At 39.3% G+C, this 46,326-nt stretch carries 47 protein-coding genes, 1 pseudogene and 6 riboswitches; of the genes and pseudogenes, 6 read left to right on the top strand and 42 right to left on the bottom strand.

The window, feature by feature from the left end:
- The 11 genes from BMZ99_RS18880 to BMZ99_RS18830 form a co-directional block, all read right to left on the bottom strand.
- The coding region (locus BMZ99_RS18880; protein ID WP_139214800.1) for a transposase at nt 1-262 on the bottom strand (262 nt) is incomplete at its 3' end.
- 113 nt (nt 263-375) lie between these two features.
- The gene (locus BMZ99_RS18875) at nt 376-1,932 is read right to left on the bottom strand and encodes a DUF4127 family protein (protein WP_090941086.1); all 1,557 of its coding nucleotides are present in this window, start codon (nt 1,930-1,932) and stop codon (nt 376-378) included.
- Nucleotides 1,925-3,619, bottom strand: coding sequence for a hypothetical protein (locus BMZ99_RS18870; RefSeq protein WP_090941083.1), 1,695 nt, complete (start codon nt 3,617-3,619; stop codon nt 1,925-1,927). The genes BMZ99_RS18875 and BMZ99_RS18870 overlap by 8 nt, the downstream gene beginning before the upstream one ends.
- Nucleotides 3,620-3,642: 23 nt before the next feature.
- Nucleotides 3,643-4,053 (bottom strand): divergent PAP2 family protein, encoded by a 411-nt coding sequence (locus BMZ99_RS18865; RefSeq protein WP_090941080.1) that lies wholly within the window; start codon nt 4,051-4,053, stop codon nt 3,643-3,645.
- A 12-nt stretch (nt 4,054-4,065) separates the two neighbouring features.
- A complete protein-coding gene (locus BMZ99_RS18860) occupies nt 4,066-4,410 on the bottom strand; it encodes an SMR family transporter (RefSeq protein WP_090941077.1) in 345 nt (114 codons plus the stop codon).
- A 37-nt stretch (nt 4,411-4,447) separates the two neighbouring features.
- A complete protein-coding gene (locus BMZ99_RS18855) occupies nt 4,448-5,329 on the bottom strand; it encodes a decaprenyl-phosphate phosphoribosyltransferase (protein WP_245755050.1) in 882 nt (293 codons plus the stop codon).
- A gap of 17 nt (nt 5,330-5,346) precedes the next feature.
- Nucleotides 5,347-6,468, bottom strand: coding sequence for an iron-containing alcohol dehydrogenase (locus BMZ99_RS18850; RefSeq protein ID WP_245755049.1), 1,122 nt, complete (start codon nt 6,466-6,468; stop codon nt 5,347-5,349).
- Nucleotides 6,469-6,762: 294 nt separating this feature from the next.
- Nucleotides 6,763-7,230, bottom strand: a complete 468-nt coding sequence (locus BMZ99_RS18845; protein WP_090941069.1) for a hypothetical protein — start codon at nt 7,228-7,230, stop codon at nt 6,763-6,765.
- A 181-nt stretch (nt 7,231-7,411) separates the two neighbouring features.
- The gene (locus BMZ99_RS18840) at nt 7,412-7,747 is read right to left on the bottom strand and encodes a hypothetical protein (RefSeq protein ID WP_090941066.1); all 336 of its coding nucleotides are present in this window, start codon (nt 7,745-7,747) and stop codon (nt 7,412-7,414) included.
- A gap of 30 nt (nt 7,748-7,777) precedes the next feature.
- Nucleotides 7,778-8,080 (bottom strand): hypothetical protein, encoded by a 303-nt coding sequence (locus BMZ99_RS18835; RefSeq protein WP_090941063.1) that lies wholly within the window; start codon nt 8,078-8,080, stop codon nt 7,778-7,780.
- A gap of 167 nt (nt 8,081-8,247) precedes the next feature.
- Nucleotides 8,248-8,559, bottom strand: a complete 312-nt coding sequence (locus BMZ99_RS18830) for a hypothetical protein (protein ID WP_090941060.1) — start codon at nt 8,557-8,559, stop codon at nt 8,248-8,250.
- 406 nt (nt 8,560-8,965) lie between these two features.
- On the opposite strand from BMZ99_RS18830, the gene BMZ99_RS18825 reads away from it, so the two are divergent.
- Entirely contained in the window at nt 8,966-9,328 is a 363-nt protein-coding gene (locus BMZ99_RS18825; protein ID WP_090941056.1) for a hypothetical protein, read from the top strand.
- Between the two features lie 136 nt (nt 9,329-9,464).
- On the opposite strand, the gene asnB is transcribed toward BMZ99_RS18825, so the two are convergent.
- Nucleotides 9,465-11,309 (bottom strand): asparagine synthase (glutamine-hydrolyzing), encoded by a 1,845-nt coding sequence (asnB, locus tag BMZ99_RS18820; protein ID WP_090941054.1) that lies wholly within the window; start codon nt 11,307-11,309, stop codon nt 9,465-9,467.
- A 185-nt stretch (nt 11,310-11,494) separates the two neighbouring features.
- Here asnB and BMZ99_RS18815 point away from each other — a divergent pair, with 185 nt between their 5' ends.
- Nucleotides 11,495-11,833 (top strand): cupin domain-containing protein, encoded by a 339-nt coding sequence (locus BMZ99_RS18815; RefSeq protein ID WP_090941051.1) that lies wholly within the window; start codon nt 11,495-11,497, stop codon nt 11,831-11,833.
- A gap of 241 nt (nt 11,834-12,074) precedes the next feature.
- The gene (locus BMZ99_RS18810; protein WP_090941048.1) at nt 12,075-12,767 is read left to right on the top strand and encodes a heparan-alpha-glucosaminide N-acetyltransferase; all 693 of its coding nucleotides are present in this window, start codon (nt 12,075-12,077) and stop codon (nt 12,765-12,767) included.
- A gap of 43 nt (nt 12,768-12,810) precedes the next feature.
- On the opposite strand, the gene BMZ99_RS18805 is transcribed toward BMZ99_RS18810, so the two are convergent.
- A complete protein-coding gene (locus BMZ99_RS18805) occupies nt 12,811-13,779 on the bottom strand; it encodes a metal ABC transporter substrate-binding protein (RefSeq protein ID WP_090941045.1) in 969 nt (322 codons plus the stop codon).
- Between the two features lie 222 nt (nt 13,780-14,001).
- Between BMZ99_RS18805 and BMZ99_RS18800 the strand changes: the two genes are divergently transcribed.
- Nucleotides 14,002-15,174, top strand: a complete 1,173-nt coding sequence (locus tag BMZ99_RS18800) for a M20 metallopeptidase family protein (RefSeq protein ID WP_090941042.1) — start codon at nt 14,002-14,004, stop codon at nt 15,172-15,174.
- 60 nt (nt 15,175-15,234) lie between these two features.
- Here BMZ99_RS18800 and BMZ99_RS18795 read toward each other — a convergent pair whose 3' ends face one another.
- The 29 genes from BMZ99_RS18795 to BMZ99_RS26465 form a co-directional block, all read right to left on the bottom strand.
- On the bottom strand, nt 15,235-15,561 hold the full coding sequence (locus tag BMZ99_RS18795; RefSeq protein WP_139214799.1) for a hypothetical protein: 327 nt from the start codon (nt 15,559-15,561) through the stop codon (nt 15,235-15,237).
- 97 nt (nt 15,562-15,658) lie between these two features.
- A riboswitch (guanidine-I (ykkC/yxkD leader) is annotated at nt 15,659-15,754 on the bottom strand.
- 68 nt (nt 15,755-15,822) lie between these two features.
- Entirely contained in the window at nt 15,823-16,563 is a 741-nt protein-coding gene (locus BMZ99_RS18790) for an ABC transporter permease (RefSeq protein WP_090941036.1), read from the bottom strand.
- Complete coding sequence (locus BMZ99_RS18785) at nt 16,563-17,402, bottom strand: ABC transporter ATP-binding protein (protein WP_090941033.1); 840 nt, start codon at nt 17,400-17,402, stop codon at nt 16,563-16,565. Before BMZ99_RS18785 ends, BMZ99_RS18790 begins: the two co-directional genes overlap by 1 nt.
- A gap of 31 nt (nt 17,403-17,433) precedes the next feature.
- Nucleotides 17,434-18,222, bottom strand: coding sequence for an ABC transporter ATP-binding protein (locus BMZ99_RS18780; RefSeq protein ID WP_090941030.1), 789 nt, complete (start codon nt 18,220-18,222; stop codon nt 17,434-17,436).
- A complete protein-coding gene (locus tag BMZ99_RS18775; RefSeq protein ID WP_090941027.1) occupies nt 18,222-19,238 on the bottom strand; it encodes a FecCD family ABC transporter permease in 1,017 nt (338 codons plus the stop codon). The genes BMZ99_RS18780 and BMZ99_RS18775 overlap by 1 nt, the downstream gene beginning before the upstream one ends.
- Nucleotides 19,228-20,154 (bottom strand): ABC transporter substrate-binding protein, encoded by a 927-nt coding sequence (locus tag BMZ99_RS18770; protein WP_245755048.1) that lies wholly within the window; start codon nt 20,152-20,154, stop codon nt 19,228-19,230. The genes BMZ99_RS18775 and BMZ99_RS18770 overlap by 11 nt, the downstream gene beginning before the upstream one ends.
- A gap of 124 nt (nt 20,155-20,278) precedes the next feature.
- Nucleotides 20,279-21,205, bottom strand: coding sequence for a sirohydrochlorin cobaltochelatase (locus BMZ99_RS18765; RefSeq protein ID WP_090941025.1), 927 nt, complete (start codon nt 21,203-21,205; stop codon nt 20,279-20,281).
- A 51-nt stretch (nt 21,206-21,256) separates the two neighbouring features.
- A complete protein-coding gene (cobI, locus tag BMZ99_RS18760) occupies nt 21,257-21,964 on the bottom strand; it encodes a precorrin-2 C(20)-methyltransferase (protein ID WP_090941022.1) in 708 nt (235 codons plus the stop codon).
- A 334-nt stretch (nt 21,965-22,298) separates the two neighbouring features.
- A riboswitch (cobalamin riboswitch) is annotated at nt 22,299-22,481 on the bottom strand.
- A 69-nt stretch (nt 22,482-22,550) separates the two neighbouring features.
- Nucleotides 22,551-23,003: a response regulator gene (locus tag BMZ99_RS18755; RefSeq protein WP_090941019.1), complete on the bottom strand. Its 453-nt coding sequence runs from the start codon at nt 23,001-23,003 to the stop codon at nt 22,551-22,553.
- A 27-nt stretch (nt 23,004-23,030) separates the two neighbouring features.
- The gene (locus BMZ99_RS18750; protein ID WP_090941016.1) at nt 23,031-24,947 is read right to left on the bottom strand and encodes an ATP-binding protein; all 1,917 of its coding nucleotides are present in this window, start codon (nt 24,945-24,947) and stop codon (nt 23,031-23,033) included.
- Nucleotides 24,948-25,146: 199 nt separating this feature from the next.
- Nucleotides 25,147-25,914, bottom strand: a complete 768-nt coding sequence (locus BMZ99_RS18745; protein WP_090941014.1) for an SDR family NAD(P)-dependent oxidoreductase — start codon at nt 25,912-25,914, stop codon at nt 25,147-25,149.
- 122 nt (nt 25,915-26,036) lie between these two features.
- The gene (locus BMZ99_RS18740; protein ID WP_090941010.1) at nt 26,037-26,771 is read right to left on the bottom strand and encodes an energy transducer TonB; all 735 of its coding nucleotides are present in this window, start codon (nt 26,769-26,771) and stop codon (nt 26,037-26,039) included.
- Nucleotides 26,772-26,776: 5 nt separating this feature from the next.
- Nucleotides 26,777-27,187 (bottom strand): ExbD/TolR family protein, encoded by a 411-nt coding sequence (locus BMZ99_RS18735; RefSeq protein ID WP_090941007.1) that lies wholly within the window; start codon nt 27,185-27,187, stop codon nt 26,777-26,779.
- Complete coding sequence (locus BMZ99_RS18730; protein WP_090941004.1) at nt 27,174-27,821, bottom strand: MotA/TolQ/ExbB proton channel family protein; 648 nt, start codon at nt 27,819-27,821, stop codon at nt 27,174-27,176. The genes BMZ99_RS18735 and BMZ99_RS18730 overlap by 14 nt, the downstream gene beginning before the upstream one ends.
- Before the next feature lie 18 nt (nt 27,822-27,839).
- Nucleotides 27,840-27,968, bottom strand: a complete 129-nt coding sequence (locus BMZ99_RS27430) for a hypothetical protein (RefSeq protein WP_281246844.1) — start codon at nt 27,966-27,968, stop codon at nt 27,840-27,842.
- A gap of 66 nt (nt 27,969-28,034) precedes the next feature.
- A complete protein-coding gene (locus tag BMZ99_RS18725) occupies nt 28,035-29,297 on the bottom strand; it encodes an ABC transporter ATP-binding protein (RefSeq protein ID WP_090941001.1) in 1,263 nt (420 codons plus the stop codon).
- A complete protein-coding gene (locus BMZ99_RS18720) occupies nt 29,294-30,361 on the bottom strand; it encodes a FecCD family ABC transporter permease (protein ID WP_090940981.1) in 1,068 nt (355 codons plus the stop codon). The genes BMZ99_RS18725 and BMZ99_RS18720 overlap by 4 nt, the downstream gene beginning before the upstream one ends.
- Nucleotides 30,358-31,308 carry an ABC transporter substrate-binding protein gene (locus BMZ99_RS18715; RefSeq protein ID WP_090940975.1) on the bottom strand — a complete coding sequence of 317 codons (951 nt, stop codon included), beginning with the start codon at nt 31,306-31,308 and terminating at the stop codon, nt 30,358-30,360. The genes BMZ99_RS18720 and BMZ99_RS18715 overlap by 4 nt, the downstream gene beginning before the upstream one ends.
- A gap of 3 nt (nt 31,309-31,311) precedes the next feature.
- Nucleotides 31,312-32,277 carry a sugar phosphate isomerase/epimerase family protein gene (locus BMZ99_RS18710; RefSeq protein WP_090940972.1) on the bottom strand — a complete coding sequence of 322 codons (966 nt, stop codon included), beginning with the start codon at nt 32,275-32,277 and terminating at the stop codon, nt 31,312-31,314.
- A 64-nt stretch (nt 32,278-32,341) separates the two neighbouring features.
- A complete protein-coding gene (locus tag BMZ99_RS18705; protein ID WP_090940970.1) occupies nt 32,342-34,258 on the bottom strand; it encodes a TonB-dependent receptor plug domain-containing protein in 1,917 nt (638 codons plus the stop codon).
- 39 nt (nt 34,259-34,297) lie between these two features.
- A complete protein-coding gene (locus BMZ99_RS18700; protein ID WP_090940967.1) occupies nt 34,298-35,620 on the bottom strand; it encodes a nitrogenase component 1 in 1,323 nt (440 codons plus the stop codon).
- A gap of 189 nt (nt 35,621-35,809) precedes the next feature.
- Nucleotides 35,810-35,992: riboswitch (cobalamin riboswitch) on the bottom strand.
- Nucleotides 35,993-36,066: 74 nt separating this feature from the next.
- Nucleotides 36,067-36,600, bottom strand: coding sequence for a cob(I)yrinic acid a,c-diamide adenosyltransferase (cobO, locus tag BMZ99_RS18695; RefSeq protein WP_090940964.1), 534 nt, complete (start codon nt 36,598-36,600; stop codon nt 36,067-36,069).
- Between the two features lie 73 nt (nt 36,601-36,673).
- Nucleotides 36,674-37,777 carry an adenosylcobinamide amidohydrolase gene (locus BMZ99_RS18690; protein WP_090940960.1) on the bottom strand — a complete coding sequence of 368 codons (1,104 nt, stop codon included), beginning with the start codon at nt 37,775-37,777 and terminating at the stop codon, nt 36,674-36,676.
- Nucleotides 37,778-37,833: 56 nt separating this feature from the next.
- The gene (locus BMZ99_RS18685) at nt 37,834-39,129 is read right to left on the bottom strand and encodes a nitrogenase component 1 (protein WP_090940957.1); all 1,296 of its coding nucleotides are present in this window, start codon (nt 39,127-39,129) and stop codon (nt 37,834-37,836) included.
- The gene (locus tag BMZ99_RS18680; protein WP_090940954.1) at nt 39,122-40,411 is read right to left on the bottom strand and encodes a nitrogenase component 1; all 1,290 of its coding nucleotides are present in this window, start codon (nt 40,409-40,411) and stop codon (nt 39,122-39,124) included. Before BMZ99_RS18680 ends, BMZ99_RS18685 begins: the two co-directional genes overlap by 8 nt.
- Nucleotides 40,412-40,642: 231 nt before the next feature.
- Nucleotides 40,643-41,470 (bottom strand): sirohydrochlorin cobaltochelatase, encoded by an 828-nt coding sequence (locus BMZ99_RS18675; protein ID WP_139214798.1) that lies wholly within the window; start codon nt 41,468-41,470, stop codon nt 40,643-40,645.
- 184 nt (nt 41,471-41,654) lie between these two features.
- Nucleotides 41,655-41,835, bottom strand: a riboswitch (cobalamin riboswitch).
- A 58-nt stretch (nt 41,836-41,893) separates the two neighbouring features.
- Nucleotides 41,894-42,880 (bottom strand): ABC transporter substrate-binding protein, encoded by a 987-nt coding sequence (locus tag BMZ99_RS18670; RefSeq protein WP_245755047.1) that lies wholly within the window; start codon nt 42,878-42,880, stop codon nt 41,894-41,896.
- 17 nt (nt 42,881-42,897) lie between these two features.
- Nucleotides 42,898-43,038 (bottom strand): hypothetical protein, encoded by a 141-nt coding sequence (locus tag BMZ99_RS26470; RefSeq protein ID WP_175490621.1) that lies wholly within the window; start codon nt 43,036-43,038, stop codon nt 42,898-42,900.
- A 6-nt stretch (nt 43,039-43,044) separates the two neighbouring features.
- The gene (locus BMZ99_RS26465) at nt 43,045-43,194 is read right to left on the bottom strand and encodes a hypothetical protein (protein WP_175490620.1); all 150 of its coding nucleotides are present in this window, start codon (nt 43,192-43,194) and stop codon (nt 43,045-43,047) included.
- Nucleotides 43,195-43,396: 202 nt separating this feature from the next.
- A riboswitch (cobalamin riboswitch) is annotated at nt 43,397-43,577 on the bottom strand.
- Between the two features lie 270 nt (nt 43,578-43,847).
- Nucleotides 43,848-44,031: riboswitch (cobalamin riboswitch) on the bottom strand.
- Nucleotides 44,032-44,234: 203 nt separating this feature from the next.
- Between BMZ99_RS26465 and BMZ99_RS18665 the strand changes: the two genes are divergently transcribed.
- Nucleotides 44,235-45,968, top strand: coding sequence for an ABC transporter ATP-binding protein/permease (locus BMZ99_RS18665; protein ID WP_090940948.1), 1,734 nt, complete (start codon nt 44,235-44,237; stop codon nt 45,966-45,968).
- Between the two features lie 125 nt (nt 45,969-46,093).
- Nucleotides 46,094-46,326, top strand: a pseudogene (locus BMZ99_RS18660) (IS5/IS1182 family transposase); the annotation flags it as partial.

The following is a 46,326-nucleotide window of genomic DNA, read 5'->3' as shown; positions in this document are numbered from 1 at the left end:
GTTCTAGTTTACGGCTGGAGTAGATGCCGTTCATGTATCCATACACGAGAACTTTAAACAACCGTTTCGGTGATTTCTCGATTCTCCCCATGCGAGAGTACGCGGCGTACAATTTTCTGTAATCCATCCCTTCCATTACCGCGTTGAGTAAGCGTACCGAATCTTCTGCCGGGATCATTTCGCCAATATCCATGGGCAGAAGAAATAGTTGATAGGTATCCTCGTTTACTGTATAATCTGGTTGTAAATTCTTTTTCGTCATAAATTTGATTTTACAACAAAAAACGGCTTCTGACTCTTGTCAGTTGCCGTTTTTTGTTGCTTTTGGAGGCTGGCTTAATGCGACAGCCCCTTCTTCATTTATGCACTTTACAGCTATTTTGCTTTCACATCTACTTCAAACATGCGATTCCAAGGGAAAGAAACTTCTACTTTTTCCAGCGGAAACTCAGTTAAATTTTGCTGAGCAAAATTTTGTATGCGTTTAGTAACATCTTGGGTAAGGGCTGGGCGCATTTCATTTAATTGTACATTGCTGATTCCTTGAGGAATTAACACTTCATTCATTAGATCACTGCGCACATTGGCTTGATACGCCCAATCATCTAAAAGTCGGACAGCAATTAGATTATTTTTGTCAGCTGCTGTCATGCGCTGCGCGAAAGCAGCTTGTCCAATGGTATAACCAATGGTATTGCTGGCTGTATTCCAGCCAGAATAAGATTCTAACTGAGACGCCAATTTGTTATTGGTCATTTCTTTCATAAAAGCATTATCGGAACCATTAGCAAACGAAATATCTGCCACCGCTACTTTTCGTCCAGCTTGTAAATAGCCTTGAATCTGTTTTACAAAGGCAAGGGTTTCTTTACTGGCTTTTGTTTTATTTGATTCCATGCCGGCTTCTCTAGTCCAGCCATCTATGGGTGTATTGACAGCCAAAATCATATCGGCTGATTTATCCGATAATAAAGGTACAAAACCAGCAGCAAATAAATGATCTCTTACATTTTTTCCAACAGGAGTATCTTCATAAGAAGGAATGGTCTTATTACCAGCACCTTGCGTATAAATTACAGAAACCGTGGGGATGGTGAAGGTCAAATCATTCACGGCTCTCGTCAGCATGAGCATTCCTAACTGATCTGCGCCTGGAAAAGAAGAATATTTGCTGGCAGATAAATCCGCTGCTTCTTTACTTAGCCATCTGGATTCCTGATGGGATCTCGACAGCGGGGAACAATCATCACGACCAATCAACAAGTAATTAAAGAGATTGTCTTTTGCAGCATAAACAAGCTGTAAATTTGCTTTAAAATTCTTTTCACGCCTGTTTACCCAATCTTCCATAATATCCTTCGGAACTTGCGCATTTAATGTTTCTAATTCTTTCTTTTCTTTTTTATTTAACTTTTCCATTTCACTTTTATCTTGAAGAGCATGAATACGGAAAATTGCAGGTCCATAAGTTTCGTAATACGCCGGTTCTACCCCGCCACTGGAAGCATGGGGACTACGCATAATCGTACTGAATACATATATGCGTGCAGAAGGATTCAATTCCTTTAGTTTTTGAAAATTTGCCACTCTTTCCAGCAGCACGTCTTCACTGATTTCATGAGTTCTAGAAGCAACCAATCCTCCATAGATCAGTGCATCGGCTGATACTACGACTCCGTCTGCTTCTTTCGCATGGGCAAAGACCCATTCCCATAGTTGGTCGGGATTTGCACTTCTCGTTCTGGCGGCAAGAGAATCTTCCGGCGGAACGAGAATATCAAATCCACCTTTTTTTACGGTATCAACTACGTATTCATTACTTACAGGGCGATTGTCAAAAGGAACATACATAAGGGTTTGGGCATATCCTGGCACATGGATAAAGAATAGCAGAAGAAAAATTGCTGTCAAAATACTTTTTTTATTATTCATGTTTATCCATCCTTTCTTTTTCAAAAATAGTTGCTAATGATTGTTCTTTCGCTGGAGCAGTTAAATAGTTGTACCTCATGACCTCTATATTCATATCAGCAATATCTGCCGGTGCATCCACAAAAGAAATATTGTTTTGAGCAAATCGCACATAGTTCGAAGTAAACTCGCCAAAACATACATTGATGGGATTACGATACGCAGCAATCTCTTTTAATTCTTGCCTTAGCGCCTGGGTACAGTAATAATTGCCAAGAATATAGGGATAAGAAATTAAGGCCAGATTGATCACAGCCGCTCCTGCTAGAATCCCTCCGAGATAACGAACTGCTTTTTTTTGATTGGACCAAGCAAGGAGTGCAAGGCAAATACAGGCGTACCAAATTTGCGGCACATATCGTGCCCACCAAGATTCCGGATTTATGAGCGCCGATATCATAATGCTCACGACCAAACCTACCCCATAAAATGTATCTTTCTTAAGAGACCCTAATAAGAATAGTAAGATAAGACCACTAAGCACCAGCATACCGCTAAACCAAGGACCAAATCCTCCAATTCGAATATCCGCACCATAAATAAAAGGTCTAAGTTCTTGTGCAGTGACATAAAAAGGAGGTTTTACCACGGGTTCTTCCCTATCAAACTGATTTGTAGCCATAGAGAAATTAGCAACATATAGTTTCTTTATTCCACTCATTTGCAAAAAACCCTTTGGGGAATTACTGGTCATAATATCCATCGACTTGGATCCTGCTCCATATAATGGATAGAAAGGATGCTTGTAGAAAAGACTATTGGTGACATACGGATTATAACCAAGTATGCAAATCCCCGCAACAAAAGCAATAAATGCTGATTTCCCAAGACTCTGATAACTTTCTCGTTTCTTTAGCAGCCATAGCCAACCACCCATTAACCCTATACAGGCAACAGCATATACAATACCGGTAAATTTTACATTTACCAACAAACCAATGCTCATGATAAAACCAGCTAAAACAAATATATCATACTGCCTGATCATTTGATATGATAAAGCCAGTAAACATAATAATAACGATGCCAGCTGTCCATCGATGTAAAAGCTTAAGGATTGATAGATGCTTACCGGATTTAAAGCCAATAGCAAGCTAAAAAATATAGTTTGATTTCTACTGTATCTCTGGCTATTTTGCAGCGCAGAAAATGTTAATAGAAAAGATGCTGTGATTAATATCAAATTAAAGGCTTTACTCTGTTCAATTTGCCCTGTTATTGTATATAAGGCCGCTTCATAAATCCATGGCCCTTTTGCATAGTGATTTAGCAGCATAGCCGATTGAGATTGCTCTTTAGTCAAATATTGCTGAAAAGGATTCCAATGATTAGCCAGCTGTATGACTGCTTCTTGATGATACACTTGTCCATCATAGGAGATATCATAAAACAAACCACTTACCAGCATAAAAAAGTACATTAACACTATGGACAGGCTCCCTATAGTAAGAGTCCATTTCCATTTATTTTCTTTTCTATAAAAAATTCCACTAATAAAAACAAAAATAAGACTACCAGCGGCTGATAGCCATAAATGAATGGGCAGCAAGGGTATGCCTATTCCAAATCCCACAGCTGATAGCGTTAAAATAAAAAACATAAAAGACAATAAGGTTAGCCCTAATATAAAAGAAAAGCTTCCTATCATAGATTTCCTCCCACATGAATCTGTTACATACGGTAAAAAACAAACGCCAATACGAATCCTACTATAAGCCCTCCCAAGACTTCAAAGGGAGTATGACCCTGCCGCTCTCTTAATGGCTTTGCAATTTGATGAGGTCCTATATGCTGATTGATCATCGCAGCCTGTTTTCCTAAAGCCCGTCTGATCCCCATTGCATCAAATATGGTAATCATAAGCACTGCTATGCCCAAACTAAATACTGGCTGATTGATACCTTCTGATAATCCAATAAAAAAAACTGTACTGCTAATGACAGTGGTGTGAGTACTTGGAAATCCCCCATTGCCAATTAAGGTGACAGCCTCTCTTCGAAATCGAATATAATTTACGATAAATTTTACTGTGCCAGCTACAAACCAAGCAATAACAGGCAGTACTGCATATCTATAATCCAATGTAACACCCTCCTAGGATCTAGCGACTAAGATAATACCTGCGATAATAAAGAGCATTCCCCCCATCCTTAGCCAGTTTATTGGTTCATGAAAAATAAAATAGGAGGCAATAAATACTAGAACATAGCCTAAACTTATCATAGGATAAGCATAACTAAGTTCTACTTTTTTCAAAGCCATAATCCATAAAATTGTGCTGATACCATACAAAAATAGTCCTAGCACAATCGGCCATTTGATTTTTTCGAGTATAGTAACACCAGGATTTTGAACCAGTTGCATGGCTCCCAATTTAAAAGCAATTTGCCCTACTGCACCAATGATTACCGAGATAATAATTAATAGTAAATCTTTCATTTACATGCTACCTCACTACTAAATTTCATTAAGATTTTTATTCAAAATAATATAAAATAGACACAACCATAGCAGCAAACAATATAACTGTTCCTAAAATATGACTATCTTCTACCAGTACTTTTTCAGGTCTTCCGCCTTGTCCTTCTATATGAATTAAATAAAGATAGCGAAAAATCCCATACATGACGAGAGGAATGGTCCACATTAGATGAATGGTATGACCTGAAGTAAAGGTAAATAAAGAATAGCTCATAATCGCTGCTGTAGTAACAATACTATTTAATTGATCCAACAATTCAGGAGAATATTGCTCTAACACCTTACGGTGCTCACCTTTATGATGACTGAGCAAATATAGTTCATGCCTGCGTTTGCTGATGGCCAAAAACAAAGCCAATAGCATAGTACAAATTAAAAACCAAGGAGTAAAAGAAACATTAATAGCTAATCCTCCCCCAATGGCCCGCAAAACAAAACCAAAGGCAATCACCATAATATCAATAATCACAATTCGCTTTAACTTCATCGAATACGCTACATTCACCATAAAATATCCCAAAAGTAACAGACTCAGCAAAGGCTCTGCTATAAATGCTGCTGTAAGTGAGCAGCCTAATAAAACACTCCCAAACAGTAATGCCCCCAAAGGATGCAATTTGCCTGAAGCAATGGGACGATGACATTTCTCCGGATGTCTGCTATCGGCTTCCCGATCAAGATAATCGTTTATAATATAAACGCAGCCTGATGTTGTACAAAACAAAATAAAAGCAACAGCTGATTGTACCAGCATATCTACAGATACAGTTTTAATGGAAAAAATCAAAGCAGCAAACACTAACAAATTTTTTGTCCATTGTTTTGGACGCAATACCATTAGATAGGGCAAAATTTTGTCAACATCTTTTTTTATCATTGTCTGCTCCAAAAGACTCATTTATAAAACGCCCCGTTATAAATCTTCTCCACAATCCCCGGAATTTCCCCTGCCGGATCATTGGACAAGTTACCTGTTACTTTACTTGCTAAATAACTTACATCCGCTTTTGTTAAAGAAAAATCCGCCAAACTAGGATTTATATTTATACTTTGCCTAAATTGACGATAAACATTCATAAATTCCTTCTTACTAGTGCATCTTGTGCCTGATAATGCTTCTCCAATATGATTGAACTTCTCTTTGGAAATCTCATAAGTCAAATCGATCCAGCTTTCAAAGAGAGCCATTAATCCGCTGCCATGACTGCTGTTGGTTTTTACACCGATTGGATACTGTAAACGATGAGGCAGGCACGTACTGGAATTCGCTAAATTGAACCCCATCAGCATACTGGCATACATCATATAGGTACGAGCAGTACCATTTTCACCATCCGCTAAGGCCTGAGGCAAATATTGCCCTACTAATTGTATTGCTTTTAGAGAATTACTGCCAACCAAAGGACTTAACCCACTTTTGGAAATATAGGTCTCTACCCCATGAGCAAATACATCAAAACCGGTTTCTACTGTAATTTCTGGTGATAAAGACATTGTCAGTTCTGGATCAACGATAGCAATAGCAGGAAAAAAATCGCTATGACGAAAGCTAGTCTTAGTGCCAGTACTCTCGTCGGTTAAAATCGCCGCCCAATTGGTTTCAGATCCTGTACCTGCCGTAGTAGGAATCGCTACAAGAGGAATATCAGCATGAGTAATCGGCAATTGACCCAATAAATAAGGTTCCACTTTTTCTCCTGTTGACAAACCAAGAAGAATAGCTTTCCCAGCATCAATAGCACTGCCGCCGCCCAGGGCTACTACAACCTCAGGCTGCCAGCCAGAAAATTTCTTAACACAAGCGTTGACCTCACTAGCCAGAGGATTGGCACTAATTCCTTCAAATACCATGGATTCAATTCCTTGGTCAGCAAGACCGTCTACTAATCTCTTGGTAAAGCCATATTTATTCATCGCATATTTACCTGTAACAATCAGTACCTTTTTGCCAAGAGGTTTGATATAAGCAGGAGCCTTTTCAAACTCACCGCATCCAAAGAATATTTTAGTTGGCATATAATAAGTAAAATGCATGGCATTCAACTCCTATTTATTTATTAACTCATTCATTACTATACTAAAAATATCGTATAGTGAAAAGTAAAAGTTTCAATTGCACATAAGAAAAATGCTGACTCGTCCTTAAAACGAATCGAAGCAAAAAGACACAAAGGGTTAATTAATAACTTTTTTTCCGTGCTCTCCTTTATGTGCCGCGAGCGGCTGCATTGTGCTTTTGTAATTCATTACTTTTTTACAAAAAAACTCTGGTAGAATAGCATACACTATTTTACCAGAGTTTTAGGAGTATTATATATTGGCAAGCAGCTGCTGCAATACTTTGTATTTGGCACCATTATAGATTTGGTCAAAATCTACAATATACCATTCACCATTTATTTTTTCCAGGCCTACTGGTTTAATACTCATTTTGAAAGTATTTTGCTCCTGAATTGTTGCAATAACAGCTGCATAGTTACTTTCTTGTGCAACTTGCTTAATCGATACAATGTTGGCATTCTTAATTTCTTGAATTCCAGATTGTCCCTTCATAAACTTTAACACAGTTTTAGGATCATTCTTAGAAGCATTTGATACATATAAACTAGCTTCTGACATACGGTTATTCTTAGCTGCGTCAAAAAAAGTGGTTACTGTTTCTGTCGTACTCAATCCAGATACACGTTTAACTCCTGACGAGCCGCCACAGCCTGCCACTACTATCATAAGGACTAACATACTTACAGCCAATAGCACTCTTACATTGTTCTTAAACATTCCTTATTCCCCTTCTTTACAAACTAACATAAACTAGTTATGTATATTTGAATCTTATCATAAAAATAGATTCTCGTCAGCCATATCACCGCTTCCTTTATATGGTTTTTTTATAACCATACAAAAATTAATCATCTACTGGCAAGAACAAGGATGTCTGTAAAAAGTACCGAAACTAATACTATCTATACCTATGCTCTCTGATTTTGCGCAGCTCTCTTTCGTGTCGCTCGTTTTCGTGTTTCTGACGTTCACGCCATTGTTTTCTCGTCTCATGTGGACGACGTTTCATTTCTCTTTCGTGCCTTTCATTCTCAAGACGTTCTTGCCTTTGTTTTTCTCTTTCCCAGCGTTCACGATCATGTCTATCATGACCTTGATCATGTCTGTCATATCCAAACTGCATAGGAGTAGGGTTGCCTTGTAATGGTGAAGCCTCTATTATTGATGCACCAAAACCAACTTGCATGATACCAACCATAGTATATATGGCTACTTTTTTAACAATACCTTTCATGGGGTTTTCCTCCTCGCAATTTGTATCATTTTAATTATTGGTTAATATGTAGAGTAATGCAATTCCTCCAAGCGTTCTCATGACTTCTTCATGGTGGTCTTTTTCTCTTTTTTGACGTTCTTTCCATTGCCATTCTTCTTCATGATCTCGTCGTGCCATTTCTCTTTCATGACGATCCCGTTCTTCTTGAATCCTATGATCTCGATTATCCCAATGCTGCTTATGGTTTCTATTCTCATGTTTGGGTGATGCTTCGATTACTGATGCCCCTATACCAAGCTGCATAACCCCAATTAGCGAGAAAATGATTCCTTTTTTAACAAAACCTTTCATGAAAAACCCCTCCTTTATTTGATAGTATCATTATAATCTGGAAATGTGACAAAATTATGACTGCTCAGTCATAATTTACATTTATTTTAATGCAACAGTTTGAACAGTGATTTCTTTATATAAAAAAAAGGCACCCCTAAGGAGGATGCTTTATTATGTAAAAGAGTTTAGCTGAGTTTAATCTTCATTTCAGAATAGTCGTCAAACTGGTCGACAAGACCATCAAGAGCTTTTTCAACACTTTTAAGATTTACCGTTGAAGGATTCGTTGGATTGCCCAGATGAATGTCAAATCCAAATATTTGTTTATTATCAGAATGATACACTTTATTATTATTGATATTGATATTAGATATTACTTTATTTTGAAACAATCTATGAGCTATTTCTTTAAATAATTCCATATTAGTATTAGCAGGATCCTTCGTGACAAGTTCAATCGTAAATATTTTGTATGTTTCATCACATGCAGTACACATTTATTAACACATCCTCACATTCTTTCCTGTATACTTCGCTAAAATGCTACATGAATCCTTTAAGATTTCATATCCATTTTGCAATAATAAGAAACACATTATACTTTTGTTATCATAAATAAAAATCTACAAAGTTTGCAGAAAAAACTTAATAAACAAGCTCTTTATGCAATTTAAATCAATCACTCTTATGTATCATAAAGCATATTATATAGTAAGATATCTTTTTATAATCTTTAATCCCTGCATCAGAAAAAACAGGCTTTTACTCATACTAAGTGCGTTTTAGAGGGGCAAGATACCTATATACAAGTAGCATTTAAGAGCAACTATGATTCATGTTAAGTTAATCTCCCATTTGAACTAACTCATCTTTAAGATTCTCGCAAGTCAGGAGGCGATACTTATGGATTATAAGGAGTGGGGAACCCCTGAAATTGAGGATTGGGACGAAGACCTAGAATCTCGAGCAAAATCTTATCATTCAACTATTGGAGTAGGTTTTGCTATAGGCTGCACACCTCGCCATACTTGTGCTCCTAGACTGTGCTGGCCTAGGCAAAGTTGCTGGCCTAGACAAAATTGCTGGCCACAGCAAGGATGCTGGCCGCAACAAGGATGCTGGCCACAGCAAGGATGCTGGCCACAGCAAGGATGCTGGCCGCAGCAAGGATGCTGGCCGCAGCAAGGATGCTGGCCGCAACAAGGATGCTGGCCACGACGAGGATGCTGGCCGCGACAAGATTGCTGGCCGCGGCAAGACTGTTAACCGCATGTACAAATATTTGTACAAACGATTTCTTTATTATATAAATGTTACAAATTAACAAGAGCTAGGTAAATTCGTAACCACGAATCCCTGGCTCTTGTTTTACTATTTTGACAGCCTTAGAACACTAATTTAGCTATACCAGCTGCACCTTATACTCTCTGAGCCAAGTATCCACCTGAATCAAATAAGCAAATAACTGAACACTCGACATAAGCTGACCAAACCAGGGTATATTTGATATTTCAGCATTCTGTTGAGCCATTGCACGTACTTTATCCACATCCACGATTCTTCGTAATGGCGAAGATGTATCATCTAAAATTTGTAGAACCCACAAGCGAACAGCGTTCAAATAAGAAGGATTATGGGTTTTTGGATAAGGACTCTTGCGTCTCCATAAAACATCTTCAGGCAAAATTCCCACTAATGCCTGTCGTAAAAGACCTTTTTCTCGATCATGGAAGTTTTTCATATGCCATGGTACATTCCATACATATTCAACGAGTCTATGATCGCAATATGGCACTCGAACTTCCAAGCCTGAAGCCATACTCATGCGGTCTTTGCGATCAAGTAAAGTAGGCATCCATCGTGTTAGACTCAAGTAGAAGATTTCTCGCATACGGGCATCCTTTGCATCCTCACCAGGCAGACGCGGCACTTCGGCTAATGCTTCTTGATAACGTTGCTGTAAATAATCATGAGCCTTTGTTACTGATTTCATTTCAGACGATAACCACTGCATACGTACATCTAAATTAGGCGACCATGGGAAACAGGAGGCATTAATCATATCTTCCCGATAAAACCAAGGATAACCGCCAAATACCTCATCAGCACATTCACCAGATAAAGCAACCGTGGCTCCCTTTTTTATTTCACGGCAAAATAGATACAAAGAGGTATCGACATCGGCCATACCTGGTAAGTCCCTTGATATTGTAGCCTGAGGCAGACTGCCTGCTAATTCAGGCGTATCCAGAATAATATTGTGATGACGTGTGTCAAAAAATTCAGAAACACGCTGTACCCAGGGAGCATCAGCATTAGGCTGAAAGCTGTTTGCTTGAAAATACTGTGCATTATCAAGATAATCTACAGAGTAGGTATGAAGATCACCTAAACCTTGCTGGCGATATGTACTGCATGCCAGAGCAGTTAATGCACTCGAGTCCAGTCCGCCTGACAATAAGGTACAAACAGGAACATCAGCGACTAATTGGCGCTTTACAATATCTTGCATCAACTCTCGTACAGTTTCCACCGTGGTATCAAAATCATCTGGATGAGGCATACTTTCCAATGCCCAATATTGACAAAGATACATGCCCTTTTCGCTATACAACATACTGTGTCCTGGTCTAAGCTCTGCTATATTACGAAATACACCATGACCTGGCGTTCGTGCAGGCCCAATAATAAGTACTTCTGCCAAGCCTTCGCTATCTATTTCTGGTTTAATTTCTGGATGAGCTAACAATGCTTTTAATTCTGAACCAAAAATAAATTTGCTACCTTGTCTCGTATAAAATAAAGGTTTGACACCAATACGATCACGAGCAAGAAATAAAGTGCGATCTGTTTCATCCCAAATACCAAAAGCAAAGATACCATTGAATTTTTCTACACAAGAAGGACCCCATTCTATATATGCAGTTAACAACACTTCCGTATCACAATTGGTACGAAAGACATATCCTAGAGCTTCTAACGCTTGCCTTAATTCAGGAGTATTATACAGTTCTCCATTATACGTTATTACATAGCGTCGCTGCCCTCTATCCCGAATCATAGGCTGTGCTCCATTTTCTAGATCGACTACACTAAGACGCCGATGCCCTAATGCCGCGTGCTTTGTTAAATACATACCTGAAGCATCAGGCCCACGAGCTGCTAACGTTTCCATCATGTTGGCCATTATATGGCCCTCATTTTCAAGGTTTCTTTCCCAATCTATCCATCCTACAATTCCACACATACGTTATCCATCTCCTTTGAGAAAATAAAGCACCTTCGCTATATGCCAACCACAAGATAATATATGAATCAAAGTAGAAATGTGATACGCAAAAAATAATAATTGTGATAGGCATCACAGAAATTGGATACATTAACCTGTACAATGAAGTTAAGATATCAGAAATGAAGTGGAGGATTAGGAATATGGAAAAGAAATTTATCAAAAATATTGAGTTTAGCAAAGCCCTAGAAATGGCGAATTTAGTAGAATATCAAGATGGTCGTGTTGTCAGTCTTACTCTTGTACAAAATGATACTTTAACGTTAACATTATTTGCATTTGCAAAAGGTGAGGCAGTAAGTACCCATTCTGCACCCGGAGATGCTATGGTATATATCTTAGATGGGGAGGCCTCTATCACTGTAGGAGAAAGCAAATTCATTGCGACCAAAGGACAAACTCTTGTTATGCCTTCAAATATTCCTCATGGTTTAGACGCCACAGAAAATTTTAAAATGATGCTGATTTTAGTAAAAGGGTAAATAATTATACACAAATTGCTCTGCACAAAAAATAAAAATATGATTATTACGAGCCTAGTGAAGCACTAGGCTCGTAATTGATCTCTGTATCCTCTGTGTCTGACACCCAATATATATTTTCTTTTTATTGCCTTTTTATCATCAATTGATTACACTTGTAATATTAGACTTTTAGCAAATGAACCTGACTACATTTACATTGTTGTCGCTGCTAATCTCAGTTTATTATAAGGAGATTCTTATGTTACCTGATCCTATTATTAAATACCGTCTTGAAGAATTGGATTTTGCCCGCGGTTTGGCAATAGTATTAATGATACTCTTTCATCTTATCGTAGATCTAAAAGATTTGTATGCTTATAAACTAGAGTATCTGGTAGGATTTTGGTATTGGGAAGGAAAGCTATCGGCAATCTTATTTATCTTCCTTTGCGGTTTGAGCAGTACCCTCAGCCGCAACAGTGTACGCCATGGTATCCACATTTTTATTTGGGCGCTCCTACTAACGTCTATTACCTATTTTTACAATCCAGATTTTTATATTCGTTTTGGTATCTTGCATTTTCTTGGAATCAGTTTACTTTCGTCGCCTCTAATTCGTCCTTTGCAAATTAGATGGTTATTACTGTTAGCGGTTACGTCATTTATTATGGGGCTGGTTGTTACGGCAAGCTTCACAGTTTCTCCATACCTCTTCCCTCTGGGCTTGCAGACTCGTACTTTTACATCCCTGGATTATTATCCTCTATTTCCTTGGTATGGAATTTTTGTCATCGGAATTCTAATCGGCAAGTTGTTTTATAAATCCAAACAGCCTTATATTTCTGCCTCCCTTCCCAAAGTAATCACTTGGCTAGGACGACATTCTTTAGCTGTCTATTTGATCCATCAGCCAATACTATTGGCAACTTTATATCTGCTACATAAAAAATAAGAGATGAAGATTTGCTTATCATGCAATTCTTCATCTCTTTCATTTACTTGAGGGCTTTTTGCAAATTTACTAAATTCTCACCCATGATGGTTAAATAATTTTTTCCCTCTTTCATTTCCTGCTCTGTTAGGCTTTCAATCGGATTTAATACAAGCAATTCCGCTCCTGTTTCCTTCGCAAGAGTCTGCGCTAATTTAGGACTCGTTAAGGTTTCAAAAAATATATATTTAACTTTATGTTCACGGCAGAATTCAGTGATCTTTGCCATTCGATCCGGTGTAGGTTCTGCATCGGGAGAAAGTCCCATAATACCTAACTGTTCAAACCCATAACGATTTGCCAGATAACCAAAAGCTCTATGGCTCGTAACAATTTCTTTTCGAGTAATTCCAGTTAAGACTTTTTTATATTGCTCATCAAGCTCAGTTAACTTTTTATTGTATGTTTCTGCATTTTGTTTGTAGTAATCAGCATTTCTTTCATCAACGGCAGTCAATGCCTGCTGGATGGTTTTAATTTCTTGCTGAACTGCTATTGGATCCAGCCAAGCATGAGGATCAAACTGATGCTCTTCATGAGCATGCCCATGCGTATGACCATGCTCTTCCTCTTCATCCTCTTCTTCATGTTTTGCTTCCAGTTTTTTAACATCTTTACTTATCTCTACAGCAAGAGCATCACCTAATACATCTTTATGTAATAATTTTTCAACCGGCTCAAAATCAGCTCCATGATAAGCAAAAATCTTCGCACTTTTAATTTGAATAATATCTTTTGCTGTCGGTTCCCAGTCATGAGGTTCTGCTCCTGGAGGTATCAGCATAACCACATCTACCTTATCGCCGCCAACCTGTTTTACAAATTCATATACGGGATACATAGTAGTGACCACTTTTATTTTCTTAACTTCTGGCTCTGTCGTTTTTGCAGTATTACTACCACATCCCACTACTAAAAATAAAACCAAAAGACACATACTAGCAGTTATAGACTTTTTCCATTTTTTTATCATCTACGACTCTCCTTATTAATAATATTCTTATCTAATAAATAATACCATATAATAACATCCTTGTCTATCATTGTTAAGCAAGATTTATTTTCTCATGCATCTTAAGGTAAAATCTGCTTTTCAGCTTTTATTTTATGTTTTACAAGTATATAATGATAGATATTGTAATGTTATATCTCTTCATTGCAGATACTTGTATCTTACGAATAGGGGGCTTTCAATTTGCGAATCATTAAAGATATTGTTGAAAAACATTATGATTCTATTGTTTCTCTGCGACGGCATTTTCACACATATCCTGAGCTTAGTGCCCAGGAATTCAATACGCAACAAAGAATCATGGAGGAATTATCAGCTTTAGGACTTACTCCTCGTAAAATTGCAGGCACAGGAGTAATTGCCCAGCTGCACGGAGCTTTACCTGGCAAGACCATTGCAATTCGCGCTGACATTGATGCTCTAGAATTACAAGATGAGTGCGGCAAGTCCTATCAATCTCAAAATCCAGGTGTATGTCATGCTTGCGGTCATGATGGTCATACAGCCATGCTGATTGGAGCAGCCAAAACGTTAGTAGAGTTAAAAGATCATCTAGCCGGCACAATCATTTTTTTATTTCAGCCTAGTGAAGAATGTTTTCCCGGAGGGGCAGTCCTCATGGTGCAAGAAGGTGCTCTTACAGACGTTGATGCCATTATTGGAACTCATCTTTGGCAAAGTCTTTCTGCTGGAACCAGCGGCATTAGCTATAACCGCATGATGGCTTCTCCTGACTCATTTACCATTACGATTAAGGGGCGAGGCGGTCATGGATCTATGCCGCATCAAACAATTGACGCTATTCTTGTAGCCTCTCAGATAGTAACAGCATTACATACGATTGTCAGCCGTAATATTGATCCGCTAGAACAGGCGGTTCTCTCTATTGGTTCCTTTAAATCAGGTGATACTTTCAACATAATTCCTGATACAGCCGTTCTTATTGGCACCGTACGCTCTTTTTCATTGGAAATAAAGAAAATTGTTTTTGAAAGGATCGAGCAAATTGTCAGTGGTATCTGTCTATCAGCAGGTGCCACCTTCCAAATTGAAAAGCAACTGGGCTTCCCCCCTGTCATCAATAATCCCAAAATTGCAGAGGCATTTGCTAATGCCAGTGTCGAGACTCTGGGTGCCGAAAATACCTTAACAATTGATCCCGTAATGGGCGGTGAAGATTTCTCCGTTTATCTCGAGAAAATCCCTGGAGCCTTTATCTTTATTGGCACAGGTAACAAGGACAAGGGCATTATTTATCCTCAGCACCATCCTAAATTTGATATTGATGAGAAGGCATTGGCGTATGGAACAGAGACAATGGTACGTGCCGCTATGAAATTGTCTTCCTCACTATAAATAGAAAGAACGCAAAAAGAGCAGCAATACTCTTTGCGTTCTCTTTCTATTCCTACATATTTAGGAAACATCTGATTTCATTGCAAACTTTTTCTGCGCCCAAGCATCTAACTGCTTAATTTGTTTTTTCCCTAGGGTAAAGCCATACACCAGCAATATTATAATCACCAAAGTAAAAACATCGACTTCTTTCACCACAATAAAGTTTATGACTCCTAAAATAACTTGAGGAATCACACCTGTAAGGGCAAATACTACAGTACTAAATTTAAACCATCGATCCGATTGCATTCTATACCTTGCATAAAACATAAATATGGTTACAGACCAAGCAGCAACCTCTAAGATAAATAAAACAATCCATTTGTATTCCATAATCGTATTCAATATCATTCTTCTCCCCTCACTTAACTATTGATCTTTTTCATAGCTACTCTCAATGTTTAAAAACTCAACAAAAAAACCTGGGAAAACATCTAGTATGTTCTCCCAGGTTTTTATCCTTCCGTGTGCACAGTAAAACTGTGGGTTTTCTCTCGGTCCAGACTGGTTAAACCACGGAACCCTAGAAAACTCTATTTATCTATTAAAATTTAAGGACTCTTTCTATCCATAGTATAGCACATAAAGTCAATATAGTAAAAAAATCTACTCCCGTACTTTCTCCATCAACCATACCCCGATTCCACAAAAAGCAGTAACATACGCTGCCATTATGATCAGGGATAGCACAGGAATTCCTCCGCCGGAGACGATTGCCCGTAAAGCATGGCTAGCATGAGTCAGAGGCAAAATCTCAATTAGCCAGCGCAAGATTGCCGGCAAATGATCTGGAATAAAAAATGTAGCACATAAAAATGACATAGGCAATAATACATACGTATTAAAATTAGCCATATCTTCATGAGTATCCATAATCATAGCCGCTACCAACCCCATTGACGCAAAAACTAGACAGTTCAGTACTAATGCAACTGCAAACCAGACTGTAATTAAAGCATGGGCACCAAAAGCAAAGGCTAATAGAATAATAATCAGAGATGATAATAAGCCGCGCAGCGCACCTGATAAGACTTTCCCAAACACAAAGGAGATAGAGGAGATAGGAGCAATTAAGTATTCTTCTAAAGTCTTGTGATATACTCTGCTCATATTAAGAGGGCTGCCGACAGAATTAAAACTGATATTCATGGAATTCAATGCAATAATTCCCGGAACAATAAAATCTAAATAATTACCTTGATTAACCTGAATGCTGCGTCCTAATCCCCAGCCAAAAGCCACCAGATATAATATAGGCGAGACCATTCGAGACAAAATAAAACGGCCAATGCGTCTTTTTAGCACTAACCAATCACGCCAAAATACTGTCCAAATATCATACAACATTATCCTATCACCTTCCGCCCAGTCAATTCTACAAACGCATCCTCTAGGTTTGTCTGACGCAAAGTTGTCGTTGTGATTAATGTAGCTGCAAAAGTGGATGCCTCATTGCGATCAGCGAAGAATTTTGTTTTTGTGCCTTCTTCATCTGCCCACTCCACTGCATAGGAGCCAAGCCGCTGGCATAATGCCCCAGGAGTATCCAGAGCAATTAATTTCCCTTTCTCCATAATCGCAACCCTCTGGCATAAGTTTTCAGCCTCTTCAATATAATGTGTAGTCAGCAATACAGTAAGTCCCTCATTCTTCAAGTGGCGTATCAGATCCCAAAGACGGCGGCGTACTTGCGGATCCAGTCCTACTGTAGGCTCATCTAAAAAAAGTACTTTAGGCTGATGCAATAACGCTCTTGCAATCATTAAGCGCCGTTTCATACCGCCAGAGAATTTCTGCACCATCTCATGGGCTCGGTCTTCCAGTTCTACGAATTTTAATAATTCTTCAATCCGTTGATTACGCAGTTGGGGCATCATATGATGAAGTCTGCCATGAAGCTCAAGATTTTCCCAGGGTGTTAAATCATTGTCTAAATTGAAATGCTGAGGGACTACACCAATGACAGATTTAATGTGCTGTTCCTGATGGGAAGCCTCACAGCCATCAATAATAATCTTGCCTGTTGTCGGTCGTGTCAGCATGGTTAGTACGCGAATGGTAGTTGTTTTCCCTGCGCCATTTGGACCTAATAGACCAAAAATTTCTCCTTTGGCAATTTTTAAAGATAAATTATCTACAGCGGTGCGTTCATCAAATTTCTTACTAAAATTCTCAATGTGAATCATTTACTATCCCCTACTTCTCCTAATTAAATGATTAATTTTTAGGCGTTAGTCCTCGGATCATTACCATTGGTTTGCCCGATACATCAAAGGAAATTTCGCTTTCAACCCTAAATACTTCTCGCAGAGTATGTTCCGTAATGACTTCCGCAGGCTCACCTGCTGCAAAAATTTGCCCTTGCTGCAAGACGGCAACGTAGTCTGAATATTTAGCAGCATGATTAATGTCATGCAGTACCATCACAACAGTAAGTTTATGTTCATGATTAAAAGCAGCTAGCAATTCCATGATTTCTAGCTGGTGGCAAATATCAAGATAAGTAGTAGGTTCATCTAATAATAAGATTTCTGGCTTTTGTGCTAAAGCCATGGCAATCCAAACCCTCTGACGTTCACCACCAGAAAGAGTACTCACCACTCGATCAGCCATTTGTATAAGTCCAGTCTGCATCAAAGCCCAACTAACACAAGCCTCATCTTGCTCTGATTTTCCTCTCCACCAGCTTTGATGAGGAAATCGCCCAAATTCGACTAAATCCCTTACTGTTAAATCACTGGGAGCCTGAGGAGATTGAGGCAAGACAGCCATTTGCTGTGCTAACATTTTACCGCTAAGCTGAGATAAATTCTGACCATCTAAATAGACAATCCCTTTATTCGGTTTTATATTCCGTGATAAGACATTCAATAAGGTACTTTTACCTGACCCATTAGGACCTAAAATTGAAATAATTTTTCCTTCCTCAATTGCTAGGGAAAGGTCTTTCAAGACCATTTTATCATCAAAATTCACGGATAAGGCTTCTGCCTTCATATTGGACATTATGCATCCCTCCTTAGCAAGTAGAGAAAGAATGGCGCACCGACAAAGGCCATAATAATCCCTACCGGAATTTCAATTGGAGCAAATGCCACTCTAGCCAAAGTATCACTTAGCGTTACAACTGCGACTCCCAATAAGGCAGAGGCAGGAAGAAGGTAGCGATAATCCGACCCAACCAATAAGCGGGCTGCATGAGGTACAATCAAGCCTACAAAACCCAGCAGGCCAACAACACTGACCGCACTTGCCGCCATTAATGCTGCTACAGCTGTCAGAGCAATACGAGAAACTTCAACATTTAACCCCAACCCTCGGGCAATTTCATCTCCAAGGTTTAGGATATTAAGCCGCCTAGCACCCAATATAGCTAAAATTCCACCTATTATCGTATAAGGCAAAATAATATCAAGATGCGGCCAACTGCGGGCTGACAATCCTCCCACCATCCACATCAATGCTCCATGGACCCGATCACTGTAAAATACTAATAATGCAGAAATAGCTGAATTCAAAAAAGCTGATACGGCTACCCCTGCTAAAATAATACGTACTGGCCGAATGCCGCCCTTCCAAGCCAAAATATAGATGAAAATAGCTGCTAACATAGCACCAAAAAAGGCAACAGGAGTTACCAAATATTCTTTATGAGGGAACAGCACCATAATGCTTACGCCAGCTAAACCAGCTCCTGACGAAACCCCAATAATATGAGGGTCAGCCAGGGGATTTTTCATAACCCCCTGTAAAATGGCTCCAGCTAAGGACAAATTAATCCCTACCAGTGCGCCTACTAAGGTTCTTGGCAGCCGTATATTCCATATCACTTGTCGATTTGCTCCCGAAGTATCAGAAAAAATAGCCGTTATAATTTCATTTAGACTAATAGATAATGCTCCTACGCTCAAACTAAGAGCAATTCCCCCTAAAGCAAGCAATAGGAATATTATCAAAATAAATGCTCTCCATTCGCTTCGATCGCGCACGCCCCTACGGGAAAAAATCTTCTTATTTAACATTTCCATAAACCTCAGGATACATTACTTTTGCCATATATGCTACTGATTCATGAAAACGAATACCGGGATTGAGTTGGAATAATTCTGCTGGCAGAAAATAAACTTGTCCTGTTTTTACTGCACGTAAACCACCCCAAGCCGGATTGCTTTCAAGGTCAGCTTTCATTCGTTTTTCAATTTCAGCCATGTTACCCATGGTAACAACCAAAATAGCGTCTGCATCTCCTTCTACCAGCTTCTCTAAGCTATAAGGAGTTGCTTCATTGTCACCATCGATTGGCGTACTGCCTGCAGCAATATTTTTGAGTTTTAAGATAGAAGCCACATTTCCTGCAATACTATTCTCAAGCTCGACAGTAACATTTTTGGCGGTGGCATGCAATATAATTACTTTTTTACTTTGATTCGGTAACTTAGCTGTTACCTCGTTGATGTTAGCTTGCATGTCAGCAAGCAGTTTCTCAGCCTGTCCTTGCGTGCCTGCAATATCGCCAAATAACTTTACTTTCTCTAAAATATCATCATAGGTCTTCATCTTTAATATGAGCATAGGAACCTTACTGCTTTCAAATGTCGGAATTAATTTATCATGAATTCCTTGAAAACCAATTATTAAGTCTGGCTGAAGGGTTAATACCTGCTCCACATTAACATTGTAAATAAATCCTACTTCTGGAATATCCTGCTGAGCAGGAAAAGTCTGAGGTGTTTTAGAGCTAGGCCTTCCAACAGCTTTGCCACCTACTCCATATAATACATCTAAGAACGAGGTAGATAACACAACAATGCGTTGCGGTTTTTGTCCCAACACTACATTACGCCCTGCATCATCCGTTATTTGCAGATAATGATCTGGAGATTTTGCTGCGGATTTTTCCTGGACTGAAGAAGCACATCCCGCCAAGATTACACTCATTATACTTAGCATGCAGAGTAAATATGTTAATTTCCCTTTCACAACTTGCTCTCCTTCCATATATACAACAAATGGGAAAGGCCGGATATACAATCCGGCATCCCTCTTACTACTCGCTTAATTTTTATTTCAAACCATTAATGGCATCACGTACATGCTGTACATAAATATCTTGGATTCCAGTATTTTCACCTAAACCATGAATATACGTGTCCACTTGATATCCATCTGCAAGGAATGTATTCTTCCAAGAATCTTTTTCATCCCCAGCCATATCGTTATTCGCATGATCACCAGCAACTAACATGAGCGGCATCAAGGTAATTTTTTTAATGTTTTTTTCTTTCAGTAATTTTTCAACATCTTGAAGATTAGGATGATCCGTTTCTTCTACAACGCCAACAATCACATGCAATCCAGCTGCATCAAATTGATCCTGTAAGGCTTGGTACGCTGGGTTATGCTGATGTGGTGAACCATGTCCCATAAACACAACCGTTTTACCTTGCAATTGCAATGCAGGAAGTTGTTTTTTAAGGGCATTTACAGCAATGGCAAAGTCATTAGGTTTACCGTTTTCACCATGAAAGAATAATACTGGGCGGCCTATAGAAAGAGTTTCAAAAGAACCATTAAACTTTTCTACAGTTGCCACAACTTTTTTATCATATTCTTCGCCTGGTGTTAGATGAGTTGTTTGTACAATAACTTCTTTATATCCATCTTTTTTTAAGTTGTTTAATACTGTTTCCAAATCATTCACATGAATATTGCTATTTTCCGCCAAGCGTTTCATAACAATTTTGGAAGTAAAAGCCCTATATACATCATATTCAGGAAAAGCCTGAGCAATACGGTTTTCTACACCCTCAATATTTAATTTACGAGCTTCTGCAAAAGTAGTACCAAAACTAACAACAACAATGGCTTTTTGACTTTTTGGGGCTGCTAGCGCACTTGCATTCGATAAGCCAAATACACTAGCACCCAGCAATAAGGAAACACTTAATGCAAAACTCATTGCCACTTTATATAAAAAATTCAAATTCACTTTGTACAACTCCCCACTCAGTTTTTTCAATCTGCATCAATCAGATTACAGTTAACCAAGCTTACGTTTTTTAGCCAAGATTGTAGACAAATAATTTACATTCGTTGGGTCTACTTCATCTAAATTATAGCTAATTTGCTCATCAGGCAAACCACAGCGACTAATCATAACAGAGTTTTCACCAAAGCCATGCTCTTTTAATTTCGCTACAACCTGTCCAAAATTTTTGTAAACTTTCATTAATACAACATTGTCGACGACTCCCAATATAGCATCTAATTCTTCTTCTGACATCGTCGCAGGAATAATGCTAAGTATATCATTTCCCTCTGCTAGAGGCTGACCTAATTGACTGCCAATCGCACAAAAAGCTGGAACTCCTGGTATAGTTTCAATCGCATAACCAGAGTTTTTTAATAAACGATATACATACATATAAGTGCTATAGAACATAGGATCGCCTAATGTTAAAAACACGACTTTTTTCCCAGCCTGTAATTCTGCCAGAATACTATTTTTATTGTTTTCCCATGCATTAGCTAGCGTATCTGCATCATTTACCATCGGGAAAACCAACCTTAATATCTCAACATCTGTTTTCAAGTAAGGATGAGCAATTGATAGCGCTGTACTACCTTCCTTTTTTTCTGTTTTAGGAGCAATTACCACATCCGCGTTTCTTATCACCTCCACTGCTTTTAATGTGAGCAGCTCTGGATCTCCCGGCCCTACACCAACACCGTAAAAAATTCCTGCCATAATGGCCTCCTTAACTATAATTTGTGGTACAACATATACAAGTACAATAACGATAACTGAGTAAAACGAAAATTTGCACTCTTAATTTTACCATTATCCAGTATTCTTGACCAGTACTCTTAAAAATCAGAAAATTATCGAAGAAAGAGTTACTCCAAATATAATTCTACTGGATAAACATCGTTACTAGCGCAAAAAATCTTCCGTCACTCATAACGGAAGATTCTAATAAATACAATTATAGTCGCCTGCCATCATATAAACACGTCATTATCGTGTGTAATGTACAACAGTATAACTGTACGAATCTCCTCCCCATCTCTCGCAGGTTTTAACGGTGATTGCTGTATAGGCAGTTCTCCTGACTTTGAATCATCGCTCTCCCAAGCCTTCCCAAGATTTATATCTCAGTGGCATAATTATGGGTTTACTCCTCATTACAGTGGCGGGACCGCGCCGGAATTTAACCGGACTTCCCTATTAAGCCCTAAAGGGCACCTATACCATCCATATTAAATTTTGCTGTCCACTCTTACTTAGAGTATAATAAATACATTTTATTGTCAAGAACATACTTACTAATATTCTACACCGTTTTTCCCACGATTATGTCACAAGACTGTTGATGTCTTCCTTCACCGCATTCAAATACGGGCTTAGTAAATGCATTGGTTTTGCTCTTATCATGAACTTGATTTATAACGGCAATCAAATTCTCAGCAGTAATCGGCTTTAAGATATAACTTTTAGCACCGCACTCTAACGCTTCCATCACTTTATATTGCTGACCTAATGCGCTAACCATAATCACTTTAGCATCTTTGTCATAAGCCATGATATGTCTTAAGGCTTCAATACCGTCAATTCCAGGCATTGTAATGTCCATAGTAACAATATCTGGCATATATTCTTTATACATCTGTATTGCCTGTTCACCATTTATAGCTTCAGCTTCGGCAATATACCCAGCATTCTCAATCATTTTTCTGATTGTCTTCCTCATCATTAAAGCATCATCAACAATTAACACTCTTGCCATTTTATCCTCCCCTTTTATCTACTCATTTTATATACTATGCAGCAATGGTACTATTAAACGAAACTCGGTTCCCACTCCCATTTCACTATGGACTTCAATTTTTCCGCCAAGCTTTTCTACTTCACTACGCACTGCATAAAGCCCCACACCCCGTCCAGATATGTCATCAGCGCAGGAAGCACTCGAAAATCCATCAGCAAAGATTAGCTGCATCGCTTCGTCATCGGACAAGGACAAAGCTGCTCTTCGATCTAATATTTTTCTTTCTACAGCAACTTTTTTTAAACGCTCGGTGTCAATACCACAACCATCATCTTTGATCATCACAAGAATATCATTTTCTGCAAGTTGTACCTTGCAAGAAATTCTGCCGCTTTCTTCTTTTCCAGCATCCAAACGCTCTTCCATCGTTTCCAGCCCATGGGCCACCGCATTACGGAACAGATGGACAAAAGTTTGCGCAGCATCATGATAGGTTTCAGGATTAACAAAAACCTGCTCACCTGTAATAACAAAAGGATGTACCCCTTTTTCATATCGCTTTGCTAAGCTTACCGTATATTCTGGGTATGCTCGCAGCAGATCTTGGAATGGCCGATAGGTTAACATCTCCAATCCTAAGGCAATTTCCTGCTTTTGAGATGATCCTGGCCAGTGTCTGATTTTTTCTTTCAGTTGATGCAGTTTTGCTTTTTCAATGTTGACCATAGTATGCTGCCTTAAAAAACCGTCTCCCAAAATACGTTTTAAGATATTGGTATCATCCGTAAGCCAGCTCACCATTCGTTCGGAAGAATAGGCGCTAATCAATTCAATAAAGGCTGCTGCAGGAATGACTTCTTCTTCACGCAGCGCAGCCAGTTCCCCTTCTACATTATGCAATTCTTTTACAATATTCTGCATATTGAGTTGAGCAAAAGTGCCTTTCCATGTATGTATGATACGAAATATCGTACTCAACTTTTCTGAAATTAGACAATCTGCTTGTACGATACCAGGCAATTCATCCTCACAAAAAGCAGTATACCCCGCTACAGCATCGGAAAAATCCTCATATTGTGTTACTACTTTTACCACCATTGATAATATATCTTTTTCTTCTTGAATCTGCTCTTCCATCTTTCGTACTTCCGTAACGTCCGTTAGAATCAGCATAATTTCCTTATGGCTCTCTTTATGTATAAACTTATAATCAATTTTAATATAAGTGCAATCGATTGCTATTTCACTAGGTAATAACGTAAAATATGTTTCTCTTAAAAAATTATCTTCTACTGTAAATATTTTTTCCAATACGTTTGTAACAAATTCTTCTTGTTTTTCATCTAACGGATATAATAGCTTGGCAATACTCTCTTCGGCAATTTCCTTCTGAAATATCGTAATACATTCTGCACTATATTCAGGTGCTACTTTTAACTCTTGACCAAAAGATACAAATCCTTGTCCTGCATGGTCAAGTAAATTTCGCACTTTATGCAGCACTTCTGTTAATTGCTTTGTACGATTTTCCAGTTTTTTTTGTACGATTAGCTGCTTCGTATATGCCTGCTCCAATTCTTCTTTTTGAGATTGTAAACTTTCCTCATTTAATTTTATATGATGAGCCATCCAATTCATGGTACGCATTAACTCTACCATTTCATTTTCATCATCGATATCACTAGACTCATTTGGCACTGGTAAAAATACATGATAAGACCCATCTTTTACAGCAAGGCAAAACTCTTTAATTTTCTCTAACTGCTTGCCTAAAAACCAGTATTTTACTGCACCAGAACTAAATAAACCTAACAAGATAGAGGACATTAAAGCAAGAGCCACCGCATGCTCAAAAGCATTATTTCCTGCTAGTCCTGCATTTTTCCCCAGCCAATACACAATCATTAAAGGCATAATACTGAAACCCAGACAAATGATCCGGAGACGTTTTTTTATTGTCATCCATCTACCCCCTGTTTATTGATATATAGATTATTTACTATTTTTATAATGATAATGATTATCATTATCTAAGTATGTCAAAAAAATCACTTCCTGTCAATTCTTTCATCTCACAAAAGCACTTTATATCCTAAAAAAATAAAGCAAACCAACCAGAGTTATTTTGGTTGGTTTGCTTTATTTTTTCATTGTCATTAATTTAACACGCAGTTAAGCCTCCATCCACTGTCCAAACTGCGCCATTAACAAAGGACGCCTGATCAGATGCCAGAAAGCAAATTACATGAGCCACCTCGTGTACTTTAGCAATTCTTCCTATTGGATACATCGATGCCATGTCTCGTAAATATTCCTCTGGATTGTTTGCCTCTGCTAATTGTTGCTTAAGCATAGGTGTATCCACATCACCAGGGCATACGCAATTAGCACGAACACTATAGTGAATGCTTTCTAAGGACAATGCCTTTGTAAAAGTCGTTACCGCTCCCTTTGAGGCGCAATAGGCAGTACATAAACAATTACCATTGATCCCTGCATCAGAAGACACATTAATAATAGCTCCACCACCCCTCTGACGCAAATAAGGCAAAGCAGATTTACAAATAAAATAGGTACCTTTTATATTGATATTCATGATATGATCAAACTCATCTTCCGTAACTTCACCAATGATTTTTTCCATATATGTACCAGCAGCATTGATAACAATATCCAGACCACCAAACTGGACCGCCGTTTTTTCTACGACTTCCTGGCATTGACTCACAGAACTGACATCACCTTGTATAAAACATACACGATCAGCATAGGATGATAATTCTAATAAAGCCATCTGCCCTTTTTCCTCTTGACGCCCAATTAAGGCTGTCTTAGCCCCTTGGGCCAGCAATTGACGAGCAGCTTCCAAACCAATACCAGAAGTCCCGCCAGTAATCATCACTACTTTTCCTACAAATTGGTAATTCATGATTCAACTCCTACTACATTATCCAAACTAGCTTCTTACTTATACTATATCACAAATCGAATAATTGAAAATGCACTCTCTCTAAAACTGCAATAAGTGCCCTGCTTTTCTACGATTTTTACCTACTTAAAACGAAAAGTAACTGGCATGTTGGTATAACACATAATACTGGCACCGCTCTCTGGATCCTTAGCTGGTATAAATCTCCATTTTCGAACGGCTGCTACCACTGCAGCATCCAATATATCATGTCCTGATGTCTCACTAATGGATACATCGCCAGGTAATCCATTCGCTAAAATTTGAATTTTTACCTTTACGGTGCCTGTTAAGCCAGCTGCCTTCGCTCCTTCAGGATAATCAGGATCTACTTTAGATAATATCTGAGGACGAATAACCTTACCTTTTCGTCCGCCATTTCCGCCACCATTAGAACCAGCATTAGTGCCGCTGCTGCCGCTCCCATTATTCCCAACTGCATCACTGCCAGTAGAAGAAATTCCAGTAGACTCATTACCACTTGCAAACTGAGATGAAGTCACTGCTTCAACTGCTTCCATCTCCATCTCATTGTCCACGGCCACTACTTGAGCGGCAACAGTTGAAACGGCTGTCTTCTCCCTGATTTGCATAGTCTGGACAGGTGCAGCACTAGGTGCACTTTGGGAATTGGGTAATGGATCATCTAATCCTGAATCCTCTATAGACGCATCGGTAAGTAATTCTAATTCAATGTAAGGCTCTTCTTCTATGGATGTAATAGCCTTATCAGCCAACCAACAGATTACACCCAAAAATAGTATATGAAAAATTATAGAAATGCCGATGGCCTTACGCCAACGCGGTCGGTATGTCATACGCTCTATCTTCCTTTCCGATCAGTAGCCACAGCTACCCTATGTGCTCCTGACATTTTGAGCTCATCTAATACTGCCACTACCTGACCATACTCTGCTTGTTTATCTGCTCGTACAACAAATATATTTTCTGGTTGTTTCGCCAGTTGGATACTAATTCGTTTTTGAAGCAAGGGAAAAGGAATTTCTTCTTGATCAAACATGATATTACCATTTTGTAGAATCGTAATATTAATGTTTTTAGAAAGCTCCTTCTGTGCAGCTGCAGCCTGCGGTAAATTGATAGGAATAGTATGCTGCTCAACCATATATAAGGTACTCATCATAAAAAATATTAATAAAAAAAAGATAATATCAATCATGGGAATAATCATTAATTCCGGCTGTTTCTCAATGCGTAAGCTACGCAATTTCATGATTTTCCCTCCGAGCCCTTTTATTGCCTGCCAGTCGAGTCATGATGAGAGTATAGACTTGTTCCATATCCGTAACCAATTGATCTAAGCGATGAGTAAAATAGGTGTGCGCAGCCAACGCCATAATCGCAACCATTAAACCAGTAGCGGTTGCCACTAAAGCTTCGCCAATTCCGCCAGTGATAGCCATGGGCTGACCATTTTTCACATTGAAAACACTAAAGGAATTAATCATACCAATTACAGTTCCTAATAATCCTAGCAAAGGGGATAAGGTCACAATGAAACTTAAATAATTCAAATATTCTCTTAATCTGGCTGCTGATAAAGCGGCTGCTCCTTCCATAACCACCTCTATGTTGCTCTCCTTTTGGTACGCTTCTAACCCTTCTGCTGCTAAACGTCCGATTACGGCGGGCGTATCTTCACATAATTGCTGGGCCTCACCAATTTTCTTTCTTTCTAATAAAGGCTGCAGCTTATTAATAAACAGCTGGGTATCTGTAGACATCTGCCGGAAATAAATATACCTCTCCACTGCAATTGTCACTACAGCCAAAGAACACCCTGCAATCACATACATGACTGGGCCACCTTGATGGAATAAATTAATGCATTGTGATACAAATTCCATTTATTATCAATCCTTTCTTCATTTCATACCATTTACAACGTGAATACTATTTTCTACTAACAAGTCATACAGCTTAATAAAATCTTGCTCAGTGACAATCACTAAACTGTTGACTCCAGTCTCACCAATGAGTTGAGATGCCTGCAAAACCTCAATGTCAACTTCGTATCCTCTTGTCCCACAATAGAGGAAAAGGATAAATCGCAGATCATGTCATCTATGAACTGCTGGCAACATATTTTTCTCCAGGGATGTAATAAACTGTGGAAATGTCATCACAGCAACTTGAGGCATTTTTACTAATTTTGTATATAATTCAATTGCTTTCCCCTCAAGAAAATCCCGCTTTTCAATGGGTGTATCCTCAATCACAATTAAATTTTTAGCCGTAAAAGCAGCTTGTAAATTGTCAATATTTTGTTCGCCATAGGTTAAATCTGATAATACCACCCAATCGGCCGCACTAATTTTTCTGCGATTTTCTTCAGCTGCCAGTTCATCAATGCTTGAAAAAGGCTGCCCCAGCAGGCAAGACAGATGAAATGCTTCTGCTGCATTAGCATCCGCATCACCTGGCTGTATTACTCCAAGGGTCAACCGATAGCCCCTTTCATAAAGCACACGAATAATTTTTTCCCCCGATCCCCCGCCGCAAATAATATGAACCTTCGTATCTTTATTAGGATTATCATCATCAGCAGCGTAGGTGTGGATATCTAGATTACCAGTTACTTTATTCATAAATACAGCAGCATGCAAACCATAAGCAGCTTGTAAATTTTCTTTGGTTATCACCTTCTCAGGAGGACCATCCGCAATCATTGTATTTTCTGCCAATAGCAGCAGCCGAGAGCAAAATTTAGCTGCCAATTTCAAATCATGTGCTACTATCAATACCGTTTTACCTTGCTGTGATATCAATTGACAATAACGAAATATTTCTTCCTGGTAAACTAAATCCAGGCTAGCTGTAGGCTCATCTAAAAAAATAAGCGGCGTTTCTTGTGCCAGAACTTTGGCCAATAAAACACGCTGTTTCTCACCGCCTGACATCAAATGGACCGGTTTTTCCGCTAATGCTTCTACTCCTGTAAACTCCATATATCGATGAGCTATTGCTTTATCTTCAGCCTGCTCATGCTGCCACCATTTTAAATATGGATAGCGCCCAGTTAAAACCACCTCTAAGGCAGTAAAACCAAAACCTACATTTACTTCCTGCTGCATATAGGCAACCTGACGAGCCAGTTCCTTATCAGACAAAGTTGTAATGGGGCGACCAGCTAACAGTACCTCACCTGCAGCTAAAGGCACAAACCCACGCAAAGCAAGCAGCAAGGTACTTTTTCCTGCTCCATTAGGACCAATAATCCCCACAAATTCTCCAGCACTTATGCTGCAGGTAATATTCTCTAAAATTTTCTTCTCACCAAATACAATACTAGTATTACAGGCGGCTATGATTTCCTGTGTCATGAGATTCCTCCAGACTGTTGCGTTTTACGCAGCAGATATAAGAAGTAAGGGGCTCCCAATAATGCCGTCATAATACCTACACGAATTTCATTAGGAGGAAAAATCATTCGTCCTAAGGTATCACAGAACACTAAGAACAAAGCACCTGCTAAGGCACTGCTTGGCAGCAGCCATCGATGCTCCGGTCCCACTATAATTCGCATAATATGAGGTACAATTAAACCGACAAAACCAATGGTACCGCTCACACATACCGCCATTGCCGTAGTAGCAGCAGCCACAAATAATAAAAGCAGGCGCAATGCAACTACAGGTACCCCTACGGATCGAGCCTCTTGTTCTCCTAGTACAAGAACATTCAAATGCCGTGCCAGCAAGCATAAAACAATCAGGCCGATGAGAATTGGAACAACTGCCAGGTAAACATGCTCCCAGCGTCGATAGTCCAGACCTCCTACTACCCAAAATAAATATTCTCGTACTCGATACTCATTCATCAACGTCAAAATTCCAGATGTTAGAGCTCCCATTAGCATACTGACAGCTACTCCTGACAGCAGTAAAGTCATCACGGGAATTTTGCCTCTTGACATAGATAAAAAAACGGTTGCGCTCACTGCTGCAAGGGATCCGGCTAATGCAAACATCGGCATAACAAATATACTATAAGACGTAAGACCAAGAGCAATGGCAGTAACAGCTCCAAAAGATGCTCCACTGGAAACGCCAATAATTCCCGGATCAGCCAGAGGGTTACCAAATACCCCCTGCATAACAGCTCCCGATACACCTAATGCAGCTCCTACTAGCACCCCTACAAGTACCCGGGGCATACGAATATTCCACACTACAGCCTGAAATTCGGCATTCACAGAGGGGAAGTATCCGTTAATCATGGGCACATGCTGTCCAATAATTGCTAGGGTATCTTCCCATGGAACTCTTATGGTCCCCCAAGATATAGAAAACACAATAATACAGAGCAATAATATACTAAGCACCATCATAATCTTCCAAGCCTTATCTCGATTCCCTTGTGTCTTCTTTCGCATTGTTTCTCTCATTGGCTATACTGGGGATAGGCTGCCTTAGCAACGTCCTTTACTCCTTGTACAATATATTGTGATGAAGAGCTTAAATGCCGATCGGGAATCGTGAATAGCTGCTCCTCTTTGATTGCTCTAAGGCTTTGAAATGCAGGATCCTCTCGTACCTCTGTTTTAAAGTCCTCTACATTGGTTTTGCCATTATAATTCCAGGTTGGCATGATAAAAACGTCAGGCTTGGCAGCTACAATCTGTTCTTTAGTCATCATTTCATTCTTACCAACGCCTACTTTACTTGCTCCATTCACCACACCTGCATATCGGCAGATATCATCAAATAAGCTGCCTTGTCCTCCGATTCCTCCCATTAGGGAGAAGAGGATTACCGTTTTTCGCTCTTCAGAACTCACTTTCTCCAGTGATTTTTGAATCATTCCTAATTGCTTGTCCATTTGGATTACCATTTGCTGCCCCATCTGTTCTTCTCCAACAACATCGGCAATTTCTCGAATCACATGTTTCACATCTTCAATGTTGCTGGGTGTTTTATATACATAGACAGGAACTCCTGCGTCACGAATGGTTTGAACCAATTCTACAGGCTGCCAATCAGCAATAAATAATACATCTGGCTGTAATGCAATAATTGCTTCCGGATTGGCCTTCACCTTTTTGGATACCGATTTAGCCTTTTCACTTATATTGGATATTTCCGGGTCATCTGCCAAATAGGTCAAGGCTAAAATACGTTCCATTGGAACCAGGTCCACCAGTATCTCATCTGTCCCCAAGGACAAGGACACAATTCGGCTGGGCTTATGAGGAAGTTTTATTACATGCCCTTGGAAATCCTGTACTTCATAGCCTCCTGTTTTAGGTACATCCGGCAATTGGTTAGAACTGCAGCCGCCAACTAGCAAAAGGCAGCAACTTAAGAGTAAAGCAATAAACGATAATTTTTTCATCTATTAACGCTCCTTATATTGCAAGGCCTGCTGCTGAATCCTGATTTTTTCAGACCAATCATTAATCGATGTATACATAAACTCATGTACTACGTATGTAGGTTGTACACAATTTATAATCTTCTTCACGCAGGGAGAACTAAAGGGTAAATGCTCATCAATTCGCAGCACATGACTCATAGCAGCTGCCAAAATATCTTTTTGAGGCATAGCCGCACCCCTACTCTGTTTGATATAATTTCCGGACAAGGAATAATGCAAATGCACACCGTGAATATAATGTTTATATTCTTCCAGATTATCAACTATCTTCAGTACATAATCTACACCAGCATCCTGATTCTTTAATTCTGGATTTGTATTCATCAAATGACCGATATCCAGCATGATCCCTGCCTTGGGATGTTTTACACTATCAAGTAACAACGCTGTAAGCTCTTTATCCTTCAAAGTTAATCCTGGCCACCACAAATTTTCAAATAATAATTCCATATCCCCTGGTATACTCTGAACCAGCTCATTAATTACCTCAACCGTAGCTTCAATGATTTGTCGATCAGAGAAGCTAAACTGCCAATGAAACAACTCTGGAATTCGTGCCTGACTGACATGAAAGACGACATATTTGGCACCTGCCATTTTAGCAATACGAAGATTCTCACGATAAACATTTAGCCAGCCTTCACGGGTCAATGCGCCATAACAAGCTTCAATTTGTGCATCACTGCCAAATTGCCTGAGCAGTTCCGCCCTGTCTCCTCGCCAGAAGTCCAGCCAATTCGGCCAAAAACGCAAATGCACTCCTTGTATCCACTGTTTCTTATGGACACGCGGATTCCAAGAATCACAAAACATCATTTCCAAGCCATCTAAATGATGATGATTCAAAAAAGCTTCTAAGCATACAGGGTTATTATGAATGAGTTCCAGATCAGATGCATAATTGGATAAATTCACAAGTTGTAACATAGTATAAGTCCTTTATTGTTTATTTATGAAGAAGATGCTACTAGTAGCATCTTCTTATGATAACCTAGAACTGATATTGAATACCAATTTGATAATTGCGGCCAGGGCTTGACCACCAGTCTCCGGCAATTGGGTCAGGATATCCGTAAGCAACATTAGAAAACTCTGCATAATATTTATCTAATATATTATTAACTTTTATAAATGCTCTTGCTTGCTTTGTAATTTTATAGTTAAATGATGCATCCCAGACCCAATATGTGCTGGCAGGTAATGCAGGCAATCCATTACTAGGCGTAGGACCAACTCGATTTATGATTCCACGGCCAAGTAAGGCAGCATCATACCGATCCTGACGATAATTTAAACCCACATTCCAGGTACCTTTTGGTATATATCCGTTTGCATTATCTTGCTGATCAGAGGTTTCAGTGCTGATGCCGGTAAAGCCAACAAAGCCGCTAAGCACGTTAGAGAATTTTTTATTTAATTGTACATCCCAGCCATGTACCTTCTCCTTATTTCTATTAATATAATGGCCTTCATATGTGGTCAAATCAGTATATACAAAGCCTATTACGTTATTCGACTTCCTCTGAAATATGTGAAATGTACCTGTCAATGTTTCATTAAACTTGTGGTTTATACCTGCTTCAATAGTACGTCCATCTTCAGGATCTAAGTCTCGATTTCCATAAGAAGCATCATATAGTTGAACTGGAGTAGGAGCAATAAAGAACTCACTATAGGAAAGATAATAATTCGTATTATCATTTTGCTTATATCCTAAATTCATGTGGGGTGTTGTATGACTGCCAAAGTCAGAATGGTTATCGTACCGCACACCAGAGGTTAACTTCCATTGGTTATTCATGTTCCATTCATCTTGTGCATATAAAGCCCGGTTTATCAGTTTAACTCCATTCAAATTTACTACCTTATCCTGGTTAAAATCAAAACCCGTAGTAAAAATATGACGATCATCCATTTTTTGCGTGAATTGCTCTTGAATTCCAATAGTCTTAACTTTTGTTGTGGTTGAACCCCATGTAGATCCTATTCCATAGGTAGTATCATAGTCACCATTGAAAAAAGAGACTTGGTTGTGACCTTTTTCCGAAACCTTGTTATTATAAATCATTTTCCAAGAAGAATTATCCGCATTTCCAGCTCTATGATTATCCGTTCCAAAAGCACTATCTGCATAACGATAATCCGCCTTATAATTTTCATACATCAATGTTACATCAGAGTCATCGTTGATATTTTGAGTTAGCTTAAATGAATTAGTCTCTCCGTTTCGATGTTGGGGAATTCTTACACCATGACCATCTTTATAATCTCCTAAGATATCTTTCTGGCTCGTTATTACCCAGCTAAGATCCCCTGATTTTCCCTGATTCAGCAGCGAATAGCTTTCCTTACCATTACTGCCTCCTGTAAGGGTTAGAGAGGTGCTATTCCTTTCCGCTTTGCGGGTAATAATATTAATCACGCCACCTTTGGCGTCGGAACCATACAATGCAGATGCAGACCCCTTTAGTACTTCTATTCTTTCAATATTTTCAAGAGCGCTATAGGCACCAAAAGGAAAAGGCCCACTCGTAGCAGCATTGACTTTTATACCATCTACCAATACGACAATCTCTTTTGCTCCATTAATTCTTAATCCATTAGTTTCCTCATACCCTACACCGCCGCCGTAATTATACACAGCAACACCTGGTACATCCCGCAACACTTCCACCAGATCATGATAATGATTTTTTTCAATCTCATCCCGTGTAATTACTGTCATATTAGCATTAGCTTCAAATACCTTTACTGGTGTTTTAGTAGCTGTTACTACCACTTGATCAAAGGAATATTCTTCTTGCTCTTCCGCCTCTGCAGCGTGTACATTCGGGATATATAATAGTAGAGCACTTCCCAGCACGCAGGCACATAACTTGGCTTGTTTTAACTTTATATTCTTCCCCACATTTTTCCTCCTATCTTCTTATATAAATAATACTTGGCTTTAGGTGACCATTGCTTTTTTGATAAAATCAGGTTTCTCTTGTCTTTGTATGTACTGATTCCACAAACCTTCTATCATACGACTACTTCCTTGCAACCCCATAAATGGTCGATGTTTAAGGATCATTTCATCGTAAACAGGTGAAGAAATATGCTGATAAGCCACGTCTTTCACTGCTTTTTGATGCAGGATCGCTTTCTCTTTGCTGCTCGCCATCAGCAATCCGCCTCGTAAACCTGTCAAGTGTTGTTCAATTTTCTGCTGATCCTTATATCCATCTAACACAATTCCAACATATTCAGGATAACTCTGCTTAAAGGCAACACCATTTTGCAATACAGTTATGATTTTCTTTGCATTTATCCACTCTCCTCGTACTGCCTGAGATATAGCAAAGGCTACAGAAGCAGGGGCAGCAATCAAAACACTGTCGAACCAGATATTTCCCCAAATCTTTTGCTGTTCTTTATTCATAATTCCATGCTTTTGTTCTAGGTAATTTGCTTCCTGCTGAAGAGCTTTTAATCCATTACTCTCCCCTGACATGTAGTAATCAATCGCTTTTAGCCAGCTTAAGGAACCTTGTATCCCATAAGGGGGCAATAAGGATACATAGGGCATATCATACTGCTCTTCTAGAAGCTCTGCCAGCTCATGTCCTAGTTCATGATGAACTACAATATTCAGCTGTGCCTGCGTCATATTAATAATTTCCTGCATCGTACTTCCTGCCCCCGGACAAGCAATTACCTCATAACCAGCTAAGGTTAGCATGCGTCGCAGCTCTTGCAGGTCATGGACTGCATTATAATAACCAACACTGCATCCTAAAAGATTAACCGTCCCCGACTTTATAGCAGTACGAAGCTGCAGGGGCACCTCACGAAAATAAGCTTTGGCAGCTGCCTGATACCCTGCCCAAAATCCTTCTTCCAAATCATGACGATCCAGACAAATTACAGGGCAATTCAGGTTTGCCTGCTTGGCAATTTGCAAAAGATCCTCATTACGGGTACTGTCAGTACAGCTGTTAGCCAGCAGCACTACCGATGGCTGAGCCGTCTGTTGTATGGATTGTAAAATATGCAGCAAATACTGTTCTGTACCAGCAAATACAGCATCTTTGTTCCTCTGGGAGCAAAAGAAGCGCATTCTTGCGGTTGGGCATTGTTTTTCAATATACTCATGAGCTGAAAAGTAACACCACAAGGAACTGTTAAGCACCATTACAGCATCTGGAATACCTGAAAAAAAGGTTGATGCACCTGTCAATCCACAACTATTGCCCTCTTTGCACATATAGGTTGAAAGACTTGTAACCATACACAATACCTCCCTTTTTTTGCAGTTCTCCAACAATAGCCATAAAAAAATCTCTTAACCTAAAAAGGTCAAGAGATTTTACAATAGCATAAAGCAAATAGTAATCCCGACGTATATATACGTCGGGGAAAAATAAGCACAATAAAAAAACTATCGTACAAATCCCCTCCCCATCTCTCGCAGGTTCTAGCGGTGATTGCTATATAGGCAGTTCTCCTGACTTAGAATCATTGCTCCCCCATACCTTCCCAAGAACTTTGTCTCAGTGGCATAATCATGGGTTCACTCCTCATTACAGTGGCGGGACCGTGCCGGAATGAAACCGGACTTCCCTATTAAGCCTCAAAGGGCACCTATACCATCCATATGAATTTTTTTACATGTTATAAGATTCACTTTATAATATCTTTAATGAATTGTCAAGCAATTCAGTGTAATGATTTCTTTTAAAATTCTATCCCTTTTTGTGCCTTTATCCCCTTTTTATAAGGATGTTTAATCTCCTTCATTTCTGTTACTAAATCCGCCTTTTCAACAATCTCAGGACGGACATCCCTGCCTGTCAGCACAAGATGTAAGGCAGAGGGCTTATCCTCTAATAAATTTAATACTGCTTCCAGAGATAGAACACCAAACTTAATCGCATAGTTAATTTCATCTAAAATAATCATATCCCACTGGTTTGATTCAAATTCTTTTCGCGCCATCGCCAATGCCTCCTCGGCTGCATGGCGATGCTCTGCCATAGCGTCTTCGCTTGCATTGCGAACAAAACCTTCCCCCATCTGACGCATTACAAATTTAGATCCCAAAGCCTCTGCCGCTTTTAATTCTCCATACTTCCAGCTGCCTTTAATAAACTGTATAATCAACACTTTGAATCCCTGTCCCCAAGCTCTTAATCCAAGACCTAAAGCTGCTGTTGTTTTTCCTTTGCCATTTTCTGTGTTAACAAGTATTAATCCATGTCTATTTTCCATATAACGCCCTCCTCTTTTCTTACTATATCATGATATTAACAAACGATATATCTCTTTTTTGCTTTAACTGTGACTAGCTCCAGTCAAGCATGTCCGTTCTGATTTCCATGATGTTATGTAATAATTTTTGCCATGCACTTAGGCAGCTTTCTAAATCTGGTTGCTGAATTACAGGACATTCTGCGCCAAATTTAGCTGCAGCTAAGCATAGTATTGCATTTCCAGCTTCTATCACTTCCTTACTAGTTAACAGTTTCCATATTAATTGATCCAGTAAATGAACATACAAGGATGTGTACGTTACTAATTGCTCATCTTGGTCTATAACATATAATTGCTCTAAAAATTCAGCTTTTATGATTGCCCCTGCATGATCTTTCCGATAACTCTGCCATATCGTCTCTTCTACTACACCAAAGCGTTTTATGCGTCGCAGTACACTATGCTGTTTTTGAGGACAAAGACCAGATTGCTGTTTTAAAGCATCTTTAACAGCTTTCTTCACCACACAGCCAATTAGTTCACCTAATTTCGAATGTTTCCCTGCACTTTCTAAATATAACGGAGAATGGGGATTCGCAATAATCATTGTTTGATCCGTCCCTGAACCGGTTGCCAAACCATTGGAATAATTACTCCCAGCCATCAATTCCTGTAATGCTGCTGTCTTAGCCTCCGTACAAGTAACCAAGGCCCTGGACAATGTCCCTGGCGGCATATCGGAGTCAATCATCAGTATTATATTAATCGTACCTGGTTTTTGTAATGTAGACTTCTCAATAGGCTGAAAATAAGCAGCAGGATCGCCTACCCTTCCCCCGTTCACTTCGATACCGCCTGTTACCAAAGCTGTTACCTGCAGATTTTCATAACTTTCAGATTGAATCGCTACATTATCCATAGAGGCAGCTGTTGCCATACCAGAAACAGAATCTGCATGGAGCCCCACATCTTGCGCTACCAACCGCATGTGTTCCTCATAAGTAGGGGCACGCAATTCATAAGCCATACCCGCGCCTGGATTGCAATCGTGATTAAATACAGCTGTTAAATCTTCACGATATCCACCATTATACACAGAAGTACTAAGTACCTTGCGTGGCCTCCCAAATAAAATCACAATGCTTTTATAATATTTATATGCAATATCACCTGTTGATAAGGTACACAGTTTCATGAAATATCTCCTTTCACTAATCAAATGCACTACAACATAACTTACATAATCTCCATTTAAACTCCCTGTTGACAGCGGCTAATGTATTGGTTCCAGAGTCTTTCATTCATATGGCAAGCACCTCGTATCCCCATGAAGGGACGTGTACTAAGAATGATTTCATCATACACCGGCAAAGCAATATTTTGACAAAGCACATTAGGCACTGCCTTTTGCTGCAGCAACGCTTTTTCATTACTGCTGCCCAGCAGAAGTCCTCCTGTCAATCCTGCCAGCTGACTTTCGATTGCCTGACTGTCACCTTGCCCACTCAAGATTCTATCAATACAATCTGGCACGGCATTGGATAAAATGCCATTTTGCAGTATTACGCTTAAAAATCCCGTATCGATCCATTCTAACCGCAGGGCTTCTGCTATACCTAAAGCAATTGAAGAGGTAGCAGCAATGAGTGTCTGATCAAACCATAAATCACCCCAAATTCGCTGCATATCTAATATTGCCCCATCCATTTTTTTACTCAAATCATCTATTTCTTGCAGTACAGGTGCGAAACTAGCATCACTCATCCACATAATTTGCCCAATGGTTCTCAGCCACCTCATTGATCCTTCCATACCATAAGGCGGCAGCAAGGATAGGTAAGGCATTCCATATTCCTTCTGTAAATATTGTGCAATACCGTCTCCCAGTTCCTCGTGAATTACAATATTCAACTCTGCTTTTGTCATAGCAGCAATTTCTTCGGTACTGCTACCCGCCCCGGGGCAGGCTAATACTTGGTAACCAGCTAATGCCAATAAACGTTTTATTTCCTCTATATCGTTAGCAGCATTATAATACCCCAATGTACAGCCTAGCAAATTTACTGTACGAGGTCTTGCTTCTCCGCGAGACTGCAGTGGAATCTTAGAAAAATATGCCTTAGCTCCCGCTTGGTATCCTTCGCTAAAGGTCCCCTTTATTCCGCCACTATCCAGACTCACTACCGGGCAAGACAAATTCGCCTGCTTGGCAATCCCAGCAACATCATCGCCGATTAAGCTAATTGCACAACTATTTTCGATAAACAATACAGAGGGCTTAGATTTTTCTCTGATAACCTCTAATATTTCCATTAGACAATCCTCGGTACCATAGATCACCGCATTATTATCTGGCTGAGTGCAATAAAAACGATTCCCTACGGTTGGACATGCTCTTTCGATGTACCGCAAAGCATAAAAATAGCACCATAAGGGCCCATTCACAACAACAGCAGAATCTGGTATGCCAGCAAAAAAAGCTGCAGCACCAGTCAAAGCACAACTATTAAACTGAGTATGCACATTATCCCATGCCTGCTTATCCATATACAATTCCTCTTCTCTCTTTCGATCGCCCTGCTAGCCTTGCTAATTTGCAGAGTAACCTTATCATTCCACCTACACCTACAGGTGGTATTACAGGCAAAAAGAACTGTCGCGGTATCGAATCGGATAATTCATGAGTCGTAACAGCTATTTCTGCCTTTTCTAATTCCTTGTCTTCATCTTCTTGCCGAATGGGCGCTAACGTGTATTTTTCTAATTCTATTCTCATCTCTTGCTGCTGCTGTTCGGTCAGCCCTTTTAATAGAATAATTCCCGTTACATTTACTTTAGCCTGCGCAAGCAGCTCCAATGCCCATGCGGGTTGGAAATAAAGAAGAGGACGACCAATGCATAGTACTACTTTTTCATTCTCCAACTTAGAAGAATAGGAAGCAATTGCATGCAGTAATTTTTCTTCTTGTTGACGGATTGCTGCTAAAGCGTCCTTTTCTTTTCCTAATAACTGCCCCATCCTCCTAAGCCAATCTTTGGTTTCCTGCCGCCCAATAGGGCATGGTGCATCAAAAAAAGGAATATCAAATTTTGTCTCTAAATCAGCGGCTAAGGTGTGAATCCCCAGATGTGACTTTGCTCGTCCTCCCAATAAAACGCAAAGAGAGGACGATGGTACCTGCTGTATTTCTTCTAAAGAAGCATACCCTGGAAACTGGCAATGAACATCAAGTCCAAAAATCACAAGCAGTTCCTTAATTTCCTGTACATCAATTCCTTGAGGACCGCCCCGATCCCCCAATAAAGTAACAGTATTTTTTTTCTTTTCCTGCTTACACATAAAACGCTCTATTAATGTAAGGCCAGCCTGATAATAGCCAGTATCATAATCGTTAAAAAAGCCCTGAGAATCGACTGATAGCATAGGAATATTCCACATCCCTTGCGCAGCAGTCGTTACTGACTTGACATCATCACCAATCACACCGGCTACACAGGAACTTGCGATCACAATATACTCTGGTTTATACCTCTTAACTACGTAATCAATGCATTTACGTAATTGCTCAGTGCCGCCAAAAATAGAGTGCTCTTCCTTTAAATTACTTGTAATTAATGGTGCGGTATATTGCTGCCAATTCATTTCCTGCCTTGCTAAGGACCGATAATAACTCCCTAACTCCATAGTATGAGTGACATGTCCGCAGGCTTTGGGACTATGATAGATCACTAAAGCTCCCTGATTGTGCGCCACAGCATTCCACACGCCAGACATACTACAACTGTAGCTTCGTTTCATTGTAATTACATTTTTTTTACTAATTGCCATAAGCAAGCACCAACTCCTCTACTCTTTCAAATAACATAGGTGCAGGCACAGTTAAATTATAATGCAACTCCATATAAGTTCTCTTGATTTGACTTCCTAGAGAGAAGACTGCGCATCCTTTTTTATTCGTATCAAGTACAGATAACAGTTATAGAATAGCTAGATATTTACAAGAAACATCTAGCTATTACGTTATTTACCTATGTAATTATCGTATTTTAATGCTTGCACTTACCATATCCGGCTTTTTTGGTTCATGGCATCCTTAAGATGCTGCACATAAAGATCTTGAATCTTCGCATTTTCTCCTAAGCCATGAAGATAGACATCCACTGTGAAACCCGCCTTTACTAACTGGGATTTCGCAGAATCGTCCTCATCGCCAGCCATGTCATTATTGACATGATCACCGGCAACCAGCATAAATGGCATCAATGTTACTTTCTTGATATCCCATTTTTTTAACTTTGCAATCACACTTTCCAGCGGGGGGAAACCTTCTACAGTATACACAAATACATGATTTAGCCCTGCTTCTTCCATTTTCATCTGCAATGCAGCATAAGCGGTATTGGCAGGATGTACACCGCCATGTCCCATAAACACAATGGCTTTCTGACTTTCCACAGTAGGCAATTGTGCCGTCAAAGCCTCAATTGCTTCTGCATAATCATCTGGTCTGTCTTCCTGTCCGGTATAATAAAGCAAAGGACGACCGATTATAATTTTGTCAAATGCCTTTTGGTGCTTATGAATGTATTGGGCAACGGTGTTTTTAATCTTGTCGAATTCTTCGCCGCCAACCACATGCAAGGGCTGAATATATACTTCTTTGTATCCTTCATCCTCCAACCTTTGGATTGCTTCTGTTTCTGTATCAATGTGGATACCATCTCTGGCTGCTAATCTTTTAATAACGATTCGAGATGTAAAGGCTCTGCGAACTTCATATTCGGGAAAGTTCGCTTTAATTTTATTTTCCACGCTTTCAATATTGAGTCGTAACCCCTCCTGATAGGTTGTACCAAAACTCACAACTACAATAGCCTTTTTCATCATTTGCCACTCCTTATTTCTTCTTTTCTGCTAGTGAATACATATAAAAACCTCCTAACCAATGGTTAGGAGATTGAAGTTTTCATTAAGTAATTTGACTCATTCTATTAAAATTCCAGCCTTTATGCGCCAGAAAAAATACAACTAGCATCTGTACTTAATCCCCTCCCCATCACTCGCAGGTCAATTGGTGATTGTTATATAGGCAGTTCTCCTGACTTAGAATCATCGCTTCCTCAAACCTTCCCAAGATTTTATCTCAGTGGTAAACCTAGGGGAATACTCCTCATTACAGTGGCGGGACCGCGTCGGCATGTAACCGAACTTCCCTATTAAGCCCTACGGGCACCTATACCATCTATATGTACTTTTTACCATACCGCTTGTATCGTATAACAAGCGGTATGATTTGTCAATGCAAGAGAATCATGATTGAAATAACTGTGGATAAAAAGCTTTAGCTAACCATTGAACCGTTTTACCGCTTCTGATTCCTCCATTCATATCATTGAAAGAAAAAATAACAAATCGTTGTTTCTTGATAGCTCCTACCTCTGATAATGCCGGATTCTTTACAAGCATTTGTATTGTCTCTTGGGCTGATGTCCCAGCATACTCATTAACCACGATCACTTCTGGATTGCGTCTTATGATCTCCTGCCAGTCTGTTTTTTCCCAGCTTTTCTCTAAATGTCCAAAAACATTATCGCCGCCCGCTAAACGTATTAAATCACTTTCCAGCGATTTTCCTGCAATTAGAACCTGATTCCCTGTCGCTTCATCAATTACCATAATTTTGACCGGCTTATCGATAATATCAGTTTTTTCTTTAACTTGCTGAATCTCATTTTTCATACTTTTAATGAGATCCTGTGCATTTTTTTCAACATGAAAAATTTTTCCGATATTGTTAATATCATTGTACACTTCCTGAATCGTTGCATGCTCCTTAAGTCCCCCTTGGGTGATATAGGACTTAACATTTTGCTTTTCAAGAATATCTACAGTACCAATCCACTTATCCTCAAAAGCTTCGTTATAACCATAAATAAAATCAGGTTTTACTGTTAATAAAGTATCCTTTGAAGGATATGTATCTGATAAGACTGGAGGTTTGTTATATTGTTCCTTGTATTCATCCTGAATTTCACCGTCCCTATGGGCTGTTCCTACTATTTTGTCCGAAAGTCCCAGTGCCAGCATAATTTCAGTTGCATGCTGGTTTAGAGTAACTACTCGCTGAGGAACATTTACAAATTCAATCACACGTTTATGATTATTTATTATAACTCGTCCTTGTTGTTCTTTAGATCCATCACTCGTTACTTGTTTATTTATACAGCCGGTAAATAAGAATGAAACCAACACGATCATCACCAAAAACAGATATTGTTTTTTTGTTATCCTCATCATTTCCTCCTAAAATAAATTTAAATATGGCATTCATAACGCTGCTTTAAATCCAAAGGCTCACTGTCCTTAAATGAAAATCCTCCAGCAACAAGAGGCGGAGGATTCCCAAACATTTCCTCACTACCTTCAGCCAGGCTAGTACTTAATACTGCTCTCATTTACGGCTAAGACAGAACAGCAATATCCCAGAACCATTGTGTCTTTGTAATATCCTTCGTTCGTATTTCTTTTTTAGTCTTCTGGTTATCTTGTTTAATTGCGAAGCCATTCTTGTATTGTTGCTGTATCCCCATAATTTCACTTGTTAATTCCATGTTATATAGCCTCCAGTAAGTTTTATATTTTTTATTGTTTCAATGTAAAATGGATCTCTCTTATAATCATCTTTACCTCTTGCCATAAAAGATGATTATAAGAGAGATCCATTTTGCTTAACCATTTTAAGTAAAAGACAACCCAAAATAGCCTATAAAGTAGACGCCTCAAATAATCTCCTTCCCATCGCTCGCAGGTCAAACGGTGACTGTCAAATAGGCAGTTCTCCTGGCTCTGGATCATCGCGCACTCAAACCTTCCCAGGAAATCATCCCAGTGGCACATCTTGAGGTTGCTCACCAATACAGTGGCGGGACCGCGTCGGCATTCAACCGAACTTCCCTATTAAGCCCTTGCGGGCACCTATCTCTTTCTATTCTATTTTTAAATAGAGACCACTAGGTAAAATTTAATTTGACTCTTAAAGAAGGAAATCCCTATATTACACCACCTTTTAAGAATCGTAATTTTTTTGTATGACTTTTGACAAATAAAAAATAGATTTCTCAACTAGTCAAACCTAACTCTTCTCTGGAAGAATTGACTATTTGAGAAACCTATTTTTCCACTAGTATCAGTTGAATAACAACTTGAAACAAACCTATCAAATAGATGCCTCGAATAATCTCCTCCCTGTTTCCTCGCAGGTCAAATGGCGATTGTCAAATAGGCAGTTCTCCTGACTCTGGATCATCGCTCTTTCAAACCTTCCCAGGATTTTTATTCCCAGTGGCATATACTTGAAGTCGCTCACCAATACAGTGGCGGGACCGCGCCGGCATTCAACCGAACTTCCCTATTAAGCCCTTGCGGGCACCTATCTCTTCTTATTAGATTGTACCTTTTGTAACTTACCTGTTTAAAATACCATACTCCAGCCCTGCTGTCAATTAGTTTTCACTTAATTGATCCTATTTACATAAATAGATATCTAACCTTTTAATAAAAGCAGGCCTCATCATATTATACGAACTGTCTACATATATTTATCATGTCTATATAATAACTACAATGGAGTTATCTGGCAAGGAGGACAATCGTGCAGCAAGGAAAACCCAGTCTACATACTACTTCCTGGCAGTTAATCACCTCTTATTGGTTTTCAAAAAAAGCACCGCTGGCCTGGGGATTGCTCCTTACAACCATAACGCTGAATATAGGAATTGTTCTGATTAATTTTTATTTAAATCACTGGCAAGGGAACTTTTATCATCAACTTCAGTATTACAATTATGCCGGTTTCATTAGTGCTTTATTTGATTTTAGCCTTATAGGCAGTGTTTATATTATTATCTCCGGGTTTCAGGTCTTTTTTCAGATGATGCTGCAAATGCATTGGCGGCGATGGATGACTCATCATTATCTGCAGCGCTGGCTTCATGATAAAACTTATTATTATATGAATCATTTACTCCATAATACAGACAATCCCGATCAGCGTATTAGCGAAGATGTACATCTACTTGCCACTAGCACACTCAGCCTCTTTCTAGGACTACTAAAACAACTTGCTACCCTCATTACCTTCATTACCGTTCTATGGCAGTTATCTGGAAATATGATTCTTACGGTTAATCAAACTTCCATAACCATCTATGGTTATCTAGTTTGGGCAGCAATAGGATATTCCATTGTAGGCACCAGCCTGATCACCTGGATAGGCCGCCCATTGGTAAAACTCAATGTCTTGCAACAGGGCTATGAAGCTGATTTCCGCTACGCTCTTGTCCGTTTCCGAGAAAATGATGAAAGTATCGCATTATATAATGGAGAAACAGCCGAAAAAAATAAATTCATGCGTATTTTTCACAATATTTATACCAACTATGGAAAAATTACAATCACCAGTAAAAATATAACTTGGCTTACTGTAATTTATTCTCAAGTATCCATTATTTTTGCTTTTCTTATGGCCTCCCCTCGTTATTTCAATAATGAAATACAACTGGGTCAACTTTTTGAAATATCAGGAGCCTATTGGTACGTCCATTCAGCTCTCTCTTACATTATTGATAGTTTTGGCAAAATTGCAGACTGGCAATCCATCCTGATTCGCCTTGCACGATTTTCTCAAAATATGCGAAAAGCCCAATTATTACTAAAAGCAACACAAGATCTTACGATACATCCTCCTGTAAACGACTCCTTTATCGCAAAAGACCTTTCTATACAATGTCCTCGCAACGAATTCTTATTAAAAAGCTTGTCTCTGCGGGTAACTGCCAAGGATCATATTCTCATAACAGGTCCATCGGGATGCGGAAAAAGTACACTGCTAAAGACCTTAACCGGTATTTGGCCTTTCTCCCAAGGAACGCTTACACATCCACCGAAGGAGAAAATAATTCTCCTGCCGCAAAAATCTTATATTCCCATCCACACATTGTACCATGTGCTCTTATACCCTAACCTTCATACTCCCATCACGAGACTTGCTATGCGGGAAACGTTAAAACTTTGCCAGCTATCCTTCCTCATAGAACAATTAGATCAAGAAAATAATTGGGGGCAAATTTTGTCCTTAGGTGAACAACAAAAATTAGCAATTGCCAGGGCAATACTGCATCGACCAGAGTGGCTGCTGCTTGATGAAGCAACGTCTTCTCTCGATACAGAGACGGAATTATACATGTATGCTCTCTTAAAAAGAACTCTGCCTAATACCGTACTCATCAGCGTCGGACATCAAGATGCTTTAAAGAAATTTCATACATTAAAACTAGAACTCGATGGTCTAGGGAGTTGGCAATTATCAAAGCTGCCAGTAACATGAGAAAACAGATATTTGGGCTATTATAGTAAGAATAAAGGGGCTGTCGCACTAGCCCTAAAAAACAAAAATGGCAACCGGCAGTAGCCGGGAGCCATTTTTTTGTGTAAAATCAAGTTTGTTGGAACATGAAAATACAAGCAAATTATATAACAGACACAAATATATATCAACTAGTCTTGCCGATGGACATCGGCGAGATGATCCCAGAAGATGACTCGGTACGGTTACTCAGCGCAGTGTTAGAAAGGCTGGATTATAGCAAACTGTACACTACGTACTCCCGAATGGGGAGAATCGAGAGATCACCGAAGCGTCTATTTAAAATTCTTGTCTATGGGTACATGAACGGCATCTATTC

The sequence above is a fragment of the Pelosinus propionicus DSM 13327 genome, assembly GCF_900114615.1.
Classification (GTDB): domain Bacteria; phylum Bacillota; class Negativicutes; order DSM-13327; family DSM-13327; genus Pelosinus; species Pelosinus propionicus.
The sequence above is the reverse complement of the archived record's forward strand: the minus strand, read 5'-3'. Positions and strand labels throughout refer to the sequence as shown.

What these genes read in the sequence shown, in the direction of transcription:
- BMZ99_RS18875 (WP_090941086.1), bottom strand. Translation starts at nt 1,932, where the DNA reads ATGAATAATAAAAAAAGTATTTTGACAGCAATTTTTCTTCTGCTATTC.
- BMZ99_RS18870 (WP_090941083.1), bottom strand. Translation starts at nt 3,619, where the DNA reads ATGATAGGAAGCTTTTCTTTTATATTAGGGCTAACCTTATTGTCTTTT.
- BMZ99_RS18860 (WP_090941077.1), bottom strand. Translation starts at nt 4,410, where the DNA reads ATGAAAGATTTACTATTAATTATTATCTCGGTAATCATTGGTGCAGTA.
- BMZ99_RS18855 (WP_245755050.1), bottom strand. Translation starts at nt 5,329, where the DNA reads ATGATAAAAAAAGATGTTGACAAAATTTTGCCCTATCTAATGGTATTG.
- BMZ99_RS18850 (WP_245755049.1), bottom strand. Translation starts at nt 6,468, where the DNA reads ATGCCAACTAAAATATTCTTTGGATGCGGTGAGTTTGAAAAGGCTCCT.
- BMZ99_RS18845 (WP_090941069.1), bottom strand. Translation starts at nt 7,230, where the DNA reads ATGTTTAAGAACAATGTAAGAGTGCTATTGGCTGTAAGTATGTTAGTC.
- BMZ99_RS18840 (WP_090941066.1), bottom strand. Translation starts at nt 7,747, where the DNA reads ATGAAAGGTATTGTTAAAAAAGTAGCCATATATACTATGGTTGGTATC.
- BMZ99_RS18835 (WP_090941063.1), bottom strand. Translation starts at nt 8,080, where the DNA reads ATGAAAGGTTTTGTTAAAAAAGGAATCATTTTCTCGCTAATTGGGGTT.
- BMZ99_RS18830 (WP_090941060.1), bottom strand. Translation starts at nt 8,559, where the DNA reads ATGTGTACTGCATGTGATGAAACATACAAAATATTTACGATTGAACTT.
- BMZ99_RS18825 (WP_090941056.1), top strand. Translation starts at nt 8,966, where the DNA reads ATGGATTATAAGGAGTGGGGAACCCCTGAAATTGAGGATTGGGACGAA.
- asnB (WP_090941054.1), bottom strand. Translation starts at nt 11,309, where the DNA reads ATGTGTGGAATTGTAGGATGGATAGATTGGGAAAGAAACCTTGAAAAT.
- BMZ99_RS18815 (WP_090941051.1), top strand. Translation starts at nt 11,495, where the DNA reads ATGGAAAAGAAATTTATCAAAAATATTGAGTTTAGCAAAGCCCTAGAA.
- BMZ99_RS18810 (WP_090941048.1), top strand. Translation starts at nt 12,075, where the DNA reads ATGTTACCTGATCCTATTATTAAATACCGTCTTGAAGAATTGGATTTT.
- BMZ99_RS18805 (WP_090941045.1), bottom strand. Translation starts at nt 13,779, where the DNA reads ATGATAAAAAAATGGAAAAAGTCTATAACTGCTAGTATGTGTCTTTTG.
- BMZ99_RS18790 (WP_090941036.1), bottom strand. Translation starts at nt 16,563, where the DNA reads ATGTTGTATGATATTTGGACAGTATTTTGGCGTGATTGGTTAGTGCTA.
- BMZ99_RS18785 (WP_090941033.1), bottom strand. Translation starts at nt 17,402, where the DNA reads ATGATTCACATTGAGAATTTTAGTAAGAAATTTGATGAACGCACCGCT.
- BMZ99_RS18780 (WP_090941030.1), bottom strand. Translation starts at nt 18,222, where the DNA reads ATGTCCAATATGAAGGCAGAAGCCTTATCCGTGAATTTTGATGATAAA.
- BMZ99_RS18775 (WP_090941027.1), bottom strand. Translation starts at nt 19,238, where the DNA reads ATGTTAAATAAGAAGATTTTTTCCCGTAGGGGCGTGCGCGATCGAAGC.
- BMZ99_RS18770 (WP_245755048.1), bottom strand. Translation starts at nt 20,154, where the DNA reads ATGAGTGTAATCTTGGCGGGATGTGCTTCTTCAGTCCAGGAAAAATCC.
- cobI (WP_090941022.1), bottom strand. Translation starts at nt 21,964, where the DNA reads ATGGCAGGAATTTTTTACGGTGTTGGTGTAGGGCCGGGAGATCCAGAG.
- BMZ99_RS18755 (WP_090941019.1), bottom strand. Translation starts at nt 23,003, where the DNA reads ATGGCAAGAGTGTTAATTGTTGATGATGCTTTAATGATGAGGAAGACA.
- BMZ99_RS18750 (WP_090941016.1), bottom strand. Translation starts at nt 24,947, where the DNA reads ATGACAATAAAAAAACGTCTCCGGATCATTTGTCTGGGTTTCAGTATT.
- BMZ99_RS18745 (WP_090941014.1), bottom strand. Translation starts at nt 25,914, where the DNA reads ATGAATTACCAATTTGTAGGAAAAGTAGTGATGATTACTGGCGGGACT.
- BMZ99_RS18740 (WP_090941010.1), bottom strand. Translation starts at nt 26,771, where the DNA reads ATGACATACCGACCGCGTTGGCGTAAGGCCATCGGCATTTCTATAATT.
- BMZ99_RS18735 (WP_090941007.1), bottom strand. Translation starts at nt 27,187, where the DNA reads ATGAAATTGCGTAGCTTACGCATTGAGAAACAGCCGGAATTAATGATT.
- BMZ99_RS18730 (WP_090941004.1), bottom strand. Translation starts at nt 27,821, where the DNA reads ATGGAATTTGTATCACAATGCATTAATTTATTCCATCAAGGTGGCCCA.
- BMZ99_RS18725 (WP_090941001.1), bottom strand. Translation starts at nt 29,297, where the DNA reads ATGACACAGGAAATCATAGCCGCCTGTAATACTAGTATTGTATTTGGT.
- BMZ99_RS18720 (WP_090940981.1), bottom strand. Translation starts at nt 30,361, where the DNA reads ATGAGAGAAACAATGCGAAAGAAGACACAAGGGAATCGAGATAAGGCT.
- BMZ99_RS18715 (WP_090940975.1), bottom strand. Translation starts at nt 31,308, where the DNA reads ATGAAAAAATTATCGTTTATTGCTTTACTCTTAAGTTGCTGCCTTTTG.
- BMZ99_RS18710 (WP_090940972.1), bottom strand. Translation starts at nt 32,277, where the DNA reads ATGTTACAACTTGTGAATTTATCCAATTATGCATCTGATCTGGAACTC.
- BMZ99_RS18700 (WP_090940967.1), bottom strand. Translation starts at nt 35,620, where the DNA reads ATGGTTACAAGTCTTTCAACCTATATGTGCAAAGAGGGCAATAGTTGT.
- cobO (WP_090940964.1), bottom strand. Translation starts at nt 36,600, where the DNA reads ATGGAAAATAGACATGGATTAATACTTGTTAACACAGAAAATGGCAAA.
- BMZ99_RS18690 (WP_090940960.1), bottom strand. Translation starts at nt 37,777, where the DNA reads ATGAAACTGTGTACCTTATCAACAGGTGATATTGCATATAAATATTAT.
- BMZ99_RS18685 (WP_090940957.1), bottom strand. Translation starts at nt 39,129, where the DNA reads ATGGATAAGCAGGCATGGGATAATGTGCATACTCAGTTTAATAGTTGT.
- BMZ99_RS18680 (WP_090940954.1), bottom strand. Translation starts at nt 40,411, where the DNA reads ATGGCAATTAGTAAAAAAAATGTAATTACAATGAAACGAAGCTACAGT.
- BMZ99_RS18675 (WP_139214798.1), bottom strand. Translation starts at nt 41,470, where the DNA reads ATGATGAAAAAGGCTATTGTAGTTGTGAGTTTTGGTACAACCTATCAG.
- BMZ99_RS18670 (WP_245755047.1), bottom strand. Translation starts at nt 42,880, where the DNA reads ATGATGAGGATAACAAAAAAACAATATCTGTTTTTGGTGATGATCGTG.
- BMZ99_RS26470 (WP_175490621.1), bottom strand. Translation starts at nt 43,038, where the DNA reads ATGAGAGCAGTATTAAGTACTAGCCTGGCTGAAGGTAGTGAGGAAATG.
- BMZ99_RS26465 (WP_175490620.1), bottom strand. Translation starts at nt 43,194, where the DNA reads ATGGAATTAACAAGTGAAATTATGGGGATACAGCAACAATACAAGAAT.